The sequence below is a fragment of the Enterobacter sp. Acro-832 genome (assembly GCF_011752745.1).
In the GTDB taxonomy this organism is placed as follows: domain Bacteria; phylum Pseudomonadota; class Gammaproteobacteria; order Enterobacterales; family Enterobacteriaceae; genus Enterobacter; species Enterobacter quasiroggenkampii.
This window is the reverse complement of sequence record NZ_VWWX01000009.1, coordinates 55,590-110,939: the sequence shown is the minus strand read 5'-3', so window position 1 is coordinate 110,939 and position 55,350 is coordinate 55,590. Positions and strand designations below refer to the sequence as shown.

Annotated in this window: 61 protein-coding genes and 2 pseudogenes (1 of these 63 cut by a window edge); 20 read left to right on the top strand and 43 right to left on the bottom strand. The window is 52.1% G+C overall.

What is annotated here, in order from left to right:
• The 6 genes and pseudogenes from F3J31_RS21725 to parM all read right to left on the bottom strand — a co-directional run.
• Positions 1 to 83: the start of a hypothetical protein gene (locus F3J31_RS21725; RefSeq protein WP_167215453.1), read on the bottom strand. The gene continues 121 nt to the left of window position 1, outside the view; 83 of the gene's 204 nt are visible here — the first part of the coding sequence; it begins with the start codon at positions 81 to 83; its stop codon lies off the left edge, out of view.
• A gap of 65 nt (positions 84 to 148) precedes the next feature.
• Positions 149 to 298 (bottom strand): annotated as a pseudogene (locus F3J31_RS21720) (plasmid partitioning/stability family protein); the annotation flags it as partial.
• Positions 299 to 300: 2 nt separating this feature from the next.
• Positions 301 to 681: a hypothetical protein gene (locus F3J31_RS21715; protein WP_167215450.1), complete on the bottom strand. Its 381-nt coding sequence runs from the start codon at positions 679 to 681 to the stop codon at positions 301 to 303.
• A gap of 151 nt (positions 682 to 832) precedes the next feature.
• Entirely contained in the window at positions 833 to 1,096 is a 264-nt protein-coding gene (locus F3J31_RS21710) for a hypothetical protein (RefSeq protein WP_167215447.1), read from the bottom strand.
• Positions 1,097 to 1,099: 3 nt separating this feature from the next.
• Complete coding sequence (locus F3J31_RS21705) at positions 1,100 to 1,762, bottom strand: plasmid partitioning/stability family protein (RefSeq protein WP_167215444.1); 663 nt, start codon at positions 1,760 to 1,762, stop codon at positions 1,100 to 1,102.
• 2 nt (positions 1,763 to 1,764) lie between these two features.
• Entirely contained in the window at positions 1,765 to 2,736 is a 972-nt protein-coding gene (parM, locus tag F3J31_RS21700) for a plasmid segregation protein ParM domain-containing protein (RefSeq protein WP_167215511.1), read from the bottom strand.
• A gap of 231 nt (positions 2,737 to 2,967) precedes the next feature.
• Here parM and umuD point away from each other — a divergent pair, with 231 nt between their 5' ends.
• The 3 genes from umuD (at position 2,968) to repE (ending at position 5,869) form a co-directional block, all read left to right on the top strand.
• Positions 2,968 to 3,399, top strand: a complete 432-nt coding sequence (gene umuD, locus F3J31_RS21695; protein ID WP_167215441.1) for a translesion error-prone DNA polymerase V autoproteolytic subunit — start codon at positions 2,968 to 2,970, stop codon at positions 3,397 to 3,399.
• Positions 3,399 to 4,670 (top strand): Y-family DNA polymerase, encoded by a 1,272-nt coding sequence (locus tag F3J31_RS21690; RefSeq protein WP_167215438.1) that lies wholly within the window; start codon positions 3,399 to 3,401, stop codon positions 4,668 to 4,670. The genes umuD and F3J31_RS21690 overlap by 1 nt, the downstream gene beginning before the upstream one ends.
• A 443-nt stretch (positions 4,671 to 5,113) precedes the next feature.
• Positions 5,114 to 5,869, top strand: coding sequence for a replication initiation protein RepE (repE, locus tag F3J31_RS21685; RefSeq protein ID WP_023337966.1), 756 nt, complete (start codon positions 5,114 to 5,116; stop codon positions 5,867 to 5,869).
• A 298-nt stretch (positions 5,870 to 6,167) separates the two neighbouring features.
• Here repE and F3J31_RS21680 read toward each other — a convergent pair whose 3' ends face one another.
• A complete protein-coding gene (locus F3J31_RS21680) occupies positions 6,168 to 7,526 on the bottom strand; it encodes a hypothetical protein (protein ID WP_167215435.1) in 1,359 nt (452 codons plus the stop codon).
• Between the two features lie 216 nt (positions 7,527 to 7,742).
• Here F3J31_RS21680 and F3J31_RS21675 point away from each other — a divergent pair, with 216 nt between their 5' ends.
• Together F3J31_RS21675 and F3J31_RS21670 are read left to right on the top strand one after the other, a co-directional pair.
• Entirely contained in the window at positions 7,743 to 8,369 is a 627-nt protein-coding gene (locus F3J31_RS21675; RefSeq protein ID WP_167215432.1) for a ParA family plasmid-partitioning AAA ATPase, read from the top strand.
• Positions 8,366 to 8,671 (top strand): hypothetical protein, encoded by a 306-nt coding sequence (locus F3J31_RS21670; RefSeq protein WP_167215429.1) that lies wholly within the window; start codon positions 8,366 to 8,368, stop codon positions 8,669 to 8,671. Before F3J31_RS21675 ends, F3J31_RS21670 begins: the two co-directional genes overlap by 4 nt.
• A gap of 189 nt (positions 8,672 to 8,860) precedes the next feature.
• On the opposite strand, the gene F3J31_RS21665 is transcribed toward F3J31_RS21670, so the two are convergent.
• From F3J31_RS21665 to F3J31_RS21655, 3 genes are read right to left on the bottom strand one after another with little or no spacing between them, the layout of a single operon-like run.
• Positions 8,861 to 9,664 (bottom strand): site-specific integrase, encoded by an 804-nt coding sequence (locus F3J31_RS21665; protein WP_167215425.1) that lies wholly within the window; start codon positions 9,662 to 9,664, stop codon positions 8,861 to 8,863.
• Positions 9,661 to 10,011, bottom strand: a complete 351-nt coding sequence (locus F3J31_RS21660; RefSeq protein WP_167215422.1) for a hypothetical protein — start codon at positions 10,009 to 10,011, stop codon at positions 9,661 to 9,663. The genes F3J31_RS21665 and F3J31_RS21660 overlap by 4 nt, the downstream gene beginning before the upstream one ends.
• Positions 10,008 to 10,649, bottom strand: coding sequence for a hypothetical protein (locus F3J31_RS21655; protein ID WP_167215419.1), 642 nt, complete (start codon positions 10,647 to 10,649; stop codon positions 10,008 to 10,010). The genes F3J31_RS21660 and F3J31_RS21655 overlap by 4 nt, the downstream gene beginning before the upstream one ends.
• A gap of 933 nt (positions 10,650 to 11,582) precedes the next feature.
• Between F3J31_RS21655 and F3J31_RS21650 the strand changes: the two genes are divergently transcribed.
• Positions 11,583 to 12,155 carry a hypothetical protein gene (locus F3J31_RS21650; protein WP_240152786.1) on the top strand — a complete coding sequence of 191 codons (573 nt, stop codon included), beginning with the start codon at positions 11,583 to 11,585 and terminating at the stop codon, positions 12,153 to 12,155.
• 201 nt (positions 12,156 to 12,356) lie between these two features.
• Here the strand turns inward: F3J31_RS21650 and F3J31_RS21645 are convergent, their stop codons facing one another.
• The gene (locus F3J31_RS21645; RefSeq protein ID WP_345790473.1) at positions 12,357 to 12,755 is read right to left on the bottom strand and encodes an NlpC/P60 family protein; all 399 of its coding nucleotides are present in this window, start codon (positions 12,753 to 12,755) and stop codon (positions 12,357 to 12,359) included.
• A 286-nt stretch (positions 12,756 to 13,041) separates the two neighbouring features.
• Between F3J31_RS21645 and F3J31_RS21640 the strand changes: the two genes are divergently transcribed.
• Positions 13,042 to 13,341: a hypothetical protein gene (locus tag F3J31_RS21640; protein WP_167215410.1), complete on the top strand. Its 300-nt coding sequence runs from the start codon at positions 13,042 to 13,044 to the stop codon at positions 13,339 to 13,341.
• Between the two features lie 99 nt (positions 13,342 to 13,440).
• Here the strand turns inward: F3J31_RS21640 and F3J31_RS21635 are convergent, their stop codons facing one another.
• The 4 genes from F3J31_RS21635 to F3J31_RS21620 all read right to left on the bottom strand — a co-directional run bounded on the left by F3J31_RS21635 (position 13,441) and on the right by F3J31_RS21620 (position 17,856).
• The gene (locus F3J31_RS21635; protein ID WP_240152789.1) at positions 13,441 to 14,040 is read right to left on the bottom strand and encodes a helix-turn-helix domain-containing protein; all 600 of its coding nucleotides are present in this window, start codon (positions 14,038 to 14,040) and stop codon (positions 13,441 to 13,443) included.
• A gap of 91 nt (positions 14,041 to 14,131) precedes the next feature.
• Positions 14,132 to 14,686 carry a hypothetical protein gene (locus F3J31_RS21630; protein WP_167215404.1) on the bottom strand — a complete coding sequence of 185 codons (555 nt, stop codon included), beginning with the start codon at positions 14,684 to 14,686 and terminating at the stop codon, positions 14,132 to 14,134.
• Positions 14,683 to 17,136 (bottom strand): fimbrial biogenesis usher protein, encoded by a 2,454-nt coding sequence (locus tag F3J31_RS21625; RefSeq protein WP_167215401.1) that lies wholly within the window; start codon positions 17,134 to 17,136, stop codon positions 14,683 to 14,685. The genes F3J31_RS21630 and F3J31_RS21625 overlap by 4 nt, the downstream gene beginning before the upstream one ends.
• Before the next feature lie 21 nt (positions 17,137 to 17,157).
• On the bottom strand, positions 17,158 to 17,856 hold the full coding sequence (locus F3J31_RS21620) for a fimbria/pilus chaperone family protein (protein ID WP_167215398.1): 699 nt from the start codon (positions 17,854 to 17,856) through the stop codon (positions 17,158 to 17,160).
• A gap of 357 nt (positions 17,857 to 18,213) precedes the next feature.
• On the opposite strand from F3J31_RS21620, the gene F3J31_RS21615 reads away from it, so the two are divergent.
• Positions 18,214 to 18,885: a DUF1120 domain-containing protein gene (locus F3J31_RS21615; RefSeq protein ID WP_167215395.1), complete on the top strand. Its 672-nt coding sequence runs from the start codon at positions 18,214 to 18,216 to the stop codon at positions 18,883 to 18,885.
• Between the two features lie 376 nt (positions 18,886 to 19,261).
• Here F3J31_RS21615 and F3J31_RS21610 read toward each other — a convergent pair whose 3' ends face one another.
• A complete protein-coding gene (locus F3J31_RS21610; protein ID WP_167215392.1) occupies positions 19,262 to 19,939 on the bottom strand; it encodes a DUF1120 domain-containing protein in 678 nt (225 codons plus the stop codon).
• A 1,304-nt stretch (positions 19,940 to 21,243) separates the two neighbouring features.
• On the opposite strand from F3J31_RS21610, the gene F3J31_RS21605 reads away from it, so the two are divergent.
• Together F3J31_RS21605 and F3J31_RS21600 are read left to right on the top strand one after the other, a co-directional pair.
• Positions 21,244 to 21,810: a hypothetical protein gene (locus F3J31_RS21605; protein WP_167215389.1), complete on the top strand. Its 567-nt coding sequence runs from the start codon at positions 21,244 to 21,246 to the stop codon at positions 21,808 to 21,810.
• 827 nt (positions 21,811 to 22,637) lie between these two features.
• Positions 22,638 to 23,867, top strand: coding sequence for a multidrug effflux MFS transporter (locus F3J31_RS21600; RefSeq protein WP_167215386.1), 1,230 nt, complete (start codon positions 22,638 to 22,640; stop codon positions 23,865 to 23,867).
• A gap of 331 nt (positions 23,868 to 24,198) precedes the next feature.
• Here F3J31_RS21600 and F3J31_RS21595 read toward each other — a convergent pair whose 3' ends face one another.
• The 4 genes from F3J31_RS21595 to F3J31_RS21580 all read right to left on the bottom strand — a co-directional run bounded on the left by F3J31_RS21595 (position 24,199) and on the right by F3J31_RS21580 (position 26,966).
• A complete protein-coding gene (locus tag F3J31_RS21595; RefSeq protein WP_167215383.1) occupies positions 24,199 to 24,672 on the bottom strand; it encodes a hypothetical protein in 474 nt (157 codons plus the stop codon).
• The gene (locus F3J31_RS21590; protein ID WP_167215380.1) at positions 24,660 to 25,127 is read right to left on the bottom strand and encodes a DUF6152 family protein; all 468 of its coding nucleotides are present in this window, start codon (positions 25,125 to 25,127) and stop codon (positions 24,660 to 24,662) included. Before F3J31_RS21590 ends, F3J31_RS21595 begins: the two co-directional genes overlap by 13 nt.
• Positions 25,128 to 25,196: 69 nt before the next feature.
• Entirely contained in the window at positions 25,197 to 26,075 is an 879-nt protein-coding gene (locus F3J31_RS21585) for a type 1 glutamine amidotransferase domain-containing protein (RefSeq protein ID WP_167215377.1), read from the bottom strand.
• Between the two features lie 117 nt (positions 26,076 to 26,192).
• A complete protein-coding gene (locus F3J31_RS21580) occupies positions 26,193 to 26,966 on the bottom strand; it encodes a glucose 1-dehydrogenase (RefSeq protein ID WP_167215374.1) in 774 nt (257 codons plus the stop codon).
• Positions 26,967 to 27,097: 131 nt separating this feature from the next.
• Here F3J31_RS21580 and F3J31_RS21575 point away from each other — a divergent pair, with 131 nt between their 5' ends.
• On the top strand, positions 27,098 to 27,979 hold the full coding sequence (locus F3J31_RS21575) for a LysR family transcriptional regulator (RefSeq protein WP_167215371.1): 882 nt from the start codon (positions 27,098 to 27,100) through the stop codon (positions 27,977 to 27,979).
• A 285-nt stretch (positions 27,980 to 28,264) separates the two neighbouring features.
• Here F3J31_RS21575 and F3J31_RS21570 read toward each other — a convergent pair whose 3' ends face one another.
• Positions 28,265 to 29,251: an aldo/keto reductase gene (locus tag F3J31_RS21570; protein WP_167215368.1), complete on the bottom strand. Its 987-nt coding sequence runs from the start codon at positions 29,249 to 29,251 to the stop codon at positions 28,265 to 28,267.
• Positions 29,252 to 29,381: 130 nt separating this feature from the next.
• On the opposite strand from F3J31_RS21570, the gene F3J31_RS21565 reads away from it, so the two are divergent.
• Positions 29,382 to 29,714, top strand: a complete 333-nt coding sequence (locus F3J31_RS21565) for a helix-turn-helix domain-containing protein (protein ID WP_167215365.1) — start codon at positions 29,382 to 29,384, stop codon at positions 29,712 to 29,714.
• Between the two features lie 14 nt (positions 29,715 to 29,728).
• Here the strand turns inward: F3J31_RS21565 and F3J31_RS21560 are convergent, their stop codons facing one another.
• On the bottom strand, positions 29,729 to 30,667 hold the full coding sequence (locus F3J31_RS21560) for a LysR family transcriptional regulator (RefSeq protein ID WP_167215362.1): 939 nt from the start codon (positions 30,665 to 30,667) through the stop codon (positions 29,729 to 29,731).
• Positions 30,668 to 30,821: 154 nt separating this feature from the next.
• Between F3J31_RS21560 and F3J31_RS21555 the strand changes: the two genes are divergently transcribed.
• Together F3J31_RS21555 and F3J31_RS21550 are read left to right on the top strand one after the other, a co-directional pair.
• Complete coding sequence (locus tag F3J31_RS21555; RefSeq protein WP_167215359.1) at positions 30,822 to 31,592, top strand: SDR family oxidoreductase; 771 nt, start codon at positions 30,822 to 30,824, stop codon at positions 31,590 to 31,592.
• 39 nt (positions 31,593 to 31,631) lie between these two features.
• Complete coding sequence (locus F3J31_RS21550; RefSeq protein ID WP_167215355.1) at positions 31,632 to 32,489, top strand: type 1 glutamine amidotransferase domain-containing protein; 858 nt, start codon at positions 31,632 to 31,634, stop codon at positions 32,487 to 32,489.
• 74 nt (positions 32,490 to 32,563) lie between these two features.
• Here F3J31_RS21550 and F3J31_RS21545 read toward each other — a convergent pair whose 3' ends face one another.
• Positions 32,564 to 33,553, bottom strand: a complete 990-nt coding sequence (locus F3J31_RS21545; RefSeq protein WP_167215352.1) for a zinc-dependent alcohol dehydrogenase family protein — start codon at positions 33,551 to 33,553, stop codon at positions 32,564 to 32,566.
• A 45-nt stretch (positions 33,554 to 33,598) separates the two neighbouring features.
• On the bottom strand, positions 33,599 to 34,594 hold the full coding sequence (locus F3J31_RS21540; RefSeq protein WP_167215349.1) for a zinc-dependent alcohol dehydrogenase family protein: 996 nt from the start codon (positions 34,592 to 34,594) through the stop codon (positions 33,599 to 33,601).
• 111 nt (positions 34,595 to 34,705) lie between these two features.
• On the opposite strand from F3J31_RS21540, the gene F3J31_RS21535 reads away from it, so the two are divergent.
• Entirely contained in the window at positions 34,706 to 35,614 is a 909-nt protein-coding gene (locus F3J31_RS21535; protein WP_167215346.1) for a LysR family transcriptional regulator, read from the top strand.
• Between the two features lie 81 nt (positions 35,615 to 35,695).
• Here the strand turns inward: F3J31_RS21535 and F3J31_RS21530 are convergent, their stop codons facing one another.
• Positions 35,696 to 36,790: an NADH:flavin oxidoreductase gene (locus F3J31_RS21530; RefSeq protein ID WP_167215343.1), complete on the bottom strand. Its 1,095-nt coding sequence runs from the start codon at positions 36,788 to 36,790 to the stop codon at positions 35,696 to 35,698.
• A gap of 105 nt (positions 36,791 to 36,895) precedes the next feature.
• Here F3J31_RS21530 and F3J31_RS21525 point away from each other — a divergent pair, with 105 nt between their 5' ends.
• From F3J31_RS21525 to F3J31_RS21510, 4 genes are all read left to right on the top strand, one after another.
• A complete protein-coding gene (locus F3J31_RS21525) occupies positions 36,896 to 37,771 on the top strand; it encodes a LysR family transcriptional regulator (RefSeq protein ID WP_167215340.1) in 876 nt (291 codons plus the stop codon).
• Between the two features lie 401 nt (positions 37,772 to 38,172).
• Positions 38,173 to 38,403 (top strand): type II toxin-antitoxin system VapB family antitoxin, encoded by a 231-nt coding sequence (gene vapB / locus F3J31_RS21520; RefSeq protein WP_021312767.1) that lies wholly within the window; start codon positions 38,173 to 38,175, stop codon positions 38,401 to 38,403.
• Positions 38,400 to 38,816, top strand: coding sequence for a type II toxin-antitoxin system VapC family toxin (locus F3J31_RS21515; RefSeq protein ID WP_167215337.1), 417 nt, complete (start codon positions 38,400 to 38,402; stop codon positions 38,814 to 38,816). Before vapB ends, F3J31_RS21515 begins: the two co-directional genes overlap by 4 nt.
• 31 nt (positions 38,817 to 38,847) lie before the next feature.
• Entirely contained in the window at positions 38,848 to 39,591 is a 744-nt protein-coding gene (locus F3J31_RS21510; protein WP_167215334.1) for a hypothetical protein, read from the top strand.
• Between the two features lie 163 nt (positions 39,592 to 39,754).
• On the opposite strand, the pseudogene F3J31_RS21505 reads toward F3J31_RS21510, so the two are convergent.
• From F3J31_RS21505 to F3J31_RS21420, 18 genes and pseudogenes are all read right to left on the bottom strand, one after another.
• Positions 39,755 to 40,671: pseudogene (locus F3J31_RS21505) on the bottom strand (IS3 family transposase); the annotation flags it as partial.
• Positions 40,672 to 40,885: 214 nt separating this feature from the next.
• On the bottom strand, positions 40,886 to 41,776 hold the full coding sequence (locus tag F3J31_RS21500; protein ID WP_167215331.1) for a hypothetical protein: 891 nt from the start codon (positions 41,774 to 41,776) through the stop codon (positions 40,886 to 40,888).
• Between the two features lie 87 nt (positions 41,777 to 41,863).
• Positions 41,864 to 42,379: a fimbrial protein gene (locus F3J31_RS21495; protein ID WP_240152785.1), complete on the bottom strand. Its 516-nt coding sequence runs from the start codon at positions 42,377 to 42,379 to the stop codon at positions 41,864 to 41,866.
• Positions 42,380 to 42,398: 19 nt separating this feature from the next.
• Entirely contained in the window at positions 42,399 to 42,875 is a 477-nt protein-coding gene (locus F3J31_RS21490; RefSeq protein WP_167215328.1) for a fimbrial protein, read from the bottom strand.
• A 9-nt stretch (positions 42,876 to 42,884) separates the two neighbouring features.
• Positions 42,885 to 43,364, bottom strand: coding sequence for a fimbrial protein (locus tag F3J31_RS21485; RefSeq protein WP_167215325.1), 480 nt, complete (start codon positions 43,362 to 43,364; stop codon positions 42,885 to 42,887).
• Positions 43,365 to 43,376: 12 nt separating this feature from the next.
• The gene (locus F3J31_RS21480; RefSeq protein WP_167215322.1) at positions 43,377 to 43,877 is read right to left on the bottom strand and encodes a fimbrial protein; all 501 of its coding nucleotides are present in this window, start codon (positions 43,875 to 43,877) and stop codon (positions 43,377 to 43,379) included.
• 1 nt (position 43,878) lies between these two features.
• On the bottom strand, positions 43,879 to 44,646 hold the full coding sequence (locus tag F3J31_RS21475; protein ID WP_167215319.1) for a fimbria/pilus periplasmic chaperone: 768 nt from the start codon (positions 44,644 to 44,646) through the stop codon (positions 43,879 to 43,881).
• Between the two features lie 2 nt (positions 44,647 to 44,648).
• Positions 44,649 to 45,308 carry a hypothetical protein gene (locus F3J31_RS21470; protein ID WP_167215316.1) on the bottom strand — a complete coding sequence of 220 codons (660 nt, stop codon included), beginning with the start codon at positions 45,306 to 45,308 and terminating at the stop codon, positions 44,649 to 44,651.
• Positions 45,305 to 45,529 carry a FaeA/PapI family transcriptional regulator gene (locus F3J31_RS21465; protein WP_167215313.1) on the bottom strand — a complete coding sequence of 75 codons (225 nt, stop codon included), beginning with the start codon at positions 45,527 to 45,529 and terminating at the stop codon, positions 45,305 to 45,307. The genes F3J31_RS21470 and F3J31_RS21465 overlap by 4 nt, the downstream gene beginning before the upstream one ends.
• Entirely contained in the window at positions 45,462 to 46,694 is a 1,233-nt protein-coding gene (locus tag F3J31_RS21460; protein WP_167215310.1) for an FKBP-type peptidyl-prolyl cis-trans isomerase N-terminal domain-containing protein, read from the bottom strand. Before F3J31_RS21460 ends, F3J31_RS21465 begins: the two co-directional genes overlap by 68 nt.
• On the bottom strand, positions 46,691 to 47,113 hold the full coding sequence (locus F3J31_RS21455) for a hypothetical protein (RefSeq protein WP_167215308.1): 423 nt from the start codon (positions 47,111 to 47,113) through the stop codon (positions 46,691 to 46,693). The genes F3J31_RS21460 and F3J31_RS21455 overlap by 4 nt, the downstream gene beginning before the upstream one ends.
• Positions 47,110 to 47,874 (bottom strand): EAL domain-containing protein, encoded by a 765-nt coding sequence (locus tag F3J31_RS21450; RefSeq protein WP_167215305.1) that lies wholly within the window; start codon positions 47,872 to 47,874, stop codon positions 47,110 to 47,112. Before F3J31_RS21450 ends, F3J31_RS21455 begins: the two co-directional genes overlap by 4 nt.
• Positions 47,875 to 47,876: 2 nt before the next feature.
• A complete protein-coding gene (locus F3J31_RS21445) occupies positions 47,877 to 48,407 on the bottom strand; it encodes a fimbrial protein (RefSeq protein ID WP_167215302.1) in 531 nt (176 codons plus the stop codon).
• Positions 48,407 to 49,012 carry a fimbrial protein gene (locus F3J31_RS21440; RefSeq protein WP_167215299.1) on the bottom strand — a complete coding sequence of 202 codons (606 nt, stop codon included), beginning with the start codon at positions 49,010 to 49,012 and terminating at the stop codon, positions 48,407 to 48,409. The genes F3J31_RS21445 and F3J31_RS21440 overlap by 1 nt, the downstream gene beginning before the upstream one ends.
• A 16-nt stretch (positions 49,013 to 49,028) precedes the next feature.
• On the bottom strand, positions 49,029 to 49,775 hold the full coding sequence (locus F3J31_RS21435; RefSeq protein WP_167215295.1) for a fimbria/pilus periplasmic chaperone: 747 nt from the start codon (positions 49,773 to 49,775) through the stop codon (positions 49,029 to 49,031).
• A gap of 26 nt (positions 49,776 to 49,801) precedes the next feature.
• Positions 49,802 to 52,312 (bottom strand): fimbria/pilus outer membrane usher protein, encoded by a 2,511-nt coding sequence (locus F3J31_RS21430; protein ID WP_167215293.1) that lies wholly within the window; start codon positions 52,310 to 52,312, stop codon positions 49,802 to 49,804.
• 41 nt (positions 52,313 to 52,353) lie between these two features.
• Entirely contained in the window at positions 52,354 to 52,878 is a 525-nt protein-coding gene (locus F3J31_RS21425) for a fimbrial protein (protein ID WP_167215290.1), read from the bottom strand.
• 57 nt (positions 52,879 to 52,935) lie between these two features.
• Positions 52,936 to 53,469 (bottom strand): fimbrial protein, encoded by a 534-nt coding sequence (locus F3J31_RS21420; RefSeq protein WP_167215287.1) that lies wholly within the window; start codon positions 53,467 to 53,469, stop codon positions 52,936 to 52,938.
• A gap of 931 nt (positions 53,470 to 54,400) precedes the next feature.
• On the opposite strand from F3J31_RS21420, the gene F3J31_RS21415 reads away from it, so the two are divergent.
• Positions 54,401 to 55,237 carry an alpha/beta hydrolase gene (locus F3J31_RS21415; RefSeq protein ID WP_167215284.1) on the top strand — a complete coding sequence of 279 codons (837 nt, stop codon included), beginning with the start codon at positions 54,401 to 54,403 and terminating at the stop codon, positions 55,235 to 55,237.
• Positions 55,238 to 55,350: the final 113 nt, after the last annotated feature.

The following is a 55,350-nucleotide window of genomic DNA, read 5'->3' as shown; positions in this document are numbered from 1 at the left end:
GCGGTCAGTCTCTCACGGTGCAGCGCCTGCAGTGCCACAATAACCAGTGTGCGTTCGTCTCCTGACAGTTCTTCAAGCTTCATACTGTTTCCTTCAGGTTAATGTTCATATTCATATTCATCCCCGCCCCTTTGTTTTTTTCTCGTTAAACGCCAGCCGTACCGGCCATCTGCTGAACCAGAACCTGCAGCTCGCTGACCGTGCCGGGCGGTACCGGCATGCTGGCCAGCAAACGCGGCAGCTCTGGCGCGGTCGTTTGCAGGGCCAGACCGGTAATAATCAGGTTTCTCAGCAGCTCTCTTATTTAGCTGTTCTGCAGGCTGAGACTAACGATGATCGGAGTACGCGAAACTCTATCACGTCGTTACGCTCGAGAAGCTTGAGAGCGTCTGACGAACAGGCCATTGCAGCCTTCAGTGCCAGTGAAATGGCGAGGCTGCGGTAGCGGTTTTGCAGCATGATGGGGGCATCAGCAGGCACTGCGTCAGACACCTGTAGATATGCTTTCCATGCATCTGGCTGTGCTAAAGCATCACGTTCCACGGCTTCGAGCTGGTCTTCACGTTCCTTTTGCTTTTTCGTGGCCATCTGGTCAAGAACCGCCACTGTGGCTGCGGCATTCACCGCACCGGGTATTGCCAGTGTGAGCGCCACAAACAAAATTGCAGTATTACACTTCATTTGTCCTCCTCATTGTTGTTCATCTCCTTTATTTCCTGACAGTTCAACAGCTCGCTGGCCTCCGCCAGCGCCAGCGTCAGCCTCGTTCTCTTAACCTTTTGCATCAGTCCATCCCGGGCTGTCTGGTTACCATTCTGAATGATGTTCCTGCTCAGGATCGGTTCTTCGGCTTTTTATCGTCAAACGCCAGGAGAACACCGAGGCCGATCAGCGAGGCGTAGCAGACCTGCATCGCAATTGTCACCGGCAGGGAGATATTATCAACCAGAACACCGGGAACCACGACGGCAACACCTGCCAGTATCATTCCCCTGCCGATCTTTTTTACCCGTTCCGGCCACTGAGATTCAGGCACGTTCCGGGCACGGAGAAAGGTATGAATGCACTGCTCTGCTTTCTGTTTAATCACTGACATGTTTTAGTCTCCGAACGCCCGTCGCATATTTTTCTTTATCCTGGTCGCTTCATCGGTTACCGGTACGGCAGGCTCTGCTGGTTTCTCCGGTACTACAGCTTTACTCACGCCAGCCGTACCGGCCATCTGCCGAACCAGAACCTGCAGCTCGCTGACCGTGCCGGGCGGTACCGGCATGCTGGCCAGCAGACGCGGCAGCTCCGGCGCGGTCGTATGCAGGGCCAGACCGGTGATAATCAGGTTTCTCAGCAGTTCTCCGCGCAGGCGCGATGACACCCCCGTCAGCACACGCTCAACCCGTTCACTGCTCCGGTCATCCAGAAGCGTCAGGGTGTAACGCCGGCGCTGATATTTCGTCTCCGGTGACATGGCCAGCGCGGCCACACCGCCCTCCGACTCATCAGGAAGTCCGGAAAGAGAAGACCAGGAGCCGGAGACCAGGGCCATCACGGCGCAAAGCCGGATGGCGCTCAAATGCCCGTCAAAGAACACCGGTATCAGCGCCGGTAAACGGGCATCCGTCTGGTACATCACCGCCCCAGCGGTGGCGGCGGTCCGGATGAAGTCACCGCGCAGGGGCTGTGAGATGGTGCTGATGGTCGCCATCGCCGCGATGTCGGTGCGATCGTCGCTGTGCAGATAGAAAGAATACTGGCCGTCCGGCACGTTTAGTCCTCTTTATTGTAAAGGGCAATCTCTCTGGCCAGCGCCAGCTGCGGATCGCCTATAACCTCGATACGGTCAGGAGCCAGAGGCCAGGCCTGACGGATAGCCTCTTCAATGAGGGATGCCCCTCCCCCGACCAGGAATACCCGGTTAACGTTCCTGAAGGCCGTCAGCTCACTGGTGACACGCGCGCCCAGGGAAGTGATTGCCTCTGTAATTTTGTTCAGAACATCGTCGATTTTTCCGGCATCGTTGATCACACGCTGCAGATACTGACGATCATTGCGGTTGCGGATGACCGTGTCAGCAATAAGCGCGCTGGTTTCGCTGTCTGCCGCCCGCAGCGCGCCTGCAGCTGCGCGGGTGACCTGTGACACGCCGACAGACGGATTGCCGTGTACCGCACTGATATCGTCAAACTGTCCGACAATCACGCCGGCATCGAGCGTGGTTCCGCCGAGATCGATAATCAGGGTGGTCTCAGCGGGTCCGGGCTCCAGCTCCGCGAGACGGGAGAACGCCGCCGGCAGTGATTCCGGCATCACCTTTACGTCCGTGACGGTAAATGCCCTGCCCTTATTCAGAACCAGCTCACGCATCAGGTTTTCCCGTTTGCGTCGGATGTTCTCCTCGTTCCGCTGGCAGTCCCCGTCATAATACTCGCTCAGGGGCAGCGTCACGGTCAGGCTCACCGGCTGCGGCTCAAGTCCGCTGTTCAGCAGCGCATGATGCACGGCCAGCAGGTTGAGATCACCGTACTGATATTCCACGTTTGTTGTCGGGATGGCATCCCGGCTGACGCTGTCCCAGGTGTATTTCTGCCCGCCCACCTGATAGTTGAACGTTGCGGCACTGAACTCCGCCACTTTCCAGCCATGCCGGAAGGAGTTAGCAGAAATCCGGGTCTGCAGCTCGTTTCCTTCAAACCATGCCAGCTTAACATTAGTTGAACCATCATCGCAGTAAATATTCATCATTATGCTCCGTCAATTAAACTCAATTTGATACACATTATAAGAGCAGAATGGAAAAATAAAAGCCTTGTTTCTCATTGTGAGCAAAACAAAATAATCAAAATGATATTACCGAACATTTTGAGTAGCTTAGGGTACTCACTCTGTTCATGGCGCAGGCGATCTGGATTATCCTCACGCTGTTAAATATACTGTATGCATAACCAGTATATTTAGACGTCAGGAGGAAAGATGAAACTGCAGCTTTTCAGCACCGGGAAAGAACTCCCGCCACAGGCCCATCCGTTGTTTGCAGACCTGGCCAGCTGCGGTTTTCCCAGCCCTGCAGCTGACTACGTCGAGTCTGACCTGGATCTCCATGATTACTGCATACGGCATCCGAGCGCGACTTACTACCTTCGCGCCAGCGGTGACAGTATGTCCGACGGCAGCCTGTACAATGGCGATCTGCTGGTTGTGGACAGTGCAGAGAAGCCGCAGCACGGCGATATTGTTGTGGCCAGCGTGCAGGGGGAGTTTACGGTCAAACGGCTGCTGCTGACGCCACGACTGACGCTGCAGCCCATGAACGCCGCCTGGTTGCCGATTTATCCCGACCCGGACGATCTGGATATCTTTGGCGTCGTCACGCACATCATCCACCGCCCGAGGGAGATGTACTGATGTTTGCCCTGGCCGATGTGAACAGCTTTTATGCCAGCTGCGAACGTGTTTTCCGCCCGGATTTGAAAGGAAAGCCGGTTGTAGTGCTCAGTAATAACGATGGCTGCGTAATCGCAAGAAGTGCCGAGTCAAAGCCCTGGATCAAAATGGGCACGCCGTGGTTTCAGATGAAAAACGAAAGGTACCCGGAAAAAATATACGCGTTCTCAAGCAACTATGAACTTTATGCCTCGATGTCAGCGCGCGTCATGAACTGCCTGGAGGAGCTGGCCCCCAGGGTGGAACAGTATTCGATTGACGAGATGTTCCTCGACCTGACCGGCGTTGAGCACTGCATGGACCTGGAGGACTTCGGCCGGCAGCTGCGCCAGTATGTGTATGACTGTACCCGACTGACCATCGGCGTGGGTGCCGGGCCGACGAAAACCCTGGCAAAATCAGCCCAGTGGGCCTCAAAGGAGTGGAAACAGTTTCGTGGTGTGCTCGCACTCACCCGGGGGAATCCACAGCGAACGCGGAAACTGCTTTCACTGCAGCCGGTCGAAGAGATCTGGGGCGTGGGAAACCGTATTGCACGCAAGCTCAATGTTCTGGGCATCAAAACCGCGCTCGATCTGGCCCTGACGAACCCGACCTTTATCCGCAAAAATTTCTCCGTCGTTCTCGAGCGAACAGTGCGCGAACTAAACGGAGAAAGCTGCGTGTCGCTTGAGGAAGCCCCGCCAACAAAGCAGCAGATAGTCTGCAGCCGCAGCTTTGGTGAGAAGGTCACTGAATACGATTCGCTGCGGCAGGCTGTCTGTCAGTACGCAGAGCGGGCCTCAGAAAAGCTGCGTAAAGAGCGCCAGTATTGCCGGCATATTTCCGTTTTCATCAAAACGTCTCCGTTCGCCGTTAAAGAGCCTTACTATGGCAACGTGGCTACCGAAAAATTGCTTACCCCCACTCAGGATACCCGGGACATCATTGCAGCCGCTACAACGGCTCTGGAGCGTATCTGGAAGGATGGCCACCGGTATGCCAAAGCCGGTGTGATGCTGAATGACTTCACCGACTCCGGTGTTTCGCAACTGCAGCTGTTCGACGAACGTCCGCCACGTCCTCACAGCGCGGAGCTGATGAAGGTTCTTGATGGCATTAATCATTCCGGTCTGGGACAGGTCTGGTTTGCCGGACGAGGGATTGCGCCTGCATGGCAGATGAAACGCGATATGCTCTCCCCTGCGTACACCACCCGCTGGAAAGATATCCCCATAGCGAGGATCAGTTAAATTTCGCCTTTCAGAGAGAGCCAGTAGTGCTCGCCGCAGCCGAACGACAGGGCGAAGCCCGCGAGTGAGCGAGGAAGCACCAGGGAACTGCACGGATAATTTCTGCTTACGCTCGGTGTTAAATGGATACCCCACTCTGCTTTATCCACTTATCTACTGGCATATTTTTATAAGATCTTTTTTAATCTTTTTTAGATCTTTCTTTTTAGAGTGCCTTTCAGCCCTTTAACCATGCGGGCTTCAGAAGGATCTGTGTGACAATTTGCCCTTTGAGTGTGACAAATCACCCTCAATCCACTTCTGTATCTGTGACAAATAGCCCTTAACCCTGTGACAAATTGCCCTCATAAACTGCTGTATCTCACAAAGTTATCCCTACCTGTTGACTCTTTTTCATTTAGTGTGACAATCTAAAAACCTGTCACACTTTACACGGATCTGTCATGACGGAAGTTGCGGTTATCAACCATAAAAAACGTAAGAATAGCCCGCGAATTGTCCAGTCAAATGAATTGACTGAAGCGGCATATAGTCTCTCCCGAGACCAGAAGCGTATGCTTTATCTCTTTGTAGACCAGATTAGAAAATCTGATGGCACACTTCAGGAACATGATGGGATCTGTGAAATACAGGTAGCTAAATACGCGGAGACCTTCGGGCTGACATCAGCTGAGGCCAGTAAGGATATCCGTCAGGCGCTTAAGGGGTTCGCGGGTAAGGAAGTTGTCTTCTATCGCCCTGAAGAAGATGCAGGTGAAGAAAAGGGATATGAATCTTTTCCTTGGTTTATCAAACGTGCACACAGCCCTTCCAGAGGACTGTACAGCGTGCATATCAACCCTTATTTAATTCCTTTCTTCATTGGTCTTCAGAACCGTTTTACACAGTTTCGGCTCAGTGAAACGAAAGAGATTACCAATCCTTATGCCATGCGTCTTTACGAGTCTCTTTGCCAGTATCGTAAACCAGATGGCTCGGGCGTTGTGTCCCTCAAAATAGAATGGATCATGGAACGCTACCAGCTCCCCCAGAGCTATCAGCGTATGCCAGACTTTCGCCGTCGCTTTTTGCAGGCGAGCGTCGATGAGATCAACAGCAGAACGCCAATGCGTCTTTCTTATATCGAGAAAAAGAAAGGCCGTCAGACAACGCATATAGTCTTTTCTTTCAGTGATATAACCTCTATTCAACCTGTGTAAATATGAGGGTTATCTGTCACAGTTCAGAGGGCGGTATGTCACACCAAAATTAAAGATCTGAGGGTGATTTGTCACAGTACAGACCACTTTCCATTGCCCCATCTGGTGTTCAGGTACAAAATGGTGCCGATTTGTAATTTAAAAACACTTAATGAGGGCAATTTGTCACAGTTACCTCAGTGCAGCTTGTCACATTCTCCCTCAGCCCTGAGGGTAGTTTGTCACACTACGGATTATGCACTTCACTTCAAGTTGAGGGTTTATTGTCACTGTTTGAAATCAACATCTCTAGTTGTACCTACTGGTGCATTTTTCCTGCACTAAAAATGTTTTTGAGCAAGAAGCTATTAAATGTCCTGTCTGAAGGTTCTGGCCAGCCCGGAGGATCTGTTAAGAGCACGCCCTCCTGCTCCATCCAGCTATGTGTTTGTTGTTTTCGCGCAACATATTCCTCGGATTCAGAGCCCATTGTTTCAATGATGAAAGTGATAACTGTATTTTCCTTTCTAGGTACCACATTCAGTATGAAATCAGGATGAATGACCTCTTCCACCCCATTCATAATGCTCTTCGACGTGAAGAGTGGCTTGCTGAGGCTGATCGCCTCCGGATGATTGGCCTGACGGCCTGCATAGCTGCTGGCGTTAATTATTACCTTAAGAGTGTCGCGCTCTTTATTGCTATCCACTGGCACCGGATTATCCAGCGTATATGCGGCATGCGCATAGCCTTCATGGCAGTAAATTTTCCCATCTCTCCCTCTACGGTATTCCAGTATTGCCCAGTAAGGCGCCCGGCTGCCAGCGTTGTATGTGCTTTCTCCATTGATGCTGACGCGGGCTTCAGGCCTATGGACAAAAGTATTACCCCGAACGGTGAAGGTTACTTCTTCCCGATTGGCATCGGTCGCAATACCAATGACATACACGCATGCCTCCTTATCACTGCTATCTTTTCCCAGAGAGACTTCCAGTTGGGTCAACATGTCGTTAATCCGTTCGGGGGACAGCCAGGGCGCGCAGCTGAACAGCATATTCAGCAGTGTTCCATTGCCCATTGAATGTTCATCCAGCACATCTTTTATTTTGTTGATCGAACCGACAAGCCCCGGACTTTGAAACTCTGGTACAAGTTCAATTTGATTCAGGCCGGCTGCCTGAATGAGTGTCAGCAATTTTCGACCCAGAGCAGGAATGGGTTTAAGCGTTTTGCGTCGACGCTTTCCGGGAACTACCGGCCCTTCCAAAGAAGTGATTCTGGTTTCTTTCTTCTTTACTGGTAACCAGTCGTTTCCACCTACCGGGTTTAGTGGGCTGGTTTTTCCTTCAGTGGCCGTGTTATCGGCATCTTTACTCTTCTTTAGCCTGAACAGAGGGCATTGTTCATCATGTGGTCTTGTAGTCTTAACGTGGCGTAACCTTGCAACGTTAACCTCACAATTAAATGGACCTTCTGTGTTCGGGTCTTGCTCAACGCAATCACACTTTAACCACAGATTGCTGCGATCCATTTCTTCAAGAATTTTGTAGGCTATTCGTAAATCAGCCTGAGCGGGTTTACGACCGTTACTAAAAACATGCAGCAATGCCTCTCGCTCCGCCAGATTCAGTTTCCTTTCAAGTTGGCCCCTCGGATTCGTTTTCCACACTAGTTCCATTGATTTACTCCGTAATTCAATAGTGTTGCCACTTTATTAAGTTATTAACTTAATTATTTGTTAAGATATCATTTAAGTAATTAAGTTACTGATAATGTGATTATTAATAACATATTAAGTTAATATCATATCAAGTTAACAGAGTCGATGTTTGTTGAAAATCTTTTTTTGTTATCATATCATCTTAACAAGATAACAAAGATGAGGGGTTGTAAGATGATCATTGTTCTTGGTAGTCAAAAAGGCGGAGTAGGTAAAAGTACACTCGCAGTATCCATCGCTGCATATCTTATGGGATTAGGAAAGCGAGTGCTTATTGTAGATGCAGACGATCAAAAATCAGTGTTAACTTGGTATAACAATCGACCAGAAAATTTACCTCATATGCCTGTGACAGGAGCGTCCGGCAACATTAAAGCTATGCTCAAAGAGCATGAAAAATCTTATGATTTTGTTATCGCCGATTGTGCTGGCCGCGATAGTGCGGAGATGCGTAGTGGATTAATGGCTGCAGACGTGTTTATTTCCCCTCTGCGCCCATCTCAGATGGATTTAGACGTCGTACCGCATACATGCTCAGTTTTTACTGCTGCAAAGGATTTCAATGAATGTGTTCGTGGATATTTGGTGTTGAATATGACACCAACGAACATGTTCGTGAATGAAGCTAATCAGGCAGCAGATGTTCTCAAAGACTTCCCTGAAATGAAGCTATCTGAAGCTCGCGTTTGTGACAGAAAGGCTCATAGGGATGCCTGGGCTGAATCGATGACAATTTTCGAAACGCAGAACATCAAAGCCCAAGAAGAAATTGAAGCTCTGGTTAAGGAGATCATTCTGTGAGGAATAGAGCAAATACCCCAGCAAGGGACGAAGCTTCGTTTATAAACGGAGGTACGGCTGGTCTCACTGCAAAAAATTTAGACGAACCAAGTAAAAAACCTGCTGGTAGTAAAGCCAAACCAGTCAGCATCTCTCTCGCTGATGAGAATCTTAACTCAATTGACAATATCATAAGGGAGGAGATGCTTTCAGGGCGTAGCAGAGTTAATAGGTCAGATGTGGTAAGAGCTGCTGTGATGGCATTAGGAAATTTATCAAGAGAAGAAATATCTCAACTTATTGAAAAATCGAGATTAAAATAGATAATTCAAACCAACTTACCAACTTACCAACTTACCAACTTACCAACTTACCAACTTACGAACATGTTATGTAGATAACATGTTCGGTTGTTGGCGTTTTGATTGAGTAACAAACTATCTGTTTATTAACTTATTAAGTTATTAACTTATTAACCTATTAACTTATTAGTATGGTAACTTGTCATCTTATTAACCTGCGTTCTTATTATCTTTGTTATTATTGCTTTTTAGCAATGCAACCGCATCAGTCTCCGGCATCTGGAACTGAACACGATGCCGTGCAGCAACATCGAGTGCAAATACCTTCGTATAAACTTCCGTCGAGCTGATGCTCTTGTGTCCCATAAGACTCTGCAGCACCTTCAGTGGAATTCCGGCATACAGCATGTGCATGGCATAGCTGTGACGGAACGTGTGCGGTGTCACCGGCACGGAAAACGTCACCCCGTCGGCCGCAGCCGCTTCAACCGCTTCACTGAGCCAGGTGCGGACCGTCCGATCGGTAATATCCCAGATGCGCGCCTTCTCGGTTCTGCCGGTGCGCTTGTTACGTCGTTCAAGAGGTATTTTCAGTGTGGCCACCATCATCTCCAGCTGGCTGACATAGTTCGTATCGGAAAGCGGAACCAGGCGATGCGCCTGACTACCGGCAGGTGAGCGGCCGGCCGTTCGGGCCGCTTTCTCCGCCCGCTGCTTGAGTGTGGCCAGCTGCACGAACGGATAGGGCGGCATCAGGGAAAAATCACTCCGGGTCAGCGCCAGCGCCTCGTTAATGCGCGCGCCGGTATTCCAGAGGGTTGCCAGCAACATCTTGCGGTGGAGATCGGGTATATAGTAGAGCAGGGCACTCACTTCCGGCGCCAGCAGATATTTCGGCAGTTCGTCCTGAACGAGCGCCATCTGACGCAGGGCCAGTGCGGCAGGATAGTCGATGGCCACCGGCAGCTGCGTGGCAGAAAAAGAAACGCCCTGGCCTGGTATTGCCGGCATCATTGTTTATGGTCCCCGCTGGACAGGTATTGCACTGTAAGTCGTGCCAGTGCTTTCTGTGCGTAATCCTCGCCCGGGAGTAAACTGATTTCGCCCCGGCGGCGTTCCATCCCGGCGCTAATGGCGCTCAGGGTCGTCGTCATCGGCAGCAGCCGGCGCAGCTGCAGGGCGTGTCCGCATGCGGAACGGATACGATCGGCAAATTCATCCTCATTGCGGGAATATGTTCCGGGAGCTGGTCGTTCCCGGCCGTCCTTTTCCGACTGCAGCTGCTGACAGAGCTTCAGTAAGGCGATAATGTCATCTGCGGCTTCGTTTTCATGCAGTGCGTTCAAAGGATTTAGTTTCACAGGTCATTTTTCTCCTTCAGCTGCCGTATGACATGCCGGGGCCACAGCGCTCGCCGGTTTCGCCATAGAACGGCTCCTATTCTCCGGCACAGTTCCCCTTCACGTGGTGGTGGAAGGTCGCATACCCGGCGTAGGCGCCAGGCCATCAGCAGCACTTTCAGTCCGAGACATGCATACTGGTACCGGGCGCATTCCATGACTTCATAAGGTGCGCCGTACCGGAATACGCCTTCAATAACATACTGGGCTTCCCTGTTCAGGGCCGGCAGGTTGCGGAGCCGGAAAAGCATCTCAGCGGGCAAAGAACGCCAGTCGCCATCGATGCCCTCCAGACGGAGGAGAGGCAGTTCTTTAACCGACCAGTATTGTTTATCAGGATCTGAATCGCAGGTAACATCACTGCACTGATCGGCAAAATGTTCCAATAGGCAGATCAATTCCGTGCCGATAAAGAAAAGTTCGCTGGCCAGCTTCGCAGCTGCAGCTTCTTTCTCTCGCTGTGTTATCCGCCACTGCCCGTACCACACACCACCGAATGCAGCACCGGCAGATGTAACCGCCGTAATGATTTGCGGCCACAGGCTGGCGCTGTCCTTCACTACCTTCACACCTTCGGTCGCAATAAACCAGTCAGCCATGTTTGTTCCTTGTTGATTGATAAATCCCGCCTGCATAATCACTCGCACACCAAGACGAGCTATAGGCCTGAGTATATTCTGTGAGTTTCAATATCATCGGCTGTCAGATAGGCATGTTTAGTCGTTGCCGGGTTATCAAAATCGTCGATGGCATTGAAATGGAGATACTCGGTACAGTTGATGAAATACCATGTGGCTCCGTCATACTCAGCAAGCTCTCGTCCCGAACAGGATGTGACAAACGGTTGTTCATTGAGGTGTTGTGGTTTCGGATTAGAAGACCATGAACGCCAGTCCAGCCAAAGATACTGATGACCGCATTTGGTCAGAAAATCACAAACTTCTCGAAGAGTTTTCGGCAATACCATTACCTCTAAAATAGTCACTCAGAGCAATTATGCCGTGCAGCATAATCGGCTAAGCACAACCCTGCGTCTGTCACCTGGATGATTTTCCCTGCCGTAATCATTTTCAGGCTGATAATAAGAAGCCATATAGCCACTCATGTAAATTACCGGATGACCGTTTCCGGTAGATCCGATTTTCTGGCGTATCACAACTTTCCGGAAGTGTACCACGGCGGGGAAATAAGCAAAGCGGCAATATCGGCCGCTGGGCACCAAGTCACGCGGCAGGGGAGAGGCACAACATATAGCGTCATGAGCAGCTGATTACACCGCTACATATTGTGTTTATGCGCCGCTTCGCGCCGGAGGGGTTCCGGAAGATCCGGAACAATGAGTTTTCGGATCCCGGGAAAAAAGGCGAGCCCTGCAGGGCATCAGCGATGCCGGAATGCAGGCAAATAAAACAGAAAGGTACCACCAATGAAAAGTGATGCATATTTTAAATACTGATGCATAACTGCAATACAAGACGTAAAATACATCAAATGTGATTATGGTGAGGAATATAAGCATAATGAATAATGGCATGAAAAAATCACAGGATGCGGCATTCTCCACCCTGACGGTGCGACATGTACCTGCTGACGTCGATGCGGCCATCACCGCCCAGGCAAAAGCCGCCGGCAAATCGAAAAGTGATTTTCTGCAGGCTTTTCTGTCGGCTGCGTTTGGGGATCTGATCGGTAATTTCTCACGAACCAGCGAGCTGGTCGCGCTGATGGATAAAGAGCTGGCCGCAGTCACCGGCCTGCCGCTCACGGATAACTGGTATGACGCTGGCCAGACACTCTCAGAAAACCGCGAATACTGCCGGCTGCTGAACATCGGCAGTGAGGCGGATCTGCAGCGTATCATGATGGGGGCCGTTCCCTGGCTTGCCCTGCGTGTACGTCAGCTTGAGACCGGCATTCCGCTGCTGCCACAGGGGATCTCGCTGACCTGTGCACTGTTCATCGAAGCTGCAGGGCATGAACTGCCGGCGCTGCAGCTGTTTCGCCGCCACCTGTTCTGGATGGCGGAAGAAAAGCAGTTTCGTGCCGACGTGGATGCCATCCGGGCCGCCCGCCTGCTGCCGCCACTGGCCTGGCCGGTATTCTGAAATCATAACGACGGTAATAGCCTTAAAAAAAGGAACTCCTGCCCGGTACTTTGTCCGCACAAGCCGGAGCCGGTACCAGGCAGCAGAAAATCTCCTGTCACCAGGGTTTTTAAGGCCGCTTCCCGTACTGCATAAAGCCGGTGAAAACAGATTTATACAGATATACTGCGCATCATCCCGTGAAGCGTTCCTGCAGGTCCGCTAGGCAGTAACCCGGCGCGCCATCTGGTAATGCTCCTGCCAGTAAGGATCTGATAAAGAAGACAGGGTGACTCCCTGCGAACTGGAAGCATGAATAAACTGGCGGTTGCCAATATAAATACCAACGTGGTGGACCCCGGGCTGCGTCAGGAAAAAGACCAGGTCACCGGCTTGCAGCGACGACTGGCTAACCTCCACGCCCGTCCGGCTTTGTGCCAGCGCTGTGCGGGGCAGGGAGCGATGTAACACTGCCGCAACCACCCGGCGACTGAAGGCGGAACAATCAATTCCCTGCCGGTTATTGCCGCCCCACTGGTAGCGCGTTCCCTGCCATGACAGGAACTCCTGCATGATACTCTGCTTCAGATGAGCGTGGCTGACGGGCTGAGCGGTATTCACGGGCGGGGCAACCCGTCGACCCGCTTCCCATGCTTCCGGGAGGATATGGTCAAAAGCAAAAGTGACCGAAGAAAAACAAACCAGAACTGAGATAAAAACATGGCGAAAACACATAAAAAACAAACCAGAGTCAGAGTTAATTATTCCTTAGCCGATAAATAAAATTTTATATGGGTTTATAATAATTATTATTAAGCCTGAAAACAGTCCTGGCCGGGCAATATCAGATAAAGGTCTGTTCGCTCAAAATAACAACCGGGTAAAGTGGGTTTCTCCGGAAGACTGGATGGCTAATGACAGATACATTATGGGAATTGTGCCCTGCCCAGCCAGCGGGGTATCACTGATTATCGACAGTGTATCAGTGTCCAGGATTGGTGTGCCGGCATCAGCATTATATGACGCCGGGGTGAACGCGGGCATAAGGCTGTTGTTCACTTTTCATGCCACCGCAGGCATTGTCGTTTTTTACAGCGTAATAATCCAGCCAATAATGCAGCAAAATAAAATCCGATACCGGATGCAAAAATACACCCGGTTTTATCTTTTATTTGGTTTAACAGGACGAAAATGGCACATGGTGTAAAAGCAGGAGAGCGTGGCAGAAACACTAAGGGAAAGGCGGAATATTTTGCCGGATAATTATTCATCATCTTATGATATTCCGCTTAACAGCGCGATTATATTATTCCAGATTGCGGACATCCATCAGGAGCCCCTTACTCATCAGTAATTTACCTTCAGTTTTGAGCTGAGCCAGCATTTTCATAACCGTACTACGGGACAACCCGCTTTTTTCAACAATGTAATCGGCAGCGGTACGCCGAAGTCGAATGATGTCAGGCTCTGCCTGCAACTGATACAGACAATTAATAATTTGTGCATAGCTGGATACTCCTGCCATGTGATTGACATAGCGGAAGATCTGGTTGAGGGTAACCATATGGTTGACTGCAACTTCTTTCCATAGATTTTTGTCGGCGATGATCTTTTCTGCCACAACGAGTGGCACAAATTCATAGCTGACATCAGTACAGGCCCTGAAATACGTGAAAACTTCATCGAGATAGTAATTTATCCCGAAAACCCGGGGGGCCGTGAAGTTAGCCAGGAGCCGGTCATCGCTGAGCCGGCACACTGAGACAATCCCCTGATGAAAGAGGATAATATTGCGTTCTGAAAAACCATCCATCGTAATAACCTGGTTTTTCCTTTTCGAAAAAATAGATTGTTTCTGCGATAAACCATCAATTAGCTGCTGAATATTTTCCTTGGCGTTCGTCATCACATGTTTTCCCCTCATTGTTATTACTGTTAAAGATAGTGCAGAACCGGCAAATCAGGGATGCCGGCTCTGACTGTTCTGCATCAGAAAGCTATTGTGTCTCGAGCTGCACGTTCAGGTTGGTCAGCAGTTCTTCTTCGCCGGATGAAGAAAGTTGTCCGGCTTTCAGTGCCGGTCTGAGGTGCAGAACAACTGAAAATTGCTGCCCGATGGCGACCTCTCCTCCGCGAACCGGGAGAAGGCCTTCGTTATTGAGAACCAGTAACGCTTTTCTGTTTCGGGTTCCCGTTGGCGAAAATGCGCCATGGGTACGGCTTTTCCCCAAATCAACACGCCGGCCATCCAGCATTCCCTGCTGTGCCGTGACCACAAGATCACCACTGTCACCAAACCGGAAACGCCGCAATCCTGAGCTGTCGCTGATGAAAAGGGCCATAGCCTGGGGTTCACTGCAAACTGCGATGATCCTGACATCACGCTCATCGAGCGCGTACCAGTCGCCATGATGCTGACTCACCTCATTACTGCTGATTCGGCCATAATCGACATTGTTGTCAGAAACGGTGACATTACAGTCCGCAAAAGCCGGGGACGATGCTGTCATTACGGAGACAAGAAACATAAGAACACGAAGACAGCGCTTCATTTGCATACCCCTGTGATGTTCTCAAACACATGACTTTCTGCTTCCGGAGAAGCCTGATACTCAATCTGGCATACCTGGTGATTCGCCTTATCCATAAGGAAAAGCTGAGGCTGATGGCTGACATCTTCGATGAACAGTATCCCGTCATCCACCACTGTCGCTGCATACTGGCCTGCGCCATCCACGATGGTGCTGCCCTTTCTGAGCACGCTGCCATTGGCCATCCGGACATGTAACATGGCCCGGTGAACATGTAGCGTATTAAAGTGCAGTGCGCCCACGGCCCCACGACCGGCAGCAATTTCGCCAAAGCCGTTTTCCACATCCACATTATCCGGCAGACTGGCAGGATCGAGTTCAACACGAACCTTGTGATAAGGATTGACGGACGGCACAACAGCACGCCCCCAGTGATCCGTCCAGACATCCCCGGAAGGGGTTGAGATCCGGGTGCCCGGTAAGTCCTTTCCGGCATCCACTATGGCAAAGGTATCCTTGACCGCCCATGGGGAGAAGGTGAGGCCATCTTTATGTGCCACCATCCCGCCCGACAGTGCCAGGCTGTAATTTCGTTCATCTGAGCCGTTCATCCCTGCACTGACGCCAACACGGGTGTAATGCAGGTTGCTGTTAAGCGAGCCATTAAAGCCATTCTCTCCGGTACTGACATTACGTTCGGCAGAGAGTGAATAGTTTGAGCTGTCGCCCACATCACCACTGGCCTGCACGCCCGTATTCGTTTCATGGTGAAGGGTATGCGAATAAGCACTGATCCTCTGGCCACCAATTGGCAGGCTCAGGTTAACAAAGACGGTATCTCCATCATCATCGCTGACACGGCTGTTATCCTGCTCATCCTCTTCCTGACCGAGGGAGTGCTGCCAGCTGATATTCAGGCTGACACGACCAAACGATTTTCCCCAGGCGGCGTTGATATACTGGCTACCCTGCCCGCCGGATGTCGCCTGGTTTTGCGAGTACCGGAATGAAAAAGAACCATAATCCGGCAGAGACAAGTGCAGACCTGCGGAATACTGCCCCTGGTACTGTTCAAAGTCATCGTCATCAGACACAGCGTCTTCAAGTTCTCTGTACCCTGAACTGTAACGCGTCATACTGACGTCCATGCTGACCTTGCTGCCCAGCATATAACTGGCCGCAAGCGTCGTACTGTGTCCATTGACGTCATGTTTCTGGTCAGCAGATCCTTTCAGGGTTGCCGATATCAGGAGCTGGCGAAAAGCCAGCGTATCCAGGGTGAGCGCTGCAGCATCATAATCCTCGGCAGCCAGCAGCCCACTACCAATATTGACGCGCGGTGAAATTCTCCAGCCATCGGACATGGTTGCCAGCAGGGGAGAAGACGAGCTGTCCGTATCACTGCGATACCGTCCCACCGCAGCAGACAGGCCGGATGGGCTGCGCAACTGATGGCTGTTAATGGCGTCTGCCGGGATCTGAAAATGACTACGGCTGCCATCTGTTTCGGTTACCGTGACGTCAAGTCCGACGTTATTGCTGATAACCGGGACATCGTTCAGCGAAAAGGGCCCCGCAGGAACCAGTGTTGAATAGATCATTCTTCCGGATTGTCTGACTTCAACCCGGGCCTGTGCTGAGCGGGCAATACCGGAAACCATGACGCCACTGTTGCCCTCATTATCCAGCGCGTCTTCCGGCATGATCTGCATCCCGGAAATCGCAGTACCGGCAAAGACTGAACCTGCGGTATTAATCTGGCCTGCCTGGAAAATTTTCTGCTGACGGACAAATGTATGCTGAAGATAAGAATACAGATTATCGGTATGACGACTTCCGTCCTCTTCGGTTAAAGACTGCCGGCTGCGCAGCAGCCAGTCATGCATATTCAGACCTTCTTCCAGCATCATCTGCTTTGTTTCAGTACGGGTTCCGTTACCCGTGTTCTGCGTGGTGAATGCCGAATAGTTAAAAATACCGGCGGTACCGCCCGTCGTATAATTCCGGACCTGATCGCCCTCACCAGTGGTATCCACCGCGTCCTGAGGCACAACCAGATCGAGCTCTTCCTGAGACGGAACGGGGGTGATTACGCTCCCGGGATAGGACCGGGTGTAGTCATAACAATGCGCTTTATCAGGATGTTCATCATCATGAGCCCCGGACAGATCTGCCGGAACAACCAGCGATGCACCCTGCAGGAAACCGGGGGTTGCGCAAAGTTGTCCATCCGGACCAAAAGTGGCGGCAACCTTGCCTTTCTTATCTCCGTTCACCACGACATTGACGACTTTAACGCCCGGCATAAAGCGTGGTTTTTCAGCAAAATACTGTCCCAGGGATGGATCGAGCCCTCGATCTTTTAACATGCTGCTGTCAAACTCCAGCGGAGCATCTGAAGCAAAAGCCCATACGGATGGCAGACAGCAGAGCACCGCTACCGGCAAGTAACGACGTGATAACGAGACCATGAAATATTTATCCGGCAGAGGTTATTTGGACAGAGATGCGGTATAGCTGGCTACCTGAATACCGTAGCGGCTGGCCGGAAAGAACTGGAGCCGCTGATCACCCGCCAGAGACTGCGTCGAATTTGCTGTGAGAGTCTGACCTGGCAGAATGTAAGGGCGGGTCAGTTTCATCCGGACACCGGAAGGCTGAGCGACCACCTGCTCGGACAGGCGGACCACATAGGGTGAATCGTTATGAACGGTCAGTGTGTTACCCGAGGTGCTCCACTTCAGAAGTGTCCAGGCATCTTTTATGACAGGTAAGTTTGCCGGGTGGATCAACACCGGAAGATCCTGACGAATATTAATTGATACCCGGCCATGATCGCTTTTCGTTTTGGGGGGGATCCCTTCAAATACCACACGCTTAAGATGCTCTGTGGTCAGCGGGGCATCGGTGGTCAGAATAAACCGTAATTGTTGAGTTTGATCTGGCTCAACCCGCAACACGGGTTGTGTTGGTGTCAGATGAACTCCTTTATCATCAGGCAAATCAACGATTCTGGTATACAGCAAGGACGGATGTGGGTCAGTATTCTTAACATTAATACTTCCTCCCTTCTCCTGTTCGTTAATCAGCAGAAGGGATGTTTCCGGGACCATACCAGCCGCAAACGCGGTGACGGATTTGATGAGCAGCGCCAGCGTTAACAGGCGTGCAGAATGATTAAGAGAAAACATATTGTCTCCAGTTGGGTGTATATTGATCAAACAGAAAATGAATACTTGATGAGCAATATTCTACGGAGACTGATGTTTTTTAGCACCCCAAAAATAACCCATAAATACAGTTAAAAGTGAGTCCGATTTTGCGATCTTTATTTGTAATCTCTTATTGATAATAGCAGTAATCCAGCCTAAGTTAGTGAATTCTAATCCGGATAAGATGTTTCGCCACGCCATAACAGGGTTTAGAATATAAATATATATGGCGGGCATGTTAGTTGCACTAATCTCACCATTCATAATTCCCTCTGTATTAACAATGAATTCCCTGAAGAGTGCCTTACTCATTTTTTCTGTTTAATAAGGAATGAAATGAAACTACGGTTTTCAAGATTTGCCTGCTATCTGCCGTTCACCATGTTACCTTTTTTTACCATGGGGGCAACATCAACAAACATCCGGATAAAAGCCGCTGTCGAACAGGGTGCCTGTACGCCATCGCTGGATAATGGAGGAGTGCTGGAATTTGGCGATTTCCCTGTCAGTCATCTTTATACTGATACGCCCAGTGGCCTGGACACCCGAAGCATCAATATGCACATAACCTGTACAGCGCCTGTTGTGGTGGGATATTCGTTTCAGGATGACCGCCAGGATACTCTCGATGGGGGCAGTGCAGATATTCAGACCTACGGTTTTGGCATTGGCCTGACGCCTGCGCAGGTACATATCGGGCACTTTTATTTGTATGTCGCAGACTCAGGCCTGCCGACTCCTGTCGTTAATAACACCCCTGCCCGTACTATTTATTCTGACAATGGCGGCACGCAGTGGCAGCTGGCGTCCAGTTCAACCAAAGCATCGAATAGCGGCAGCAATATCATGGCGTTTTCAAGTACCGATGATTTCTCCCGACCATTAGCAGTAGAAACGGCCACAGCCACATTGTCGGTGCATCCCGTTGTACAAAGCCTGAAAACGCTGGCCCTGACCGATGATCAGCCCTATGAGGGCCTGGCCACACTCAGTCTTGTGTATCTGTAAGTCAGTAATACGAGATACATACTTCACAGGAATGACGGGGACAACCGTCTGCACGCGGTTATCCCTGCATCATCTGTGCCCACAGCGGCCAGTTAATTTATTGTTCCAGCAATGGGGGGGGGGCGGATGTGACGTGGCTCGGGGTGAAGCGAAATAGCAGAACTTTGGAAGAACAGGGATACATCCGAAAGCGTGTCAGGTAATGACTGATTTGCCCGGAAAGTGCCGTATGCCTCCTTGAGTCATCACGAAATCATCAGTGCCCGGTCGGAAGAATACAGAAAAATGAACTAACCCTTCAAGTGGTATCAGGGGCAGCGTCATCACTCAATATAACCGATCTTTTCCGGTTATATTGAGCTGAACTCTTTGATTATTAAAGATAAACAACAGAAATGGTTGCCTGACCATCCAGGGATGTATCATCGGTGATAGCCAGCGTAGTTGTATCCTGAATGGCTGCGTTCACACCAATGACATCAGAGGCGGTCGTCAGGGCAACAGGTGCACCATTAGCATCGGCAAATGACACGATTTCAGAACCATCATTGTTTACAAAACCAGTCGACGGCAACCAGTGAGCGCCCTTATCCCAGGAAACAGTTAGGGAGCCAGGTTTATCATCAATAAATGTGTGATCACTGTCACTGTAAGGCAGCATAGCAAATGAACCTAAATTGACTCCGCCTGCGGTTTTACCCAGACCAAATTCCTGCGAAGGCTTAGCGTTAAAACCATTTATGCTGGGGGCAGTGTCAGCGACACTATCAGTCCGGTCATCCACCACACTGAAACCCACTTTCGTCGGGCTAACGCACGTCAAAGAGAGAGTAATGTCATGCTCCCCCATCTGGTTTACCGCACTCGCATCCAGGGTGGCAATAGATAATTTTCCATAATCCACCACACCGCCTGAAGATAAAGTCGGTGTACAGGAACCCATGGTCAGGGTACCCTGAACTTTCAGGTCGGTACTCTGGTTTGCTGCGAAGGTTGAATTAGCGTATGACAACACTAAAGCAGCGGTTGCGCAAATCTTCACAATTTTTTTCATTACATATCACTCTTGGTTAAATAGACATTTATCGACTGGATTTACATTGGGTGTTATTCACCTTTATAAAAACGCAACTAATTTTCGCAAATTAATCCGGAGACATCACCTTAAAAAATAATCAAAAAGAGAGGTGATATTGAGTGTAAAACTGGACTTTATTAAATATTCAGACAGTTACTGCTCATTGTATAAATTCACAATAACCTGGCGTAAGGAATATATTACCCGGAGCATTTTCGGCATTAAAGCTGTCTTCAATGTTTGCTGCTGCTCATTAGCCTCAGATGAACAGCGGTCAAGCACCGTATACAGCCTGCTGCTGAAGATGTGAAACACAGGACAGCCCGGTTTACCGGTATTTCCAGTAAAAATTTTTATCCGCGTAATCCGCGTTCTGACAACTCACGTACTTCCGGAAAATTTCCCCGGCCCGCCTGATAACAACTGAAAACTTTGTATGTATATGATTTTATATCTTAATTTAATTAAGAGCAGACATGTAAAACCGCTTCCGGATTTTCCACATCGTCAGTCTTTGCGGAAGTACTTTATGCGCGTTGCTGCCGTTCATGTGTGTTATCCCGCTGAATTGCAGGTGCAACAGCAACTCTCCGGCTTTAGCTTTTTTCGGATCTCCGGAGACAGGAAGAAGGATTATTGCAGAACATGCACAAAAAACACCGGATTGTTGTGAATGGTGGATTATTGCCGGAAATGCAAATAATGTTCTGTTTTGTTATCAATAAAGACATGAGTTTCCCGTACAGCCCACTGATCGCCTGGAGTGACCGGGTCCACCTCCTGAGATCCTGCCGCCAGGTTTACCCCCGGGTAAACCTGGCCTGAGAGGAGTACCTTTCCCGGACTGCCTCATACAAACGGATAAGAGCAATCCCGCCAGCACGTATTTAACTCTATTTAAAGGTGTGTTGTCCTGACGCACCCGCATCCGGTTTTATCTATCGGGGAGAGATCAAATGAAACGGCTCATGTGGATTCTTGTTATTTGTTCTTTACCAGCTGCTGCCCATGCAGCAAAGGAGTTCAAAAACGTTGCCGGTAATGGGATGGCACAGGTCTCAAGTGAGGTCACCCAGAAAGCAGATCGAGACACAGTTCACTGCGAAACCCCGGGCTGTACCACTGCTCGCGTACCGACAGGCACAGGTGGCGGAGGTACATATCAAACCAGACAAGATGCAGGCAAAACAGCGGTTGAAAACCTGAACGAAGGGGCTGGTAAGGATGCCACCAGAGGAGCAACCCTGAACAACGTGGGTCAGACTCCGGGGGGACCGTAAATGACAGGCTTTACAGAATACTTTGCCCCCCTGATGTTTACCATGACTAATCTGGTCGTGCCAATGCTGGTCGGAATTACTGGCATTGCAGTTTTATGCATGGCTATTCTGCATAAGTCGGCGCAACCGTCGAGCCCTGAGCATAAGCCCCTGATTGTGGCATTTTGTTTTCTTGGCGTCATATTAGGGGGGATAGCCGGTGGCAGTTCGACTCCGCTTTCAGAGACTCTGGTCACAGGCGTTCTGGGCGTTATCACCGCTCTTCTGACGTATCTTCTTGGTAAGCATGCAACCAGCAGCTGGCGCATCTTCATACCTTACGCAATGGTCGCCCTGCTTATATCGGCGTTTGTGGGCCTTATTGTCGGAGCGAACTACAAAGCCATTAATATGGCCATCCGGGAACACAACGACCGTAATCAACAGCGGTGGGATAAATTCTATGAAGCAGTCATGATCCCTATGTGTCTGAAGGAAAATGAATTGCTGTTCGAGGGTAAGAAACCGTCTTCAGAATACCCTTCTCAGTGCCGGGAAATAAACAGAGCTTTTCAGCAAAAAAAATGATGCAGAGCCGGGCCGCCAAAAGAAAGGGGTAAACAGGCTGCCCGCGGCCTCCTCTGCACATCGTTGTTAATGCCCGGCAACCTTACATTTACTCAGTACCTTGAAATTTTACGCCCCCAGTATAAACCCGTATCAGCCGCTATCTGACCCTATAAGTGGAAGAACCAGCAGAAAGGATCCGCCTTTGAAGGTTTTCGGATCAGTGGAGGAGAGAAGAAGGATTATTGCCAAATACACATAAAAGATTGCACATTATTGCGGTGGGTTAATTATTGCATTAAAGGCAACAAAATATGATTTTATGCATTAAAATATCAAAATTGGTCAGTCCCGTGTTTGGGACTGAACCACTGGCATCGCCGGGAAATGGCTTCAGGCAACTGCATCGTCTCGAATGCTTTTTCCACAGGTACATCATTTCATCACCTTTTCTGACTATATCTGCCCCGGCCCGTACTGTTCCGGGTGATAAGTCACGGAACTGAAGACAATAATGATATAACAGGGTTTGCCTGGAATTTGATGGCAGGTCTCCAGGCTGACGCGCATCATATGCTGAGCGTCAGCGTTTATCCTGCGCCCCTGTCATATAAAGGAACGCGGGTACACATTTAAGTGAATAAAATAATATTTGACAACCCGAACAATAAAATCCTGCAAATACAGCGCATCAATGTTTAACACAGCCCTTCTGCAGTATTGAGCAAGGCTCAGCAGTGCATTTAGCGACCTTCATCAATTTAGTCTGTTCAGCATGATATAATCTGCCCGTGAAAAGCAACGTGAATAAAACTGGAAGACCAGTCTTTATACTTTAAAGGTGAAAAATGGCCGGTATTTATATCAGAACACCATCCAGAAGTGAGTTTATAGGGATTATTGCAGCATTAATGGCGTTAAACTCATTAGCCATTGATATTATGTTACCGGCCCTTCCGTATATGGGGGAGGCATTTGGTATTCAGGGGGAGAACAGCCAGCAATATGTCATAAGTGCTTATATGTTCGGTTATGGTTTTGGTGAGATTATCTTTGGCCCCGTTTCTGACAGATTTGGCCGCCGAAATCCCCTTCTTGCTGGCGTTATCATTTACATTTTAGCTTCAGCCATGGCTGTTATGTCGCCTTCTTTTGCAACATTATTAGCCCTGCGTTTAGTCCAGGGAATAGGCGCAGCAAGCACACGAGTCGTCGCCACTTCGGTTGTGCGGGATCGTTTCTCAGGGCACTCAATGGCTGAAGTTATGTCGCTTGTTATTATGCTCTTCATGGCTATTCCTGTACTCGCTCCTGGAGCAGGACAGCTTCTGCTTCTTGCTGGTCCCTGGGAGAGTATCTTCATTGCCATGAGCTTAGCGGGTATTTTTACTGGAATATGGGTGTACTTCAGATTACCTGAATCATTATCACTTAAAAATCGACGTTCGTTGACGATAACCTCTGTTTTTGAAGGTTTCCGTGTTGTTGTGAAGAACAGAATGGCCTTCGCTTACGGACTCGCCGGAATGTTTATGTTTGCGTCCTTGTTTGGATTTCTTAACTCTGCACAACAGATATATGTCGGAATTTTTCATTTAGGTCCATTCTTCCCGGTTGCCTTCGCGACAGTTGCCGGATTAATGGGGGTATCATCATTTTATAATTCAAAAATGGTCAGACTCATTGGAATGCGACGGTTGTCACATGGTGCTGTACTGGCGTTAATTCTTTCTAGCGGAATACTGCTGTTGTTCTCAATTCACGGGCCAGTGACGTTCTGGGTATTTTTCCCGTTACTGGCTATAATTATGTCCTGTTTTTCATGGGCAGTATCGAATATGAACTCTCTTTCAATGGAGCCGCTGGGAGAGGTGGCCGGAACGGCTTCATCAGCATTCGGATTTATACAAACCGTCGGTGGGGTAGTGATAGGAGGATACATAGGCCAGTTGTTTAATCAAACAATAATACCTGTTGTTGCAGGGTACTTATTAATGGGGATAATGGCTCTTTTCTGTATACTCTATGCTGAAAATGGAAAAATTTTTACAGATGATACCCTGTCAGTGACTGAATAGTGCCGTAGCTGTTTAAGCAGCTGATGAAAGTAACGTATTCCTTACTCTGTGAATGCAGCTGCCTGTTACGTTTTTTTTTACTCTTTAACGGGGTGGGCAGGGATTAATTCTGGTTCCTGGTTCACCGACGGTTCAGCCTGACAGGGGCGAATGTGCTGGATTAAACCTGTCACTGCCTTGCCGAATGTCCACAATATGTCGAACCGGAAAGCCGTGAGACAGGATTTGCGAAATATTTGAACCATGAGTCAGATGAAAACGGTCTTTAATAATGATTATGATCAGATTAAGACAAGACAATCGGTTAACACGGCCTGTCACACTTCTGCAGTTATCTCTGACCTGAATAAGGGATCAGTGCCGATTTAATCAATATTGCTGTCCAGAGAATAAGCGATAAGCCAGCTGATAAGCGAAGTGAAGAAAGTGTATTGACTCTCCGGAACTGATATTCAAAGAACAATGCATTCAGCCCTGCGGTGAGAATCAGCAGGAGTTTTACACGCAGGGCATGATTTTCCCAGAGAGCCTGAGGCTGAGCGGAGAACAGCAGGAGGCCGCCTGTGACCGACATCATAAAACCTGACCATACAAGACCCATGGTCAGTTCTCTCGTGACGGCAACAGTAACGTGACCTTTACGGCCCAGTATACGTAAATCAAAGAGTGCCAGGCTGCCAAACAGCACACCTGCACCTCCAACATGTATGGCGCGCACATAAGGATACAGGAAATCCCGAATCAGACTGGCCAGGAATGAGTCGCCAAGCCAGTTCAGAAACATCTCCATCGTCACTTCGCGCATCCCTCCACTTCAGTCTGTACGCGACCGCTGCGTGCCACCTCCCGGCCATCAGTAAGACGGATCCACTGTACACGAAGCTGGTGAGGCTGTTCGCAGTTTCTGAAGACAATCACGCTCACCTTATCCCCTGATTTAATTTCATTTTCCAGACTGTTAAATCGTGAAACGGGAGGAAATTCAAGCCGGACGGTTGTGCCACTGTACTGAGGATCGCTGACGGGATCGGAAGAGAGGAACGGTGCACTTGTGGGCCTGCTACCAGGGGTCTCATACGGTGGCACGACCAGATTAACTATGGCGTGAGGATACTGAAACACGACGGTCTGGATAGTACCCTGAAGCCAGAGTGGGCGTGTGTTATCGTACTTGCCAGAAAATCCATGATGTGCGGATACGTTCGCCGTCATGCCGAAGACAGTCATGCAGATTAAACTCATTTTGCCGAAAGTTTTCATGGGCACTCCATAATAGTCATAACAGGCCTGCGGTTAATGCCACCGGCCTGTCAGTTGCCGTGATACGATTTATCGCGCTGCTTTCTGGGCATTCAGTTTTTTGACCATGGCATCAGCAATCATGTGGGCTGAGTCAGGGTTCTGGCCGGTGATCAGTTCCCGGTCCTCAACAATAAATGCGGTACCGGGAGCCCTTACCTGTACCAGCCCTCCCGCAGCCGTCAGGGCATCTTCCATATAAAACTGAATGTTACCCCCAAGGAATTTCTCGACTGATTTTTCTTCTGCTGTCGAGTAGACGGTCATTTTATATCCTTTATAAATCCAGTCCTGAGCATCAGTTGCCGCCGCCCTGGTATCACCGGAAACCATTGCCGCACGAAATGCGGAAGGATTATCTGTGGATGAGGTCAGTGCAATCGGTCCGTGACAGAGTAAGCCGGTTGCTTTCCCGGCGGCATGAAACTGGCGAAGTGCTGTTCCAAGGTCCTTATCCTGCATGAGATCCACCATTGGCGCATGACCGCCTGGCAGGTATATTCCGTCAAAATCCTTAAGTCCGCCCTGAACCACTGTATGAAGCGTCTGTGGCTTCTGCATTCCCGGATAGGTGGTGACGAAGCGCATTGCATCAGCCAGTTTAGCTTCACTGCCTTCGAAATGTTCGGTCGTTATAGAATTTACATCGAGTGCAGGAGTATTGCCGTCTGGCGTGGCAATCACTACGTCATATCCTGCCTTCAGAAAGGCTTGGGCTGGAATGACAAGCTCTCCCAGGAAATATCCTGTAGGGTGGGTACGTCCATCCTTGAAGGTCAGCGTATTCGTACTGGATGCAACGAGCAGCACTTTACCCTTGTGCTCAGGAGCGGAGCCAGTGTTGGCTAAAGCTGCCGTGGAGGCCAGACTGAGCGCCAGCACAGCATTTCTTAAAATTCGCATTGTCATAACAGTTTCCTTACGCCGGTAAGGCGCTTTACAGATATCTCAGAGTAATCCCCCGACTGACTGGCGCTGAACAAAGAGCCTTAGGCTGTCAGGAGGCTGGTAGATTTGCCTTCAGGCTCAGGCAACGGAATAACCACCATCAACAAGCAGTCCATGACCTGATACAAAAGATGCGTCGTCAGAGGCAAGAAACGCGACAACTGAGGCCACTTCAGACGCAAGGCCAGCACGGCCAGGTACAGTTGAAGAGGCAAAGGTATTTTTGGCCTCATCATCAGGCCAGATGCGATCCTGGAAAGGGGTATCGATAATGCCAGGATTAACCGCATTGACGCGAATACCCTGCTTATACAGCTCAATGGAAGCTGTTTTGGTTAATCCCAGCACGGCATGTTTGCTTGCGATATAGAGGCCAGCATTCGCAAATCCGATGACTCCTCCCATGGACGCGTTATTGATAATCGTCCCGCCTCCCTGCGCCAGCATCGCTCTGGCTTCATATTTCATTGACAGAAACACACCCCGCACATTGGCGTTGAAAATTTCATCATAAATCGCGGAAGTCTGTTCAATGAACGGGGTGAACTTTCCTTCTGTCCCTGCATTGTTGAAGGCAATATCAAGACGGCCATACGTCTGAAGCACGGTTTCAATGAGAGAGATAATCTCCTGTTCAACATTGATGTCGGCCACAGCCACCGTTGCTTCAAAGCCCTCAGCTTTAATCTCGTTCACCAGTGCTGTAAGTTCGGCAATTCTGCGCGCGCTGACCACAACCCGCGCACCTCTCCGGGCAAGTTCAATGGCAGCTGAACGGCCAATTCCTGAGCTTGCTCCGGTCACCAGGGCAACTTTACCGGCCAGATTCTGAAAAATTTTTGTTTGTTCCATTATTTCCCCCGGGGACAGTAGACGGAATGAGTGCCATTAATGAATGAACTCACAGGCTCTGAAACTATGGCGCAACAAATTCGTATGATAAAGTGGATAATATTTAAAACATAAGTGAGCAATATTCATTAATGAACAACGCGGAATTTTCAGAGCTGGCGGTTTTTGCTTCGGTTGCGAAGCATCGAAGTTTCTCTCGTGCGGCAACTGAACGAGGGACATCGGGTTCCGCGGTAAGTCATTCAATTCGCAGTCTGGAACAGCGGGTGGGTGTGCAGCTTTTTAACCGGACAACCCGCAGTGTCTCACTCACGGATGCCGGAGCAGCACTGTACGCCAGACTGGAACCGGCAATGGCGGATGTACGCGCAGCGCTTGATGAACTGAACTTATATCGCACCTCCCCTGTGGGAACCGTCAGGATCACTATTCCGAATTCAATGGCACCCTTTGTAATGGAATACGTGGTTGATCTTCTTAAACGAAACTCTGGCCTTAAGATTGAGGTGGTCGCAACAGACGCACTGGTTGATATTGTTCAGGAGGGATACGATGCCGGTATACGGTTTGGCGAACGCTTATCACCGGATATGATTGCTGTACGTATTAAGCCCACGTTCCGGTTTATTGTAGTGGGGGCCCCAGATTATTTTGAGCAATTCGGTAAACCCGCGACCCCGGATGACCTTCAGAAACACAATTGTATCCGGTATGCTTTTCCGAGTGGTGCCCTTTTCAGCTGGGAGTTCCAGCGTCACGGAAAAACAATTTCCGTTGATATTGACGGGGCACTGACGGTTGACAGCCAGGAAGCAATGGCTCAATCAGCCGCTTATGGACTCGGACTTGCCTACATCTGGGAAGCCAGGGCTGCGTCCTATCTCAAAAACGGAAGCCTGACCCGCTGTCTTGAAGAGTGGTATCCTCCGGCTGAGAGCGCTTACCTCTATTTCCGAAGACGTGAACACCAGTCTGCTGGTCTGCGGGCACTGATTGACGCGATGAAAGCATGAGAAGATCATAAAAAATCAGCAACCCACCTTCACCATTATCAGTATCGCCCGTGATGTGTAATTGAGACGCTAAAACACCAGTCACTGCGGGTAAGTCCAGCCGGAAGGTTACGCTGAATAAATAAATCACTTGTTGAACCAGGACCGCGAGCCCGACGTCTCAGCCCGGTTCTGCAATAGCAACACTGATCATCATATCCAGAGAAAAAGCGGGCCTGGAAGAGCGGTTTTTCGGAGGGGGGGCGAATGGGCGATCCCTGACTCCATCCGCTCCAAATGAAGATGTCAGTTATGGCCTGCTATGGCATGCGGAATATATTCCTTTTCCAGCGCCGTGATTTCTTCCTCGGTCAGCTGGATCTGCAGGGCAGCAATGGCATCATCCATCTGCTCGATCCTTGAGGCACCGATAATAGGTGCTGAGACTCCGGGCTTATTCAGCACCCATGCCAGCGCTATTTGCGCCATCGGCAGGCTCCGGTTGCGTGCTATCTTCTCAACCACATGGATCACCCGGTTATCAGCCTCTTCAGTCGCAGCAAACAGCTGACGTGAGGTCACATCTGTGTCATTACGCACTGAACTTTCTCCTACAGGTCGTGCTAATTTCCCCCGGGCAAGCGGACTCCAGGGGATCAGGCCCACCCCCTGGTCGGCACACATTGGGATCATCTCCCTCTCTTCCTCACGATAGAGCAGATTGAGATGGTTCTGCATGGACACGAAAGGGGTCCAGCTGTTTTGGCGCGCCACTTCCTGCGCTTTGGCGAACTGCCAGGCGTACATGGATGAAGCACCGATATACCGTACTTTTCCCGATTTCACCACATCATGCAGGGCTTCCATCGTTTCTTCTATCGGTGTGTTGTAGTCCCAGCGGTGGATCTGATACAGGTCAACATAATCGGTCTGCAGACGGGCCAGGCTGTTATCAATTTCCATCAGGATGGACTTTCTTGACAGGCCCTGACCATTGGGCATCCATGTGCTTCCCACAGCGCCGTAGAGCTTGGTGGCAATCACAACTTCGTCACGCCGGATATATTCTTTGAGTATTTTTCCGATAATAATTTCTGACGTTCCGGCTGAATAGCTGTTGGCGGTATCAAAAAAATTAATGCCTTTTTCAATCGCATGACGAAGCAACGGGCGAGATTGTGCCTCATCAAGCGTCCAGCTGTGCGCACCTGACTGCGGATCGCCATACGTCATGCAACCCAGGCAAAGCCTGGAAATATCAAGCCCCGTTGAGCCCAGTTTTGTATATTCCATCTTGTTTCCTCGTGGTATCTGAACATGCTGATTGTGTCCTGCTGGAACCTGAAGGGGCCAGAAGGTACAATACAGGTCATACCTTAAACTGTGAAAGGTAAATGTCAAGCCATACCTAAGGGGGCACAAGATGTCTGCAAAATTACCAGAACCCACACCAGATCAGCTAAACCTGAACGAGATTTTTTCCGCCCTGTCCGATCCCCTGAGACGGGAAGTTATCAGCAGACTTGCACTTCTCGAGGAAGGAACAGAACGGAGTTGCGCTTCATTTGGTTTTCCGGTAGCAAAAGCTTCCCTGACCCACCATTTCAGGGTACTACGTGAAGCCGGACTGATAAGCCAGTTTGACTACGGCAACCGTCGGGCATCCGTGCTGCGTATACAGGAGCTCAGTGAAAAATTTCCTGAGCTGCTGCCCCTGCTGGTTAACAACTTTCGCCGCCAGGAGAATAAGGGCTGAGGGCGATAATGACGTCATATGCTTATGGCGTTGAGCTCATCCGGAGACATAAAATAGCGCGTGTTGTTGTGGAGTTTTTCAATTGCAAAATCAATAAATAACCTTAACCTTCGGGTCATGTTCCTGTTCTGCTCATAGTAGATATACAAACCGCGTCGGGCGCTGATATACGACGTAAGGAGAGGGATGAGCAGTCCTGAACGAAGGTGTGGTGCCGCATTAATGCTGTCCAGCAGACCAATCCCCAGCCCGGCCAGAACGGCTTCGGTTTCCGTTTCCGTATCATTGGTGCAGAACGTTATTTCCGGATGCCGGTATTCAGTTTGGCTGTGAATACTGAACTCCCAGGGCAATACCCGCCCTGTGGTTGGATTCCGGTACCCCACCAGAGCGTGCCGGCCAAGATCGTCGATCTCCCTGACAGGGGCATGAACGCGTAAATATTCTGTCGTCGCGCAGGGAATATCCTGTATGGGAAAAAGGCGGCGTGTGATCACCTGTGCATCCGGTTGCCCACCGGCCCTGAATCCGACATCAATACGATCTTCAGCCAGATCGGAAAAGCGTTCCTCAAGTATGAGTTCAAAGTTTACGCCTGGATAGATAGCTTTAAACTCTTTTATGACCGGTATCAGCACCTTTCTGGCCACAGCTCTCGCGGCACTTATTCGGATGAGCCCGACTTCATCGTTAGGGGCCTTGCGGGTGGAGTCAATAATTTGCTGCAGTGAATCTCTGACCGGTTTTACTGTCGTGAGAAAACGCTGGCCATCACTGGTCAGGACATTCCGTCGTGTTGTCCGGTGAAAGAGCTGTATTCCGAGGTGTCTCTCCAGCTGGCGAATTGTTTTGCTTACAGACTGGGGGGTCGTGCCCTCCGCGATAGCGACCCCATTAAAGCTCCCCGTTTCTGCCACTCTGATAAAAACGGAAATCGCTTTTAGTTCGTTCATAGTCCATCCGGATATTTCGTTATTCAGGAAAAAGATTCATCACTTTTAGAAACTAATAGTTGTCAATGATTCATCTTTTTAGCAACTACATATCAGTATATCTCCGTTCTATCATCAGTTCTCTATCACCGTGAAAAACTGAAGAGAGGCTGAAATGTCTGACATCAACTCAAATTTGTCCGGCCGCGTGGCGGTCGTCGCCGGTGCATCCAGTGGCATTGGTCGTGAAACGGCGAAATTACTAGCCCGTCAGGGAGCACGTGTCGCCCTTCTGGCGCGCAGGAAAGACAAACTGGATGAGATCGTTCGGGAAATCACCGCAGGCGGTGGCATCGCCCTTGCCATCGAAACAGACATGACTTCCGTGGATGCCGTTACGGCTGCTGCCGGCACCATTCATGATCTCTGGGGACGGGCCGACCTGGTTTTCAACAATGCCGGTGTCATGCTGCCCGGTGCGATTGAAGACCATAACCTGTCCGAGTGGCAGCATCAGATTGATTTGAACGTCAGCGGGGTTATGAATGTTATCAATGCCTTTATTCCGCATCTGTCCGAGGCTGCGGCAGAGAACGCAACCGTGGATTTGATCAACACCTCTTCCATTGCTGGCCAGTATCTCTATCCCTATTTTGCAGTTTACTCAGCAACGAAAGCTTACGTCAGTCATCTGACCCGTCATCTGCGTCTTGAACTGGGGCCGAAAAATATCCGTGTTTCTGTCATTGAGCCGGGGATTGTCGCAACAGAGCTGCAAAGCCATGTGACTTTTCAGGGTGCCAAAGAGTGGCTTGCCGGCGCAGAAAAGCAAATTGATTTTCTTCAGCCGAAAGATGTGGCTGAGGTTGTTGCTTTTCTGGCTTCACAACCGCGTCACGTCAATCTTCAGCAGGTTGTCATCATGCCAACCCGCCAGACTGTGTAATGAACAACGCACTGGTTATCAATATAAACAGAGGCAGAAATGCATAAATCACTCGTTTCATCAATGGTTGCCATCACTCTGATCGGCTTCACCGCTAACGTACAGGCCGCAGGGGCCGGGACAAAAGGAAAAATTCTTGTCGTTGCCTCCTCCACTGACACGCTTATCCTGAAGGATGGAAAAAAAGATCCTACGGGTTACTACCTCGATGAGCTGGCTGTGCCAGCTCAGAAGCTGATAGACGCAGGTTATGATGTCGTGATTGCCACTCCGGACGGGAAAACGCCGGTAATGGACAGGACGTCAGTTCAGGTCTCCCTGTTCGATGATAAGCAGGATCTGGACAAAGCGCTCAGCTGGGTGAAAAGCTGGCCAAGTATGCAACGTCCCCTGACGCTGAAAGCTGCGGCTGAAAAAAATAAGGAGTTTGCAGGTGTGTATGTTCCCGGGGGGCATGCACCCATGAACGACCTGATGCAGGATCCTGATTTGCGCAGAATTCTTCAGGAAAACCATCGGCAGGCAAAACCCACAGCATTCCTGTGCCATGGACCTGTCGCGTCACTGGCCGCCCTGAACACAGCAACCGAGTATCGCCGCGCGCTGGTTTCTGGTCAGGCTGAAGCCATTAAGCAATATGGCAAAGACTGGCAGTATGCCGGATACAATATGACCATTTTTTCAAACGATGAAGAGTATGTGATTGAGAAAGACGTCCTGCACGGTAACGTGCCGTTCTATGTCCAGGATGCACTGCAGGCTGCAGGGGCCAAACTGACCATGGCACCTAAATGGCAGTCGCATGTGGTACGTGATCGGGAACTCATTACGGGTCAGAATCCACAGTCGGATAAGGAACTTGCTAAAGTACTTATTCAGGCTCTGGACGGTAAATAAGACACAATAAAAAGGGCCGGATAGTCCGGCCCGCATGGTATTTTTGCCCCGTACTGCGGGCTAACTATCCACGATCATACCAGCACCACAACCTTACCAGAGCGGTTTTCTGATTCCATATAGCGGTGCGCTTCAGTCATCTCTTCAAACCGAAAAGTTCTGTCAATCATAACGTTCAGTTTACCGGTGATCAGCCCCTCCAGCAGAAAACCGCTCGCTTCATTACGCAGTGTCTGTGAGCGCAGTATTTCTGCAAAAAAATACCCTTCCACCGCCAGGCTTTTACGGATAGCGGTACGCACGGGAAAGAGGGTCTCTTTATCACTCAAAAAACCGTGGATCACGATGCGCCCGAAAGGCTTCATCGCCGCCGCAAGCTCGGCCACGAATGGCCCTCCCACGGCATCAAAAGCGCAGTCCAGACCGTCCGGACCGGTGATTTTTTCCACCTCCTCGCGCAGTCCCGGGCCGTCGGAAACAATGATGTGCTGCACCCCCATCGCCCTGAGGACATCATGCCGGTCTGATTTGCGCGTCACGGCAACAGGGACAGCCCCTGCAAGCAGGGCTATCTCCAGCGCGGCGATGCCCACGCTGCTGACTGCGGCAGTGACAACGATATACTGGCCGCGCTGAAGGCGGCAGGCGTGCATGACGCCTCCCCATGCGGTAAGGTACTGCATCCAGACTGCAGCCGCGGCCTCAAACGAAAGAATGGCAGGTTTATGGACAAGACAGGAAGCGGGTATATTTATTTCATCGGCATAGGTGCCGTATACGCCAGGATTGTCTGGCGGCAGCACGGAAACTTCATCGCCGGCCCGGAAGGACGTGACGCCAGAGCCGGTGTCCGTCACCGTGCCGGAAGCTTCATAACCAAGCCGGGAAGGCAAATCAGCCTTCAGGACATAATTTCCTCGCCGGAACATGACATCAGCACGATTCAGACCGATAGCATGAATGCGGACCCGTACCTCCTGTGGACCGGGGGGCGCCAGCGGCAGTTCTTCCAGCTGTAATACCTCCGGCCCTCCCAGCTGATTAAACCGGTAGACTCTGGCCATCTTTTCTCTCCTGACCGGCAGGTCCTGCCGGTTCTGCTGTTAGGTTCAGATGATATCAATGACGACTTTGATGTCTGCGCCGTTTTCAACGGCATCATGGGCGTCCAGTGCGTTGTGAAGGGTAAACCGGCGAGGATCAAGTACGGGTTTAACCAGGCCCGCCTCAGCCAGACGCGTCAGTTCCTGCAGAACCTCTCCGTGATGACTGCGATTAATACCACTCAGCATAGGCAGCAGGACAAACACACCGGATACCGTCACGCAGCGTAAAGACGAGTCCGCCAGGTTGGTTTCTGAGAATGCGGCACAGCTGGCAATGTGACCGTAGTATCTGACGGCAGAAAGAGAGGACTGAAGCACCGGGCCGCCAACCGTGTCGTAAATGACATCAAAGCCCTGACCACTGGTGTATTTCTCCATTATTTCCTGGGTGGTGGCGCTGCGGTAATCGATGGCTGTTGCCCCAAGGCTCTCTACCAGAGGAATATCTTTAGCTGAACAGGTTGCGTACACCTCAGCGCCCAGCGCTTTCGCTAGCTGGATGGCCATATGCCCGACGCCGCCTGCGCCGCCCTGAACCAGCACTTTGTCTCCGGACTTCACACCGGCATAGTCAACGAGACCTTCCCAGGCCGTCAGGAAAACCAGCGGCAGTGCGGCAGACTCGCGCATATCCAGATTAGACGGCTGATGAGCAATCAAACGAGCATCCACAGCAGCATATTCGGCCAGCGAGCCCTGCAGGCCGCGCACACCGCCGGTCAGCCCATACACCGCATCGCCGGGTTTAAAATTGTGTACGCCGTCACCGACAGACACCACTTCTCCCGCCATATCCGTTCCCAGCACGGCCGGGAGGTCGGGCATGGCATACGGTGCACGACCGCTGCGGATCTTGTAATCAATAGGATTGACCCCGCTGGCATGAATTTTGACCAGGACCTCGCCCGGAGCCGGAGCGGGAATATCCAGCATTACGGGCGTAAAGGCTTTGACATCAAAGTTTTCCAGATACAGTGCGTGCATTTTTGTCTTTGTCATGAAGATTTCCTTTTGTTGGGATAGTTAAAAATTAGCACCTGAACCTGTGAAGAAAAATGACATAATATGGATTTGTTAATTCCGTAAATTGGAAGAATCAGGGAGGCGAGGATGCTGAATCTGACTGAGTTGCTCAGGATATTTTGTATGGTTGCCGAAAGCGGAAGCTTCAAGGAGGCCGCTGTCAGGCTCGGAAAATCACCTCAGGCCGTGACCCGTGCCGTACAGGAACTGGAAAGGCGGAGGGGGGAGATCCTGTTTTACCGGACCACGCGCCAGCGCAGGATAACGCGCCAGGGAGAAATTCTGGCCCAGAAGAGTAAACTACTCCTGCAGGAAATGGATACACTGCTGAATCTTAATCAGGATGCAGACGATGAGAAACTTTCCGGCACAGTCACGCTGACTGCCCCTGTGGTATTCGGACGTAAGCTGCTCTTTCCGTTTATCCGGGATTTTATGCTTGTTTACCCTGAAATTCAGGTATCACTGATGCTCAGCGACCGGCATTCTGACGTCATTGATGAACAGATTGATATCGGAGTGAGGACAGGATTTGTAAGGGATAACCGTTTCGTTGCCCGTAAGATAATGGACATCTCGTTTTACCTGCTCGGATCGCCCTCTCTGATACACCGTACCGGTGTGCCAGCCGATATTGACGATCTGATAAACTTTCCCTCGGTTGCGCTCCATGATGCCGCCAGTAATCGATTCTGGCCATGGATGTTCGAACAGCGCAACTGGTTTCCCCGGTCACCGACGTTTGTTACCAACGATCTGGATATGTACTGTGAAGCCATAAAAAACGGCCTGGGGCTCGGCCAGTTGCCTGATTTTATGGCCAGACCCTATATAACAGCAGGGCTCCTCGTTCCGGTTCTCAGACACATTGAAGCCGCGTCCTGGGGACTTTACCTTTATCGCCCGCAAACCGGCCCGGTTTCCCGCCGCACGCGTGTTCTCTTCGATTTTCTGTCCGACAGATTAAACTCTGTCGGACAGAAAAATAACGCGTAGGGACAAATAACAAACATGTGGTAAGACGGCAGGCAATACCCCCTGGTGGCCCTGATAACAGGTAACGGTAATCAGATGTGATTAACTCAGTTCGCTGTCTTTCACATCTGCCCGGGGAGACAGAATAGCCGGGTCAAACTCACGCAACGCCTTTTGTTCGCGAACCCGCGCCGGCCAGTCGGGATTAGCCAGTGCGCTTTTGCCGATCGCCACAAAATCGGCGCCCAGCGCAATGACCTTTTCCGCTTTCTCCGCCGTATCTACCGAGCCATTGGCAATAATCGTCAGATCAGGCGCGTACCGGCGTGCGAGCTCAACCAGAGTCAGGGGGGAGTCACCGAAAGCCGGTTGCCAGGCCTCATACTCGGTCAGGTGGATGTAGTCCAGGCTGGACGCGGCAAGACGCGAGAATACCGTTTCAGCATCTTTAACGCCTTCTGCCCACTTATGATAAAAGTCATTCACCTTGCCCTGTGATATCCGCACGCCGACAATACAGTCCTGCCCGACTGCTTCACGTACGGCTGAAACCACTGCCAGTATCAGGGACAAACGCGATGTCATGTCCCCTCCCCAGCGATCTGTACGCTGATTGGTATAATCCGTCAGGAACTGATCGAGCAGATAACCATTAGCCCCGTGGATTTCAACCCCATCAAAGCCAGCCTCGCTGACGGCACGTGCTGCGGTGGCAGCAAAGTTGCGGATGATGTCCAGGATTTCTGCGTCTGTGAGCTCCCGTGGGATGGGGTATGATCCTTCACCGTAATAAAATTTAAGCTGTTCTCCCCTGGGTCTGACCGCAGAAGGGGCCACCGTTTCTGACCGGTACATATTTCCCTGAGACAGCGCGCCGGAATGCTGGATCTGCGCGATTGCCAGGCTCCCCAAACGGTGCAGACTTTCTGTGATTTCACGCCAGCCGTGAACCTGTTCCTGATTGATTAAGCCTGACTGGAAGGCGTAGGTCTGTGACCACGCATCGTCAATATAAATACCTTCGGTAATGATGGTGCCAAAACCGCCGCGGGCAAACCGATTGTAATACGCTTTCATCCGCGCCCCGGGAACTCCCGTTTCTGAAGCAGAGATGCGCGTCATTGGTGCCACAACCAGACGATTAGGGGCCACCTTATGGTTAATGTGCCCTGAACGGAAAAGAGTGTGATGTGTCATCGTTAAGGTCTCAATCACAGGATTAAAAATAAAATCATTATAATGAAGCGATATGAGCGCAAAAATAGCCCTTAATGATACGCCTGAATAACGGGAAACGTTAAAATGAACATAAAAGACATCCAGTCCTTTTTGCTGAGTGCTGAAACAGGAAGCCTGACAAAGGCTGCGGCACGTATCAATACCACTCCGATGACAGTGTCACGCAGACTGGCCAGCCTGGAAAACGAACTGGGGCGGCGGCTGTTACACCGCACCACCCGTGCCGTCGCCCTGACGGATGAGGGCGAGGAATTTATGCCCTACGCCCGGGCAATGCTCGAAGCCGAAGAGGACGCGAAACGCCTGTTTGCAAATGATCAGAAACATGCCGCCGGGCAGTTGCGTATCACCGCACCTTCAGGATTTGGACGGCGGACTATTTTACCTGTCGTGCCCGGTTTGCTGGACAGTAACCCGGAGCTGAAAATCGAGCTGGAACTGAATGACAATATTACGGATATCGTCGGTCTGGGGTTTGACGTGGCCATCCGTATCGCCCCACTGCGAGATTCCCGCCTGGTGGCGCATAAGCTGGCAGATAATCAGCGCGTGCTGTGCGCGTCTCCGCATTACCTGGCGCGTTACGGAACCCCACAGAGCCTGGCTGATTTATATTCTCACAGCTGCCTGCGGCTAACAGGGGTTTTACAGTGGGCATTTTTGGCTGAAGAGCAGATCCGCCATATCCGTATCGACGGAAGATTCAGCGCCAGTAATGTTGAAGAAATCAGATCACTCTGTAAGGCCGGGGCGGGGCTTGCGCAGTTAACGGAATGGGATGTCAGGGAAGAGCTTGAGACCGGAGATCTGGTAAAAATCGAACTGGGAGACGTGACTTCCCAGATGCTGGCCGTCTGGGCTGTTTTTCCGACAACACGTCATCTGCCGTCAAGGGTCAACATATTTCTGAATGCGCTTAAACAATATATGTTTCCCTGAAATAGGTATGGTTTGCTGAAAACTCAATTTCAGCCTTTTCAGCGTGCAAAGTATACCGTCAGCCAGCGCAACCCCCCTTTCTATATGACGATTTAAATCTGCAAATATCTCCTTAGCATTTATCAATCAGTAAATGGTAAAGATCCGACTTCACCAGAAATCGGATCCCAGCGGAAAAAGAGGAAACTGTGTATATGTATGACATATCCATATGCCAGGCATCTGCATATGTCTGACATACGCATATCCTCATCATCTGCATATGCAAAGGATATACATATGCAAAGCATCTACCTATACTATACATATGCTCTTAACAAGAGCCGACAGTCACCTTTTACTGGTCTGAATTATTTACAGACCTTGCTCACTTTCGGGCAAAGGCTTCAAGGGAAAAAATTATGAGAACCGTATCTATTTTCAAAAATGGCAATAACCGTGCCATCCGTCTGCCCCGGGATCTGGATTTTGAGGGGGTGAGCGAGCTGGAGATTGTCCGGGAAGGGGACAGCATCATCCTGCGTCCCGTCCGGCCGACCTGGGGCTCGTTCGCGCAGCTCGAAAAAGCTGACCCGGACTTTATGGCGGAGCGCGAGGACGTTGTCAGTGACGAAGGACGATTTAACCTGTGAACAAAATCTATATGCTCGACACCTGTATCTGCTCGTTCATCATGCGCGAGCAGCCGGAAGCGGTGCTGAAGCGCCTGGAGCAGGCGGTGCTGCGCGGCCACCGTATCGTGGTCTCGGCCATCACCTACTCCGAGATGCGCTTCGGTGCCACCGGCCCGAAGGCCTCTCCGCGCCACATTGAGCTGGTTGACGCGTTCTGCGCCCGCCTCGAAGCCATCCTGCCCTGGGATCGCGCCGCGGTGGATGCGACAACGGAGATTAAGGTGGCGCTGCGCCTCGCCGGCACGCCGATCGGCCCGAACGACACGGCGATCGCCGGGCACGCCATCGCCGCCGGCGCTGTTCTGGTGACGAACAATGTGCGGGAATTTGAGCGGGTGCCGGGTCTGGTGCTGGAAGACTGGGTGAAATAATTGCAGCCTTTAATTACGGAATATTTAAAGAATGAGTGAACTGAAAATTGACAACCCGGCTCTGCGATTGCTCGACATCCTTGAACAAGGCAAACGTCATCAGGCCACAGCTTCCTGTCGTGAAGTCTGGAAAACACTACTGCTGGCACAGAATCTGTCTGAGCATCAGTTGCTTTCCCGGCTGGCACGAGTCATGGAACTTCCAGAGCGAATAGAACAGGTGAGAGAAGACCATTTTTCTTCACTCAGGAATAAATCTACCTACTGGAGAGGTCAGGTCGAAAGCGCATTTACCTCACAGTCTTTAAATGGGCGCTGGGATACGTTTCGAAACCACATAGACGAAAGAACCCTATCCGAGCTGAGCCTGCTGTCTGATGTTTTTGAAACACGGGGTACTCACGCAGGCATTGCTGTAGACGAAATCGAATCACTGCTGGTAAGAATTACAGAACTTCGCGGGGAGATACGCAGTGCTGAACTCCCTCTCACGATGAAAACCATGCTCCTCAGGCAACTATTTCAGATTCAGGAAGCACTTGAATCGTACAGTATTTCTGGTATCGAACCCGTTATGGATGCCGTCCAGTCCACACTGGGACTTGCCGTTATTGATCCTGAGTATAAGCAAGAAATCAAAGCAGGTTCAGGAAGCCAGTTTGGTGACAGAATTTCCGCCCTGCTCGGCGATGTCGCCAATGTCGTGACGGTTGCCGGCGCACTTCCCGCTCTTCCTGCTGCAATTCAGTCAGCACTCAGCCTCCTGAGCAAATAAATCCTGCCCCGGACGCCCTGAATTAAGGGCGTTACAAATACGCAATACTTCCGGCTTCGGGAGTTTTCGGATCTGGCGCGAAGAACAGAGGGATTATTGCTTATAAGGTATAAAAATTAACTCATTATTGCCATCTGGCCGGTAACCCGACTGAAAAACGATTGCTCCCCTCTAAGCCGTGTGCTTTTAGGAACGACTGCCACTCATGGCTTGTGTACTGACTGCCCTGGTCCGAGTGAACCAGCACCTGTTTTTGGGGATTACGCCGCCATACAGCCATCAGCAGTGCGTTCAGGGCAATGTCCTTCATCATCCGTGATTGCATTGACCAGCCGATAATTTTGCGTGAGAACAGATCAACAACCACAGCAAGATACAGCCAGCCTTCGTGGGTCCTGACGTAGGTTATGTCCGTTACCCAACGCTTATCCGGAGCATCCGGATTGAACTGTCGCTGGAGCCTGTTGGGCGATACGATACTGGTCTCGCCTTTGCGTGCCCGCGGGCTATGGTACCCGACCTGAGCCTTTATCCCGGCACGCTTCATCAGTCGCCAGACTCTGTTCACTCCGCACTTTTGCCCGCTATCCCGCAAGTCCAGATGGATCTTGCGATAACCATAAACGCAACCGGACTCCAGCCAGAACTGTTTGATCTGTCCCGTCAGTCTCAGATATACCTGATGGCGCTGAGAATTCGGTTGCTTAAACCAGGCGTAAAAGCCACTGGGATGAACATCCTGCACCCTGCAGAGCAGACGAACAGGCCAGCAACGGGAGTTGTCACGAATAAAGGCGTACCTCAGTCGGACAGCTTTGCGAAGTACGCCGCGGCTTTTTTTAATATGTCCCGTTCGTCAGTAACCCGCTTCAACTCCTTCTGGAGTCGGCGGATCTCGGCCTTAGCATCTGACTGTTCTTTATTAGTGGATGAGTCCGGACCGTACTTCTTTATCCAGGCGTAAAGGCTGTGGGTGGTGATATCGAGACGTGTTGCAACGCTGGAAACAGAATGACCGCGATCGATAACCTGTTTGACTGCTTCAATTTTAAACTCTTCGGGATAACGTTTACCGCTCATGGGCACCTCTCTTTAAGTCATTTTAAATGACTCCGAGGTGTCTGTTAAACCCGTGGCGATTCACATGATTTGAATAAATCATATCTTAAGCCTTGTCGTAAAGTAGCCACGAACCAGTTTATCTGCCAGATGACGACGAACATCAGCGCGATAACGGCAGCCAGAAAGGCTCAATTGGCCTTTCTGGCTGCCGTTATCGCTAACCCTACGATTTTCATGGATAGTCTACAAATAAAACACTGCTTCCACTAAAAGCGCCAGTTGTTGAAGGAGAGCCTGTCAGTGTTGATTTTAATCGAACAGTGTTTCTCCCCGCATTCCCAGATAATGTTGATTGCAATGGCCTGTTATCTGCAGTTATGGATGCCTCCATACCGTTACTTAATGGGATACCCCCACTTGTCCCTACAAGCCTGAGGTTATAAGACATGGAAGCAGAGCAATCAATGGTGACATCAACTTCTCGAGATACACCACTTGCGGTTGCACTTTGCATTACGCCATAATCAAAGCTGACTTTTGGTGTTGATAGCGCACACCATCTGTTAGGAGGCCGAACAGCGATACAACCTGCAGTAGGCTCATGATACCCTGGTGGGTTTGTAAAATATAAGCCCATATTTCCACTGGATGGCCTCCCGGAAAGGAGGGTGTTATACATACCAGAAGTAATGCACGGATAATCATAGCTATCTCTACTATCCAGAGTTAACCGATAAGTATAGTTTGACTTACCTTCTGTGATTAACTGTCTCCATGTTCTGTTTCTCTGACTTCCTGAATAGGTCATACCAAACTGAGTCCAGTATATATAGGTACTCGATGACTGTGGTTGCCATATAATAGACATTCCAGCAATACATCCATTGCAATTATCATATATGGCCCTAGTATCAGCATCTGCATCAGAAAGAATTACTGGCAACACTTCCATTTCAATGATAGCCACATTATTGACATCATCTCTGATTATTCCCTTAGGAAACCACCATGTTCCGCTCACAGCAGACAATGCGCTATTAGAGGCAACAACTAAAAGAATAAAAATAAATTTGACTGATATCAATTTTTTGAGATTTATTCTGTTGAGTAACATTACAGACATAATGAATCCTACTTGTTGTTTTATCACTAACACTGTTAATGATGAGGTAATTCCCTTAATGAAATAATTCGTTTGGTTTTCCTGACATTATTCATATGCAACCATCAATGACGCTCTGGCTGTAAACTCTCCTTCCGAAAGTTCAATGTCTGGTTTTTGTACCAGAACAGCTTCAAGCTGCGGCAACGAGTCACCACTAATTCGCAGTACCTTATCTATTGGCAGAGGCTGTCCATCTGCATAAATCTTGACTCCCAGAGCGGCCTGTTGCGCCGTCACTACCGTCGCGTTGTCGGTATCAAAACTTGCCGGCGTGCCGGTATACGCAAGCGTCATCTGCCACGCCAGGTTGTTATCTTCACATTCCAGATCCAGCAATACGGGCTGGCGGTATACTCCACTCGCCACTTTACGGATACCCACTTTATCGCCGAACGATACGTGCACGGTATTTCCGCCATTCAGGTTACAGGGGGGCGGGGTGATAAGCGTGCCCTTCATCTCGAGGTTTTTCGGGTCATCAGCCCGTAGCGGCTGAATACTGTTTAGCACCGCCAGACTGGCAACAGCCATCAACACCGAATAAAAACAACGGCTTTTCATTATATTCATCTCCTTCCGGCTACTGGTAATCCACCACCAGGGAGGCCAGCACAGAAAAGGCTCCTCCACTGAGCGTGGCACTGTCCTGTTTTACCGGAACGGCATAAAGTGCCGGTACATCCGGGTCAGTAAAAGGTATCCACTCCCCCGGTGTGTACCGCACATCATCATGATAAAGGGCAACAGCAAGGCTGCTTACACTTGTTGACAGCGATATGGGGTCAAAACCCGCCGTCTCACCAGTGATGCGGATTTTCTGTTTAGACGACAGTGCTTCGCTGCAGTCCAGGGTAAATCGGATGGGCTGTTTATAATTAGAGCCATCCACCCTGGTGGTCATCACTTCATCCCCAAAATCAACAGTAACCAGCTGATTATTACTGACCACACAGGGCGGAGCTTCAATCACTGTGCCTTTAAAATTAACAGTCGCATCCGCATATAACAGACCAGGCATCAGGCTCATGGCAGTAATTATTCCTGACAGGTATTTCATGCTCGCTCCCTACTGATAGTTCAGGATTAATGACGCAGTTCCGGTGAAACTGCCGGCAGTCAGCGTAGTGCTGTCCTGGGCTATCGGTGCTGCATAGAGCGCAGGCGTTGACGGATAACTGAACGGTACAGCCTTTCCGTTTTCCAGCCGGGTGTCGTCATGGTACAGCTGGATAGCCAGCCCGGATTTCGTGGTGGATAACAGACCTGTACCGAAGGATGCACCGGTTCCGCTCAGCGCGATTTTCATGCCGTTACTGGCCACACTGGTGCAATCAAGAGCATACTCAATCTGCTTTTTATAATTCACGCCATCAGTAAGGCGGCTAATGATTTCGTCACCAAAATTAACATCAACAATATTATTACCATTGATGGTGCAGACGGGGGCATTAATCAGGGTGCCGCCAAAGATAATGGTGGAATCAGCACTTACCTGTGATGTCATGATCACCATTCCGGCCAGAATGTATGGTAAATAAAGGGTCATATACCTACTCCTTTACTGATATGAAAAAACCATTGTTGCCGATCCGGAAAACCCCCCAGTTGGCAGCGCCGCGGTGTTTGATGAATAGGGTACGGCATACAGAACAGGTGTTACCCCGTAATTAAACGTCAGGCTATCGTTAGGTGATATGATGGAATCGCCGTACGTTATTTTTATGCCTAACTGAGCTCTATTGGTCGCAAAATAACTGCTGCCGACAGAAGAAGCTGTTCCGGTCAGTGTCATTTTCAGCCCCTGTTGCGCCAGTGAGTTGCAGGTCAGCGTATACGGTAAAGCAGTTTTTTTATATTCCCCCCCGTCTATCAGAGTGGTAACAACATCACCGAAATTAACCATGATGGTATTATTGTTGTTTACCGTACAGTTAGGTGTATCGACCAACGTGCCGCTGACTGTGATGACCGTGGTATCCCCCTCTGCCGCCATCCCTGACGCTGACATCAGCATCCCGGCAAACAGCGATATGCTTTTTTTTATCCGGTGGTGACACATTTTATGCCCCTCCGGTTGCCGCCGGTATCTGCACTTTTCCGGCCTTGCAAATATTTCCGCTGCAGCTGAACGGCAGCAGGCGCTGCGAACCGTAGTCGTTCACAAACATCAGCACCGGACTGTTGCCCAGCGCGCTGGCCGACGGCTTCAGCGTTACAGTGCCTTTCGGGGCCACCATTTCCGGCTCAAAATTCTCGATACCTTTCCCCTTCAGGCTGCTGCGCGCTTCCACAAACGAGAAGTGATACGGTGTCGGGTTATTCACCACGTACTTATCACCCTGACGGGTCAGCGTCAGCGTCTCCGTGCCCGGCACCGTATCCAGCATCGGGTCCACCATCAGCCCTTTGGGACGGTAGAACACCTTCAGCCGCGTCTGCAGCGCCAGGGTCAGGGTGTTGGCCTTGTCCGACTTTGGAGGGATTTCACGCAGGTTAAAGTAAAACACGCTCTCCCGGTCTGACGGCAGGGAGCTCACGTCAGACAGGGTCTGCAGGCGCACCAGGGTTTTGGCACCCGGCTCCACCCGCTGCACCGGAGGAAGGGCCATCAGCTGCCCTGTGGTCTTTTCTTCCTGTTCGTTTTCCAGCCACGCCTGGGCCAGGTACGGGTCATTCTCGTTCCGGTTAGTGACGTTGACGCTGACCGACTTTTCACCTTCGTTATACACAAGGCGGGAACGGTCCACGGTCAGCGCGGCATGGGCGGGCAGGCTTCCCTGCAGCAGCAGGGCGGTCAGCCCCCACAGCACCCGGTTACTCTTTTTCATGGTTACTGCCTTCTTTTATGTTCTTGTTCAATGTCTGTGTCTCCGGACCATTTTTCGCCCGGATGCTCTGGCTGACGTTTGTCCCTGTGTTTGACCCGGGTACGCAGCAGGCTAATCCCGGATGACATCACCCGAAATCGCACGAGCAGGCCGATATCATTCTCAGCCCCCACTCTTCGCATCAGCCGGTACTTCAGGCGGCTGTTGCGCTTGTCTCCGTAATCCGGCCGGCGCCCGCCCTTCCAGGCCCACATAAAGGCGAGTTCTTCCGTGGTCAGCCAGACATCTTCCGGCCGGGGCTCCGGCTCCAGGGTGTGACGGATATCCGTCACCAGTACCGCCTGAACCAGCTCCGTACCTGACCGGTGAATACCGGCGAGACCCACACGGCGCGGGCTGAACAGCCGGGCAAGCTTCTCCGTCAGGGACAAGGTTCCCGCGATGACTGTCAGTCCGGTCGGCAGGGTCGGTGCAAAGCTCCAGGCCATCAGGTAACGGTGGTCCGCAAAATGCACCACATTAACCGGTCGTCGGGCGAGGATTTCCCGGACCCGCCGGTCACGAAGCAGCAGCTCTGCGGCCCCGCGGGCAAAAAAACGGTCATCCGAGAACACCCTCAGGCCTTTTCCGGTCGGATGGTATTCAGCACAGGTCAGGTTCACGTGATGACCCTCCACTCCAGGGCGTTATGCCGTCCCTTACCTTTCTGCCGGCTGAGGATGAGACCGGCACTTCGCAGGGTGAGCAGATGGATGCGGGCCTGGTAGATACTCCAGTCCATTGCATCCGCCACTTCCCGGGTGGACGCCCAGCTGTCATGTAAGGTCTGGTTCGCCAGTCTCTGCAGCATCGCCAGCAGGGCCTGTTCCTCGTCGCTCTTCATCCTCTTCGCTCCTTTTCTCTGCGCGGGCAAGCCGGATATCCCAGACCTCCACGCGGGGGCCGTTCACATCCGGTATGCCTGCTTCATTCACCCTGAGCCCGATACGGGCCTGCCCGTGATAGCCCATCATCCTGAGCGACGGCTGCATCCACTCCGGCAGCGTGTCGCTCAGCCCTTCCAGTACCACACCGCTGATGTCGGAGTCTTCCTTTATTTCACCCCAGGTGGTCCGGCGGCTGATGGCCACCTGCAGGGGCTCATCGGGCTGCCACGCAGGCCCGCCGGCATGATGCACCGCACTCCAGACGCCGGGGGCGGTTTGCCGGACGCCCGGCTCCTGCCGGAAGGTTTTCAGCCAGGCCGCATCCTCTTTAGCGTGAGCCTCACGCTGTCGTGCCTCTGCCGCTGCGAGCCGTTCATTTGCCGCCCTCAGCCAGTGATGAAAATCCTCTTCAGACAGACGCTGGTCCTCCTGAATGGCTTCCCGGACCCCGGCAATAAAATGCTTGCGGTCCGTCACCACACCCAGCTCTGCGTGTGCGTCGAGCAGTTCACGCAGGTTGATACCTGCCGCCATCCCGGCAGAGAAACTCTCCAGTCCCGGCGCATCCTCCGGCAGGGGCGGGGACTGCAGCTGTTTCAGCCGGCGCTGCAGCAGCTGAAGGGCGTCCTGGCGCCGGATGTCTTCCGCCTTATGCCGGTCCAGCTCACCGGCGAGTTTATCCCGCTCCTGTTGCAGTGAGGCTAACCGGCCCCTGACAGCCTGTTCGTCGGGCGACAGGGTCATGTTCATCCACATTTTTTTCAGCCACTGTCCGGCACGCACCGGGTCAGCTGGTATCGGCGCCGGGGCGGTCAGCTTAGTTGCGGGACTGACCGGCGCCACAGCCCTGTTATGCTGAGGCTTTTCCGGGGCGGTATCGTGCTGGCGGTTTTCCTGCGGCGGTGACACCGGCTGACCGGGTTTTACAGCCGCCGGCGTGACGCTCCCCGCTGCCGGCTTACGCGGCGGCGGGGCGTCTTTCGGGACGGGAGCGCGTTTTTTCTGCGCCTCCTGTGCCGTCCACTCCTGTGCAAAGCGCATAAAATCCTCACTGCTCTCCGCCATGGCGCCCGTGACCGGCAGCAGGCTCATCGCCAGCAGGGATACGCTCAGGCGCTTCATGCGCCGTTATCTCCGGCCTGTCGCATCAGCCCTTCCGCCAGGGACGCCCGGATGGCGGCACACAGCCGGCCTGAGCGGTAGCGGTACAGCGTGTCGGTGGCCCCGCGTAAATCCGCACTGACCTGGCCCCTGATATCACCGTACGCGGCCGCCTGGCGCATCAGCTGCGCAAACTGCTGGCGCATCCGCCGGTGCGTTTCAGGGGAGATTTTCGCCAGGACGTTCATCTCCTGTTCGCAGGTTGCAATACCCGTAGTTTCCGTCTTCTCCGCGGCGGGTGCAGCCCTCTTCGCAGGGGTAACGTCAGTAACCACCTCAGGTCCGGAAGGTGTCACCACTACCGGCGGGGCGGGAATATCCGACTTGCCGGCACACCCGCCCAGCAGGGCAGTCAGCAGAACAATCGCTGCATGTTTCACAGCAGCCCCCTCAGCGGGCGGGGCAGGTCAAGCATAGTTTCCGGCCAGTAAAAACCCTGCCCGATATCGGCTCCGCTCGCCTGCGCATGCTGCAGGTCGGCTTCGGTTTCAATCCCCTCAACCACCACCTGTTTACCCAACCCCCGGCAGCGCGACACCAGGTGCGCCAGCGCCCGGGGTTCATAGCGGCGGCGATGGATTTCGTTGCGGTCAATCTTGACTCCGTCAAACGTCATGCACAGCGAGCCAGCCTCCGGCAGCAGGGCCGGGGTCAGGTCATCCATCCACAGTGACCAGCCCTCTTCGCGCAGCACCATCAGGGTTACCACCAGGCAGTGCCGCTCGGCGCCGGACATCCCGGTAAGTGCACCCGGGTCCTGGATTTCAATACCCACATTCCGGCTTAAATCCCTCCGCGGGGTCAGCAGACGGTCCAGCATGTCCGTGGCCTGCAGTGCCCTGACCGGCAGGTTCAGCAGCAGCCGGCTATCAGGGTATTTCTGCGACAGTATTTCCGCCTGCAGCAGAAACAGCGACAGCGCCGTCTCCGCCGGCAGGTGCTTAAAGAACAGTTCAGTCAGCACTGGCGGATCGAGCAGGGACAGCCCCTCCATCCCGAAAGGCGTAAGGCTCTGCAGTGACATCAACGGCTGCAGGCGTATACCCTGCACGCAGCCCTCCTGCAGCATCCATTTCAGGTGCGGCGGGCAGCCGCACATTCCGGCCCTGTTCATGCCGTACTCCGCGTGATGAATATTCATGGTCACTCCCAGTCGAGAGCAAAGGTGGCCACGGCCATAAACTCTCCCTCCGTCACCTCGCTGACGTTCTTTGCGGTGACGCGCGCCCGGTACGCCAGCACGGTCTCCCCCTGGAGCAGGTCGCCGGCACCGTGTGCCCGGTTCGGTGCAACCGTGCGTCCTTCCGCATCTTCAATCCTGACCGCGATACCCTTCGCGTCCCCGGTCACGGCAAACGCGCCCGGCTGGGTCAGCGACTCGTCGCCGAGGAAGGTCACGCTTACCTGAGTGCCCAGCGTCAGGTCACACTCCAGCAGGCGGATGCGAAAGTCCTTCGGTGCCGTGCTTTCGTGGTTGATAAAGGTTTTTGAGGCAATATTGCCAAAGTCGATTTCCTGCTCCTGCGAGTCCGTGTCCACAACACACGGGTCTGCCACCAGGGTGCCGCTGAACTCCACGTCGGTGTCGGCCTGAGCCGGCAGGGACGCCAGTGCGCCACACAACAGCACCGCTTCCGTCAGCCCGCCCCGGCGTATACGCTGTCGTCGTCCCATTATTCGTACTCCATGTTTACGTTAACCACGCCGTAGAACTCGCCGGCCTGCAGCGGGGCAGACGTGCGCCACAGCTGCGCCTTCAGGGGAACCACGTTGCGTCCGGGCGACAGGGCGCGCGGACGCGCCGTCAGGCCCGGCTGCAGCCATTCACCCCGGTCGTCTTCGAGGCGCAGGGCCACGCCACGACCACTGCCGCGCAGGCGGAAATACCGCCCGTCGGTGGGGTCGGCATCCCCCGTCAGCGTCATCGCCATACCGTGCTGCCCGGACAGCCAGAGCTCACCCTGCTGGCGCTGCGGCGAAGCGAGCCAGGATGGTCCGGCAGGACAGGCCTCCAGAACCAGCTGCAGGGTGACCGGCAGGGAAACCGAGCCCGGACGCTCAAGTGACCACAGGGCGATTTGTCCCAGGGACATCTCCTGCTCCACCGACTCCGGCGACAGCCTGCACGGCTGGCTGACGAGGCTGCCGCGGGCGGCTATGCCGCCGTTCAGGCCATCCACCTCCCAGTTCCCCCGGGCCGGACCGGTGCACGCCAGTCCGGCACAGACCAGCGCCAGGCAGCCCCACGCGGCGCCGGTCAATCTGTTCCCCTGCCTCATCTGCTCTCCTGATCCGTTATGCGACCGGCTCAGCCCGGCAGGTCTCACCCTGGCAGCTGAACGGTATGGACGGTTTACCACCAAAGTCGTTAATGGTGGTTACCCACGGACGGCTGAACGTCCCGCTCTGCACCGTCTCGCTGGATTTGGGCGCAATCATCACGCTCTTAAAGGACTTCGCCACCGGCTGCGTCTCCCCGCCGGTCACGCCGAGCACCGTGATGTAATACGGGGTCGGGTTCTCGATGCGGTAGCCGCCGCTGGTTTTATGCAGCACAAGCTTGTCGTCCTGGCGGCTGTAGCGCTCCGGAATAATGCCAGCCGGGCGGTAGAAGAGCTTGATTTTGGTCTGCAGCGCCAGCTGCAGGACGTTCGGGCGCTCGCTTTTTGGCGGAACCTCCCGCACGCTGAAGTAGAAGAGGCTCTCCCGGTCCTGTGGCAGGGCAGCGGCCTGGGGCAGGGCGTTCACGCGGATGACGCTTTTCTGCCCGGGCTCCACGCGCTGCAGGGCCGGCGTCACGGTCAGGGGCGTGCCGGCATTACCGTCCATCCGGTTTCCCTTCGCGTCCTCAAGCCAGGCCTGAGCCAGGTACGGTTTTTTATCACTGGCGTTCGAAATATTGAGCGCCAGACTTTTTTCTGAGCCCGGGAAAATTGCCCGGGTCCTGTCCAGCGCAATGGCAGAAATCGCCGGGGCGGACAGGGCTGTCAGGCTGCTGCCGAGCAGCAGGACGGACAGCGTGTTTACGGTTTTTTGCTTCATGGTTTAGTTACTCAATCAATCAGGTACTACTGGTCTGTGACGGCAGGTGCACTCCGGTTCGCCGGAGTACACGGCAGCAGCAGCTGCTGCGCCGGGATAACCGGCGGCAGCGTGACCGTACACATCACGTCACTCCCCCGGTATACATTCAGTTGTTCGTTCGGGTTGACCCCGGAAATCCAGGCCAGACCGCCATCGCTCACCATCCCGAGCTCCCGCCCGGCACTGTTGCGGAGGGTGACGCCAAACGGTGGATGCGTACCGTCCTCCTGGGTCAGGATGGCCACAACCTTGGCCCCCTTCAGCACGTCAAAGCGGCGGAACCCGATGGCCCCTTCGGTCAGGGCGGCTTCGGCGACCGGTGTGCCCGCGGTCTCCACGTCATCCGGCAGTCGGGTGACGTCAATTTCGGTGGTGGTACGGTAGTAGCTGGCCACGGACGGCTCCACGGCGATGCCGAAGGCATTGGTTTTGCCGTTGCGGCCAATCGGCACCCCGGCCACGCCGTCCGTGCTGACCATCATGCGGGTCCCGCCGTTGCCGCTGCTGCCATGCAACGCCGCACCTTCTCCGGTCACCGTCAGGCCGCCATTCAAAGACAGGCTGCCTGAGGTGTAGCTGTTCTGTTGCCAGCTGATGCTGGCCGTCATGTCCGCCATATCCCCGGTGTGGTTGTAATACCCGCTGGCCTGTGTGGTAAGCGACTCGCCGTTACCGCTGCGGGTCCCCGCCGTCAGACGGTAGCTGTCGTCATTGCTCAGGCGCTGGTACCAGCCCGCGGTCTGGCTGTAGCGGTTATTGCTCCAGTTACCGTTGTAGCTGGCGGTACCGCCGCCCAGCGGGAGACTGAGGCTCAGCCAGACGCTGTCATCCCGGCGGCCGTTATAGTCGCTGCGGCTCGCGGACACCGTGGCCGACATGTTGCGCCAGTCCCCGATGTCAAAGTAACGGTTGGTTGACAGGCTGTAGCGGTCGGTCTGCGGCCGGTTCCAGTAGGTCTGGTGCGACCAGCTCAGGTTGGTGGAGAGCCGCAGGTCTTCAAAACTCTTGCTCGCCGTGACGGTATAAAGCTCCTTGTTGCTGCCGCGAGCCCCTCCGTAGTAACGCGCATCGAGGTATTCCGGCATGCTCAGGTAGTCACGCTCCGAGAAGCGGTACCCGGCGAAGGTCAGGTTACTGCTGATTTCCTCGAACCGTTTGGAGTAGCTCACCCGGTAGGATCGTCCCTGCGGACGGTCACCGTCCGGCAGGCGGGCCATGGACTGGGTGATGTCTGCGGAGAGCGCACCGAACTGGTAGAGGTCGCGGCCAAGGCCGACGGCCAGGCTGTTATAATCCTGCGAGAAAATCCCGCCGCCGTACAGCGACCAGCTGTTGGTGATCCCCCAGGAAGCCTCCGCGGTGGTAAAATACGGTCCTTCCACGTGGTGCGTGTAGTCAGACGGCCGACCTGTAGCCAGCTTGTAGCGCACCTGGCCCGGACGGGTCAGGTACGGCACGGTCGCGGTCGTGACCTGAAAGGTCTGCACGCTGCCGTCCTGCTCTTCCACCTTCACGTCCAGCTCGCCGTTCACCGCGCTGTTCAGATCCTGAATACGGAACGGACCGGCTGCCACGGTGGTTTCATACAGCACACGGCCCTGTTGGCTGACAGTGACTTTGGCGTTCGTGCGCGCAATCCCCGACACTTCCGGCGCGTAGCCACGCAGTTTTGGCGGTAACTGCGTCTCATCGCTGGCCAGTGAGGCCCCGGTAAAGCGCCACGAATCGAAAATATCGGATGTCAGGTAGGTTTCACCCAGGGTCAGCTTCGCCATCATCCCCGGCAGGGCGCGATAGGCGTACACCCGGCTCCAGTCAAAATTATGCTGTGTGCTGTTGCTGTTTCCCGTGGTGTGGTTGTAGCTGCCCTGCCAGTCACCGCGCAGGCGCCACGCCCCCAGGTTGGCACCCAGCGTACCGCTGGCGCTCGCCGACTGGCTCTGGCTGCCCTGCGTGGGTTTCGTGACATTCGTGTTCAGGCTGTAGTCGAGCATCATTCCCGGAATGCCGTTCTCCCAGCGGGAAGGCGGAAGCCAGGTACTGTCCTGGTACTCCAGCCAGGCCTGCGGGACGGACACATACAGCGCGGATTCGGCCAGGTCGCCACGGAGCATCACGCCCTCAAGGGCGGAGAAATCGGCGCAGTGACCCTGTGCGTCAAAGCGCACCTTCTCCAGAGCCTCCGGCTTCAGCCCCAGCAACTCAACCTGAGCCTCCGTCAGGCAGGCGCGGACTTCGGGTTTGCTGTCGTCCGCGCCGGAAAACTCCTTAAAAACAATTTCCTGATCTGAGATAACGCGGTCATTCAGACGCAGGGCAAATAAATAAGTGCCCGGCATAATATAGCCGGCCTGCTGAAAACGGGATAAATCAATATTATTCCGGTCTTCCGCATCCAGAATATCCGTATTAAACTCCACGGAATATGCAGAAGGCGCATAACCAAAAACGGCGCAAAGAATATATACGCTCAGTTTGCTTCGACGGAATAACATTGATTTACCCACTTATATCGTTATTGTTCTGTATATGCGTATTACTGATACTCAACCATGAAACGGATAAAGGCTGTCCAGTCACCTTCCTGTACCGGCTCCTTCGTTTCCACCACGTTCAGGCGGTAATCCAGACGGTTACCGACGGGCGACAGCACCACTTCCGGCAGCGGCTCTCCTGGGTGGACAGTGTGTCCGCGCGTATCCTGCATCTGCAGTGCAATGCCCTTAGCCTCGCCACGCACGGCAAAACTGGGTTCAGTGGCAGCTGAGCGATCACCGTCAAAAGTCACCGTAACCCACTGCCACTTGTCACTTTTTTCCAGTGAACAGTTAACCAGCCGCAGGGTGACCGGCAGTCCTCCGCGAAACACCGCATCATTGCGGGTCTCTCGTCCGTGCGTACCAAAGTCCACCTCCTGCCAGACGTCATCGGTGTGGATACTGCAGGCCGATGCCAGAAGCTGGCCGGTCATCGTCACCCGGCCCTGCCCCTGATGGGAGGCCCCGGATACGGCCGGCAGCAACAGCAAGAGGACTGAGAGCGTGCGGTATAAAACAGGCATATTTCCCCCGGAAAGCCCGGGCGAATGCCCGGGCCGGTATCACAGTCAGACGATGAATTACTCGTACGCCATGGTGAAGTTAGTCACCGCAGTGAAGTCGCCAGGCTGAATGTCTTCGCTCACGCCCTGCAGGTAAGCAGAGAAGGCCAGGGTGTTGTCGCCCACAATCAGCTCACGGGCAGCAGAGGTACCGTTAACCGGGATGATGTTGCTTGCCGCATCGGTGATAACCACACCCGCACCGTTGGAGTCACCGGTCATACCGAACCAGGTGTCTTCGCCGGCAACTGCCTGCGCACCACCGAAGGTCACAGCAACAGAAGGAGCAGAACCGTCGTCATTCAGCGCACAGTTTTCCAGTTTGATCTCAAAGTTACGCGGCGTGGAGGTACCGCTATCCTTAAGCTGAACAGCGGCAATCTGGCCCAGGTCTACTTCCTGGTTAGTGGAGTCAGGATTGATAGAGCAGGCTGCGTCAATAATAGAGCCCACGAAACGGATTTCACCGCTACCACCGTCCGCTGCATAAACAGAAGAGGCAGCCATACCCATGGTCAGAACAAATGCAGATGCAATAGCATTCAGTTTCATTAAATTAATTCCTGTTAATAGTTGTTGAGCTTAAAAATAATTCAGCAGCAGAAGAGAAATATCCGTTCACGTCCTTCTGCCGCTATAAAAATGAAGTGGACAGGCAAAAGAAGACACCTGCGGGATATACATCCCGCCGTGTATTTATTGCTTTTTTAAATCACCCCTTACATTTTGAAATGATTATCTGACCGAAAATCCGGAACAAGAACAAAAAACCAAACGAATGCACGTAAACGATCTGATGTTTCACGAAAAGATTCTCATGCAGAGACATATGCCAGAAAAACATAAAAAAACAACCAATAAACAGGATAATACTCCAGCGCGCGATCAGTTGACGATATATTAGATCGTAAAAATGAAAAACATGAAATAAACAAATAAGAGTAACCAGGCATTTTCTTATTAAAAAACACAATGTGAAAACACAGAAGTAACAAAAAAGCAACGCAGTATGGAATGTATTTAAGAATATTCACACACGCTTAGTCATTCCGCCTCACAGAGGACAGAAAAGGGCATGGAAATGACGGTGTTTAAGGCGCTAAACCGGGAAGTCAGCACTCGTCATCTGGCAGTAGAAGTCCATGCGGAGTGGGTTTGATGCCAGCAAACGGCTCACAAAATTAAAAGATAAAAACTGATAAATATCAAATAGCTGAACATTAAAATCATAAATCATGATTATTACTGTAACAGGCAAAATATAATATACATGTACCGGTGCTGACGTTAAGGTGAGCACCAGACCAGCGAGGTCTGGTTCAGGATAATAAAGACAGGAAGGTCTTCATATGGATTACATGCTCCATCTGCACCACCTTTGCCAGTGCGCAATGAATTGCCGTGTCTGGCTTCCCGCCTTGTTGTCTGTAGCCGGTGAGCAAAGTAAATGCTTGTCATATGAATCAACATGAGGAGACAACCAATGGCATTCGTACAAACTAAAGATGGCGTGAATATTTACTTTAAAGACTGGGGCTCCAAAGCGGCACAGCCCATCGTGTTCCATCATGGCTGGCCGCTGAGTGCAGATGACTGGGATAACCAGATGCTTTTCTTCCTGGCACAGGGATTCCGCGTCATAGCATTCGATCGCCGTGGCCATGGGCGTTCTGACCAGGTCAGTGAAGGGCACGATATGGACCACTATGCAGCAGATGCCTCTGCCGTCATGGAACATCTGGATCTGCAAAATGCAGTACACGTAGGCCACTCAACGGGCGGAGGCCAGGTGGCACGCTATGTCGCCAGATACGGTCAGCCGCAGGGCCGCGTTGCAAAAGCTGTGCTGGTCAGTTCAGTGCCGCCGCTGATGGTGAAAACCGACAGTAATCCTGGCGGTACGCCGGTAACGGTCTTTGACGGTTTTCGTCAGGCCCTGGCAGCCAACCGCGCGCAGTTCTATATCGATGTCGCATCCGGCCCGTTCTATGGCTTTAACCGGGATGGCGCTGCGGTTTCCCAGGGAACCATCAGTAACTGGTGGCGTCAGGGAATGATGGGCAGTGCAAAAGCGCATTATGAAGGGATTAAGGCCTTTTCAGAAACCGACCAGACCGACGATCTGAAAGCCATTACCGTACCGGTTCTGGTGATGCAGGGTGATGACGATCAGGTTGTGCCGTATAAAAACGCCGCCCTGTTACAGGATAAGCTTCTGAGCAACAGCACGCTGCGGATCTATCCGGGTTATCCTCACGGCATGCACACCTCGCATGCAGACGTTATAAACGCCGATATTCTGGCGTTTATTAAATCTTAATCCCCGTCAAAGGAAGAGCGTAGCATGCGCTCTTCCTTACTATTCCCTCTCCAGGCAATATCAAAGTTCATTCGTCACGATTTATCTGTATTCGGCGGGCTACAGGGCAGCCC

Coding starts and splice junctions, on each gene's coding strand:
- F3J31_RS21715 (WP_167215450.1), bottom strand. CDS start 681: ATGAAGTGTAATACTGCAATTTTGTTTGTGGCGCTCACACTGGCAATA.
- F3J31_RS21710 (WP_167215447.1), bottom strand. CDS start 1,096: ATGTCAGTGATTAAACAGAAAGCAGAGCAGTGCATTCATACCTTTCTC.
- parM (WP_167215511.1), bottom strand. CDS start 2,736: ATGAATATTTACTGCGATGATGGTTCAACTAATGTTAAGCTGGCATGG.
- umuD (WP_167215441.1), top strand. CDS start 2,968: ATGAAACTGCAGCTTTTCAGCACCGGGAAAGAACTCCCGCCACAGGCC.
- F3J31_RS21690 (WP_167215438.1), top strand. CDS start 3,399: ATGTTTGCCCTGGCCGATGTGAACAGCTTTTATGCCAGCTGCGAACGT.
- repE (WP_023337966.1), top strand. CDS start 5,114: ATGACGGAAGTTGCGGTTATCAACCATAAAAAACGTAAGAATAGCCCG.
- F3J31_RS21680 (WP_167215435.1), bottom strand. CDS start 7,526: ATGGAACTAGTGTGGAAAACGAATCCGAGGGGCCAACTTGAAAGGAAA.
- F3J31_RS21675 (WP_167215432.1), top strand. CDS start 7,743: ATGATCATTGTTCTTGGTAGTCAAAAAGGCGGAGTAGGTAAAAGTACA.
- F3J31_RS21665 (WP_167215425.1), bottom strand. CDS start 9,664: ATGATGCCGGCAATACCAGGCCAGGGCGTTTCTTTTTCTGCCACGCAG.
- F3J31_RS21655 (WP_167215419.1), bottom strand. CDS start 10,649: ATGGCTGACTGGTTTATTGCGACCGAAGGTGTGAAGGTAGTGAAGGAC.
- F3J31_RS21650 (WP_240152786.1), top strand. CDS start 11,583: ATGAAAAAATCACAGGATGCGGCATTCTCCACCCTGACGGTGCGACAT.
- F3J31_RS21640 (WP_167215410.1), top strand. CDS start 13,042: ATGGCTAATGACAGATACATTATGGGAATTGTGCCCTGCCCAGCCAGC.
- F3J31_RS21635 (WP_240152789.1), bottom strand. CDS start 14,040: ATGACGAACGCCAAGGAAAATATTCAGCAGCTAATTGATGGTTTATCG.
- F3J31_RS21630 (WP_167215404.1), bottom strand. CDS start 14,686: ATGAAGCGCTGTCTTCGTGTTCTTATGTTTCTTGTCTCCGTAATGACA.
- F3J31_RS21625 (WP_167215401.1), bottom strand. CDS start 17,136: ATGGTCTCGTTATCACGTCGTTACTTGCCGGTAGCGGTGCTCTGCTGT.
- F3J31_RS21620 (WP_167215398.1), bottom strand. CDS start 17,856: ATGTTTTCTCTTAATCATTCTGCACGCCTGTTAACGCTGGCGCTGCTC.
- F3J31_RS21615 (WP_167215395.1), top strand. CDS start 18,214: ATGAAACTACGGTTTTCAAGATTTGCCTGCTATCTGCCGTTCACCATG.
- F3J31_RS21610 (WP_167215392.1), bottom strand. CDS start 19,939: ATGAAAAAAATTGTGAAGATTTGCGCAACCGCTGCTTTAGTGTTGTCA.
- F3J31_RS21605 (WP_167215389.1), top strand. CDS start 21,244: ATGACAGGCTTTACAGAATACTTTGCCCCCCTGATGTTTACCATGACT.
- F3J31_RS21600 (WP_167215386.1), top strand. CDS start 22,638: ATGGCCGGTATTTATATCAGAACACCATCCAGAAGTGAGTTTATAGGG.
- F3J31_RS21595 (WP_167215383.1), bottom strand. CDS start 24,672: ATGCGCGAAGTGACGATGGAGATGTTTCTGAACTGGCTTGGCGACTCA.
- F3J31_RS21590 (WP_167215380.1), bottom strand. CDS start 25,127: ATGAAAACTTTCGGCAAAATGAGTTTAATCTGCATGACTGTCTTCGGC.
- F3J31_RS21585 (WP_167215377.1), bottom strand. CDS start 26,075: ATGACAATGCGAATTTTAAGAAATGCTGTGCTGGCGCTCAGTCTGGCC.
- F3J31_RS21580 (WP_167215374.1), bottom strand. CDS start 26,966: ATGGAACAAACAAAAATTTTTCAGAATCTGGCCGGTAAAGTTGCCCTG.
- F3J31_RS21575 (WP_167215371.1), top strand. CDS start 27,098: ATGAACAACGCGGAATTTTCAGAGCTGGCGGTTTTTGCTTCGGTTGCG.
- F3J31_RS21570 (WP_167215368.1), bottom strand. CDS start 29,251: ATGGAATATACAAAACTGGGCTCAACGGGGCTTGATATTTCCAGGCTT.
- F3J31_RS21565 (WP_167215365.1), top strand. CDS start 29,382: ATGTCTGCAAAATTACCAGAACCCACACCAGATCAGCTAAACCTGAAC.
- F3J31_RS21560 (WP_167215362.1), bottom strand. CDS start 30,667: ATGAACGAACTAAAAGCGATTTCCGTTTTTATCAGAGTGGCAGAAACG.
- F3J31_RS21555 (WP_167215359.1), top strand. CDS start 30,822: ATGTCTGACATCAACTCAAATTTGTCCGGCCGCGTGGCGGTCGTCGCC.
- F3J31_RS21550 (WP_167215355.1), top strand. CDS start 31,632: ATGCATAAATCACTCGTTTCATCAATGGTTGCCATCACTCTGATCGGC.
- F3J31_RS21545 (WP_167215352.1), bottom strand. CDS start 33,553: ATGGCCAGAGTCTACCGGTTTAATCAGCTGGGAGGGCCGGAGGTATTA.
- F3J31_RS21540 (WP_167215349.1), bottom strand. CDS start 34,594: ATGACAAAGACAAAAATGCACGCACTGTATCTGGAAAACTTTGATGTC.
- F3J31_RS21535 (WP_167215346.1), top strand. CDS start 34,706: ATGCTGAATCTGACTGAGTTGCTCAGGATATTTTGTATGGTTGCCGAA.
- F3J31_RS21530 (WP_167215343.1), bottom strand. CDS start 36,790: ATGACACATCACACTCTTTTCCGTTCAGGGCACATTAACCATAAGGTG.
- F3J31_RS21525 (WP_167215340.1), top strand. CDS start 36,896: ATGAACATAAAAGACATCCAGTCCTTTTTGCTGAGTGCTGAAACAGGA.
- vapB (WP_021312767.1), top strand. CDS start 38,173: ATGAGAACCGTATCTATTTTCAAAAATGGCAATAACCGTGCCATCCGT.
- F3J31_RS21510 (WP_167215334.1), top strand. CDS start 38,848: ATGAGTGAACTGAAAATTGACAACCCGGCTCTGCGATTGCTCGACATC.
- F3J31_RS21500 (WP_167215331.1), bottom strand. CDS start 41,776: ATGTCTGTAATGTTACTCAACAGAATAAATCTCAAAAAATTGATATCA.
- F3J31_RS21495 (WP_240152785.1), bottom strand. CDS start 42,379: ATGAAAAGCCGTTGTTTTTATTCGGTGTTGATGGCTGTTGCCAGTCTG.
- F3J31_RS21490 (WP_167215328.1), bottom strand. CDS start 42,875: ATGAAATACCTGTCAGGAATAATTACTGCCATGAGCCTGATGCCTGGT.
- F3J31_RS21485 (WP_167215325.1), bottom strand. CDS start 43,364: ATGACCCTTTATTTACCATACATTCTGGCCGGAATGGTGATCATGACA.
- F3J31_RS21480 (WP_167215322.1), bottom strand. CDS start 43,877: ATGTGTCACCACCGGATAAAAAAAAGCATATCGCTGTTTGCCGGGATG.
- F3J31_RS21475 (WP_167215319.1), bottom strand. CDS start 44,646: ATGAAAAAGAGTAACCGGGTGCTGTGGGGGCTGACCGCCCTGCTGCTG.
- F3J31_RS21465 (WP_167215313.1), bottom strand. CDS start 45,529: ATGAAGAGCGACGAGGAACAGGCCCTGCTGGCGATGCTGCAGAGACTG.
- F3J31_RS21460 (WP_167215310.1), bottom strand. CDS start 46,694: ATGAAGCGCCTGAGCGTATCCCTGCTGGCGATGAGCCTGCTGCCGGTC.
- F3J31_RS21450 (WP_167215305.1), bottom strand. CDS start 47,874: ATGAATATTCATCACGCGGAGTACGGCATGAACAGGGCCGGAATGTGC.
- F3J31_RS21445 (WP_167215302.1), bottom strand. CDS start 48,407: ATGGGACGACGACAGCGTATACGCCGGGGCGGGCTGACGGAAGCGGTG.
- F3J31_RS21440 (WP_167215299.1), bottom strand. CDS start 49,012: ATGAGGCAGGGGAACAGATTGACCGGCGCCGCGTGGGGCTGCCTGGCG.
- F3J31_RS21435 (WP_167215295.1), bottom strand. CDS start 49,775: ATGAAGCAAAAAACCGTAAACACGCTGTCCGTCCTGCTGCTCGGCAGC.
- F3J31_RS21430 (WP_167215293.1), bottom strand. CDS start 52,312: ATGTTATTCCGTCGAAGCAAACTGAGCGTATATATTCTTTGCGCCGTT.
- F3J31_RS21425 (WP_167215290.1), bottom strand. CDS start 52,878: ATGCCTGTTTTATACCGCACGCTCTCAGTCCTCTTGCTGTTGCTGCCG.
- F3J31_RS21420 (WP_167215287.1), bottom strand. CDS start 53,469: ATGAAACTGAATGCTATTGCATCTGCATTTGTTCTGACCATGGGTATG.
- F3J31_RS21415 (WP_167215284.1), top strand. CDS start 54,401: ATGGCATTCGTACAAACTAAAGATGGCGTGAATATTTACTTTAAAGAC.